This is a genomic window from Streptomyces sp. NBC_00203, assembly GCF_045206325.1.
GTDB classification, from domain to species: Bacteria; Actinomycetota; Actinomycetes; order Streptomycetales; family Streptomycetaceae; genus Streptomyces; species Streptomyces lutosisoli.
Map to the genome: position 1 here is coordinate 10,020,402 of NZ_CP108126.1, position 55,116 is coordinate 10,075,517.

57 protein-coding genes (2 of these 57 running past the window's edge) are annotated in these 55,116 nt (G+C 70.0%); 40 read left to right on the forward strand and 17 right to left on the reverse strand.

Translation table 11 applies throughout. The annotated features are described in order from the left end of the window. Positions 1-395 carry the 5' end (the start) of an alpha-lytic protease prodomain-containing protein gene (locus tag OG975_RS44410; RefSeq protein WP_406335390.1) on the reverse strand. Its footprint begins 1,003 nt before the window's first position, so only the first 395 of its 1,398 coding nucleotides appear in the window; the start codon lies at positions 393-395; its stop codon lies beyond the left edge, outside the window. 173 nt (positions 396-568) lie between these two features. Here OG975_RS44410 and OG975_RS44415 point away from each other — a divergent pair, with 173 nt between their 5' ends. Further along, positions 569-1,327 carry a type 1 glutamine amidotransferase domain-containing protein gene (locus OG975_RS44415; protein ID WP_406335391.1) on the forward strand — a complete coding sequence of 253 codons (759 nt, stop codon included), beginning with the start codon at positions 569-571 and terminating at the stop codon, positions 1,325-1,327. Here the strand turns inward: OG975_RS44415 and OG975_RS44420 are convergent. After that, positions 1,324-2,670, reverse strand: a complete 1,347-nt coding sequence (locus OG975_RS44420; protein WP_406335392.1) for an NAD(P)/FAD-dependent oxidoreductase — start codon at positions 2,668-2,670, stop codon at positions 1,324-1,326. The genes OG975_RS44415 and OG975_RS44420 overlap by 4 nt on opposite strands. A gap of 228 nt (positions 2,671-2,898) precedes the next feature. Between OG975_RS44420 and OG975_RS44425 the strand changes: the two genes are divergently transcribed. The 3 genes from OG975_RS44425 to OG975_RS44435 all read left to right on the forward strand — a co-directional run bounded on the left by OG975_RS44425 (position 2,899) and on the right by OG975_RS44435 (position 4,894). Continuing rightward, positions 2,899-3,537 (forward strand): HAD family acid phosphatase, encoded by a 639-nt coding sequence (locus OG975_RS44425; protein ID WP_406335393.1) that lies wholly within the window; start codon positions 2,899-2,901, stop codon positions 3,535-3,537. A 54-nt stretch (positions 3,538-3,591) separates the two neighbouring features. Beyond that, a complete protein-coding gene (locus OG975_RS44430) occupies positions 3,592-3,978 on the forward strand; it encodes a PPOX class F420-dependent oxidoreductase (RefSeq protein WP_406335395.1) in 387 nt (128 codons plus the stop codon). A gap of 391 nt (positions 3,979-4,369) precedes the next feature. Beyond that, a complete protein-coding gene (locus tag OG975_RS44435) occupies positions 4,370-4,894 on the forward strand; it encodes a hypothetical protein (RefSeq protein WP_406335396.1) in 525 nt (174 codons plus the stop codon). Positions 4,895-4,939: 45 nt separating this feature from the next. On the opposite strand, the gene OG975_RS44440 is transcribed toward OG975_RS44435, so the two are convergent. Beyond that, on the reverse strand, positions 4,940-5,155 hold the full coding sequence (locus tag OG975_RS44440) for an alkylphosphonate utilization protein (RefSeq protein ID WP_327434161.1): 216 nt from the start codon (positions 5,153-5,155) through the stop codon (positions 4,940-4,942). A gap of 161 nt (positions 5,156-5,316) precedes the next feature. Here OG975_RS44440 and OG975_RS44445 point away from each other — a divergent pair, with 161 nt between their 5' ends. From OG975_RS44445 to OG975_RS44475, 7 genes are all read left to right on the forward strand, one after another. Next, positions 5,317-5,658 (forward strand): metalloregulator ArsR/SmtB family transcription factor, encoded by a 342-nt coding sequence (locus OG975_RS44445; protein ID WP_327434162.1) that lies wholly within the window; start codon positions 5,317-5,319, stop codon positions 5,656-5,658. Next, positions 5,655-7,391 carry a SulP family inorganic anion transporter gene (locus OG975_RS44450; RefSeq protein WP_406335397.1) on the forward strand — a complete coding sequence of 579 codons (1,737 nt, stop codon included), beginning with the start codon at positions 5,655-5,657 and terminating at the stop codon, positions 7,389-7,391. The genes OG975_RS44445 and OG975_RS44450 overlap by 4 nt, the downstream gene beginning before the upstream one ends. Further along, positions 7,388-7,801, forward strand: a complete 414-nt coding sequence (locus OG975_RS44455) for a pyridoxamine 5'-phosphate oxidase family protein (RefSeq protein WP_406335398.1) — start codon at positions 7,388-7,390, stop codon at positions 7,799-7,801. The genes OG975_RS44450 and OG975_RS44455 overlap by 4 nt, the downstream gene beginning before the upstream one ends. Next, positions 7,798-8,223 (forward strand): ATP-binding protein, encoded by a 426-nt coding sequence (locus OG975_RS44460; RefSeq protein WP_406335399.1) that lies wholly within the window; start codon positions 7,798-7,800, stop codon positions 8,221-8,223. The genes OG975_RS44455 and OG975_RS44460 overlap by 4 nt, the downstream gene beginning before the upstream one ends. A gap of 151 nt (positions 8,224-8,374) precedes the next feature. After that, positions 8,375-8,725 carry an ArsR/SmtB family transcription factor gene (locus OG975_RS44465; RefSeq protein WP_406335401.1) on the forward strand — a complete coding sequence of 117 codons (351 nt, stop codon included), beginning with the start codon at positions 8,375-8,377 and terminating at the stop codon, positions 8,723-8,725. A gap of 370 nt (positions 8,726-9,095) precedes the next feature. Further along, positions 9,096-10,076, forward strand: a complete 981-nt coding sequence (locus OG975_RS44470; RefSeq protein WP_406335402.1) for a polysaccharide lyase family 1 protein — start codon at positions 9,096-9,098, stop codon at positions 10,074-10,076. Positions 10,077-10,107: 31 nt separating this feature from the next. Then, positions 10,108-10,914 (forward strand): pectate lyase, encoded by an 807-nt coding sequence (locus tag OG975_RS44475; RefSeq protein WP_406335403.1) that lies wholly within the window; start codon positions 10,108-10,110, stop codon positions 10,912-10,914. Positions 10,915-11,000: 86 nt separating this feature from the next. On the opposite strand, the gene OG975_RS44480 is transcribed toward OG975_RS44475, so the two are convergent. Next, positions 11,001-12,326 (reverse strand): hypothetical protein, encoded by a 1,326-nt coding sequence (locus tag OG975_RS44480; protein ID WP_406335404.1) that lies wholly within the window; start codon positions 12,324-12,326, stop codon positions 11,001-11,003. 260 nt (positions 12,327-12,586) lie between these two features. On the opposite strand from OG975_RS44480, the gene OG975_RS44485 reads away from it, so the two are divergent. The 9 genes from OG975_RS44485 to OG975_RS44525 all read left to right on the forward strand — a co-directional run bounded on the left by OG975_RS44485 (position 12,587) and on the right by OG975_RS44525 (position 21,888). Beyond that, complete coding sequence (locus OG975_RS44485; protein WP_406335405.1) at positions 12,587-13,411, forward strand: SDR family NAD(P)-dependent oxidoreductase; 825 nt, start codon at positions 12,587-12,589, stop codon at positions 13,409-13,411. Between the two features lie 37 nt (positions 13,412-13,448). After that, on the forward strand, positions 13,449-14,363 hold the full coding sequence (locus OG975_RS44490) for an amidohydrolase family protein (protein WP_406335406.1): 915 nt from the start codon (positions 13,449-13,451) through the stop codon (positions 14,361-14,363). Positions 14,364-14,461: 98 nt separating this feature from the next. After that, complete coding sequence (locus tag OG975_RS44495; protein ID WP_406335407.1) at positions 14,462-15,829, forward strand: FAD-binding oxidoreductase; 1,368 nt, start codon at positions 14,462-14,464, stop codon at positions 15,827-15,829. A gap of 26 nt (positions 15,830-15,855) precedes the next feature. Next, positions 15,856-16,866, forward strand: a complete 1,011-nt coding sequence (locus tag OG975_RS44500; RefSeq protein ID WP_406335408.1) for an ABC transporter substrate-binding protein — start codon at positions 15,856-15,858, stop codon at positions 16,864-16,866. Positions 16,867-16,871: 5 nt separating this feature from the next. Then, on the forward strand, positions 16,872-17,639 hold the full coding sequence (locus tag OG975_RS44505) for an ABC transporter permease (protein WP_406335409.1): 768 nt from the start codon (positions 16,872-16,874) through the stop codon (positions 17,637-17,639). Between the two features lie 4 nt (positions 17,640-17,643). Beyond that, complete coding sequence (locus OG975_RS44510; RefSeq protein WP_406335410.1) at positions 17,644-18,468, forward strand: ABC transporter permease; 825 nt, start codon at positions 17,644-17,646, stop codon at positions 18,466-18,468. Then, complete coding sequence (locus OG975_RS44515) at positions 18,465-19,349, forward strand: ABC transporter ATP-binding protein (protein WP_406335411.1); 885 nt, start codon at positions 18,465-18,467, stop codon at positions 19,347-19,349. Before OG975_RS44510 ends, OG975_RS44515 begins: the two co-directional genes overlap by 4 nt. 2 nt (positions 19,350-19,351) lie before the next feature. Continuing rightward, a complete protein-coding gene (locus OG975_RS44520) occupies positions 19,352-19,762 on the forward strand; it encodes a VOC family protein (RefSeq protein ID WP_406335412.1) in 411 nt (136 codons plus the stop codon). Positions 19,763-19,911: 149 nt separating this feature from the next. Next, entirely contained in the window at positions 19,912-21,888 is a 1,977-nt protein-coding gene (locus OG975_RS44525; protein ID WP_406335413.1) for a hypothetical protein, read from the forward strand. A 234-nt stretch (positions 21,889-22,122) separates the two neighbouring features. Here OG975_RS44525 and OG975_RS44530 read toward each other — a convergent pair whose 3' ends face one another. Continuing rightward, positions 22,123-22,905 (reverse strand): SDR family NAD(P)-dependent oxidoreductase, encoded by a 783-nt coding sequence (locus tag OG975_RS44530; RefSeq protein WP_406335415.1) that lies wholly within the window; start codon positions 22,903-22,905, stop codon positions 22,123-22,125. A gap of 91 nt (positions 22,906-22,996) precedes the next feature. Beyond that, the gene (locus OG975_RS44535; RefSeq protein ID WP_406335416.1) at positions 22,997-23,743 is read right to left on the reverse strand and encodes an SDR family NAD(P)-dependent oxidoreductase; all 747 of its coding nucleotides are present in this window, start codon (positions 23,741-23,743) and stop codon (positions 22,997-22,999) included. 107 nt (positions 23,744-23,850) lie between these two features. Here OG975_RS44535 and OG975_RS44540 point away from each other — a divergent pair, with 107 nt between their 5' ends. Genes OG975_RS44540 through OG975_RS44555 form a run of 4 tightly spaced genes read left to right on the forward strand, consistent with a single transcriptional unit; the run spans position 23,851 to position 27,956 of the window. Beyond that, complete coding sequence (locus tag OG975_RS44540) at positions 23,851-24,741, forward strand: fumarylacetoacetate hydrolase family protein (RefSeq protein WP_327434181.1); 891 nt, start codon at positions 23,851-23,853, stop codon at positions 24,739-24,741. Between the two features lie 6 nt (positions 24,742-24,747). Beyond that, positions 24,748-25,968, forward strand: a complete 1,221-nt coding sequence (locus tag OG975_RS44545; protein WP_406335418.1) for an amidohydrolase family protein — start codon at positions 24,748-24,750, stop codon at positions 25,966-25,968. Further along, on the forward strand, positions 25,965-27,425 hold the full coding sequence (locus tag OG975_RS44550) for a carboxylesterase/lipase family protein (RefSeq protein ID WP_406335419.1): 1,461 nt from the start codon (positions 25,965-25,967) through the stop codon (positions 27,423-27,425). The genes OG975_RS44545 and OG975_RS44550 overlap by 4 nt, the downstream gene beginning before the upstream one ends. Positions 27,426-27,437: 12 nt before the next feature. Next, positions 27,438-27,956 (forward strand): carboxymuconolactone decarboxylase family protein, encoded by a 519-nt coding sequence (locus tag OG975_RS44555; protein ID WP_406335420.1) that lies wholly within the window; start codon positions 27,438-27,440, stop codon positions 27,954-27,956. Here the strand turns inward: OG975_RS44555 and OG975_RS44560 are convergent. Then, positions 27,953-28,873, reverse strand: coding sequence for a LysR family transcriptional regulator (locus OG975_RS44560; RefSeq protein ID WP_406335422.1), 921 nt, complete (start codon positions 28,871-28,873; stop codon positions 27,953-27,955). The genes OG975_RS44555 and OG975_RS44560 overlap by 4 nt on opposite strands. A gap of 201 nt (positions 28,874-29,074) precedes the next feature. On the opposite strand from OG975_RS44560, the gene OG975_RS44565 reads away from it, so the two are divergent. Continuing rightward, complete coding sequence (locus OG975_RS44565; RefSeq protein ID WP_406335424.1) at positions 29,075-29,956, forward strand: SDR family oxidoreductase; 882 nt, start codon at positions 29,075-29,077, stop codon at positions 29,954-29,956. 61 nt (positions 29,957-30,017) lie between these two features. On the opposite strand, the gene OG975_RS44570 is transcribed toward OG975_RS44565, so the two are convergent. Further along, entirely contained in the window at positions 30,018-30,977 is a 960-nt protein-coding gene (locus tag OG975_RS44570; protein ID WP_406335425.1) for an alpha/beta fold hydrolase, read from the reverse strand. A 189-nt stretch (positions 30,978-31,166) separates the two neighbouring features. Here OG975_RS44570 and OG975_RS44575 point away from each other — a divergent pair, with 189 nt between their 5' ends. Beyond that, a complete protein-coding gene (locus tag OG975_RS44575; RefSeq protein ID WP_406335426.1) occupies positions 31,167-31,907 on the forward strand; it encodes a GntR family transcriptional regulator in 741 nt (246 codons plus the stop codon). 23 nt (positions 31,908-31,930) lie between these two features. Here the strand turns inward: OG975_RS44575 and OG975_RS44580 are convergent, their stop codons facing one another. Beyond that, entirely contained in the window at positions 31,931-32,704 is a 774-nt protein-coding gene (locus OG975_RS44580) for an SDR family NAD(P)-dependent oxidoreductase (RefSeq protein WP_406335428.1), read from the reverse strand. A 226-nt stretch (positions 32,705-32,930) separates the two neighbouring features. Here OG975_RS44580 and OG975_RS44585 point away from each other — a divergent pair, with 226 nt between their 5' ends. From OG975_RS44585 to OG975_RS44595, 3 genes are all read left to right on the forward strand, one after another. Beyond that, on the forward strand, positions 32,931-33,785 hold the full coding sequence (locus OG975_RS44585; protein WP_406335429.1) for an intradiol ring-cleavage dioxygenase: 855 nt from the start codon (positions 32,931-32,933) through the stop codon (positions 33,783-33,785). A gap of 94 nt (positions 33,786-33,879) precedes the next feature. Beyond that, positions 33,880-35,019: a formylglycine-generating enzyme family protein gene (locus OG975_RS44590; protein WP_406335430.1), complete on the forward strand. Its 1,140-nt coding sequence runs from the start codon at positions 33,880-33,882 to the stop codon at positions 35,017-35,019. A gap of 130 nt (positions 35,020-35,149) precedes the next feature. Next, the gene (locus OG975_RS44595) at positions 35,150-36,364 is read left to right on the forward strand and encodes an FG-GAP repeat domain-containing protein (protein ID WP_406335432.1); all 1,215 of its coding nucleotides are present in this window, start codon (positions 35,150-35,152) and stop codon (positions 36,362-36,364) included. A gap of 42 nt (positions 36,365-36,406) precedes the next feature. Here the strand turns inward: OG975_RS44595 and OG975_RS44600 are convergent, their stop codons facing one another. Together OG975_RS44600 and OG975_RS44605 are read right to left on the reverse strand one after the other, a co-directional pair. Continuing rightward, a complete protein-coding gene (locus OG975_RS44600; protein WP_406336731.1) occupies positions 36,407-36,772 on the reverse strand; it encodes a Zn-ribbon domain-containing OB-fold protein in 366 nt (121 codons plus the stop codon). Between the two features lie 180 nt (positions 36,773-36,952). Further along, positions 36,953-37,621, reverse strand: a complete 669-nt coding sequence (locus OG975_RS44605; protein ID WP_406336733.1) for a TetR family transcriptional regulator — start codon at positions 37,619-37,621, stop codon at positions 36,953-36,955. Positions 37,622-38,106: 485 nt separating this feature from the next. Here OG975_RS44605 and OG975_RS44610 point away from each other — a divergent pair, with 485 nt between their 5' ends. Both OG975_RS44610 and OG975_RS44615 read left to right on the forward strand, forming a co-directional pair. Then, entirely contained in the window at positions 38,107-39,036 is a 930-nt protein-coding gene (locus OG975_RS44610) for an LAETG motif-containing sortase-dependent surface protein (RefSeq protein ID WP_406335433.1), read from the forward strand. 169 nt (positions 39,037-39,205) lie between these two features. After that, positions 39,206-40,420 carry a right-handed parallel beta-helix repeat-containing protein gene (locus OG975_RS44615; RefSeq protein ID WP_406335434.1) on the forward strand — a complete coding sequence of 405 codons (1,215 nt, stop codon included), beginning with the start codon at positions 39,206-39,208 and terminating at the stop codon, positions 40,418-40,420. Between the two features lie 25 nt (positions 40,421-40,445). Here the strand turns inward: OG975_RS44615 and OG975_RS44620 are convergent, their stop codons facing one another. After that, positions 40,446-40,802: a luciferase family protein gene (locus OG975_RS44620; protein WP_406335436.1), complete on the reverse strand. Its 357-nt coding sequence runs from the start codon at positions 40,800-40,802 to the stop codon at positions 40,446-40,448. A gap of 182 nt (positions 40,803-40,984) precedes the next feature. On the opposite strand from OG975_RS44620, the gene OG975_RS44625 reads away from it, so the two are divergent. Next, positions 40,985-41,302 carry a hypothetical protein gene (locus OG975_RS44625; RefSeq protein ID WP_406336735.1) on the forward strand — a complete coding sequence of 106 codons (318 nt, stop codon included), beginning with the start codon at positions 40,985-40,987 and terminating at the stop codon, positions 41,300-41,302. Between the two features lie 94 nt (positions 41,303-41,396). On the opposite strand, the gene OG975_RS44630 is transcribed toward OG975_RS44625, so the two are convergent. Further along, positions 41,397-41,627 (reverse strand): PucR family transcriptional regulator, encoded by a 231-nt coding sequence (locus OG975_RS44630; protein WP_406335437.1) that lies wholly within the window; start codon positions 41,625-41,627, stop codon positions 41,397-41,399. On the opposite strand from OG975_RS44630, the gene OG975_RS44635 reads away from it, so the two are divergent. Next, entirely contained in the window at positions 41,598-42,386 is a 789-nt protein-coding gene (locus tag OG975_RS44635; protein WP_406335439.1) for an SDR family NAD(P)-dependent oxidoreductase, read from the forward strand. The two genes, OG975_RS44630 and OG975_RS44635, sit on opposite strands and share 30 nt — an antisense overlap. A 128-nt stretch (positions 42,387-42,514) precedes the next feature. Then, complete coding sequence (locus OG975_RS44640) at positions 42,515-44,017, forward strand: amino acid permease (protein ID WP_406336736.1); 1,503 nt, start codon at positions 42,515-42,517, stop codon at positions 44,015-44,017. 107 nt (positions 44,018-44,124) lie between these two features. On the opposite strand, the gene OG975_RS44645 is transcribed toward OG975_RS44640, so the two are convergent. Continuing rightward, positions 44,125-44,805, reverse strand: a complete 681-nt coding sequence (locus OG975_RS44645; RefSeq protein WP_330309494.1) for a DUF6445 family protein — start codon at positions 44,803-44,805, stop codon at positions 44,125-44,127. Positions 44,806-44,993: 188 nt separating this feature from the next. Here OG975_RS44645 and rpmF point away from each other — a divergent pair, with 188 nt between their 5' ends. The 3 genes from rpmF to OG975_RS44660 are packed head-to-tail and all read left to right on the forward strand — an operon-like array spanning position 44,994 to position 46,570. Further along, on the forward strand, positions 44,994-45,164 hold the full coding sequence (gene rpmF, locus OG975_RS44650) for a 50S ribosomal protein L32 (RefSeq protein WP_406335440.1): 171 nt from the start codon (positions 44,994-44,996) through the stop codon (positions 45,162-45,164). 1 nt (position 45,165) lies between these two features. Further along, positions 45,166-46,128 (forward strand): ATP-binding protein, encoded by a 963-nt coding sequence (locus tag OG975_RS44655; protein WP_406335442.1) that lies wholly within the window; start codon positions 45,166-45,168, stop codon positions 46,126-46,128. Positions 46,129-46,177: 49 nt separating this feature from the next. Beyond that, positions 46,178-46,570 carry an SCO5389 family protein gene (locus OG975_RS44660; RefSeq protein ID WP_327434199.1) on the forward strand — a complete coding sequence of 131 codons (393 nt, stop codon included), beginning with the start codon at positions 46,178-46,180 and terminating at the stop codon, positions 46,568-46,570. Positions 46,571-46,622: 52 nt separating this feature from the next. Here the strand turns inward: OG975_RS44660 and OG975_RS44665 are convergent, their stop codons facing one another. Then, positions 46,623-49,088 (reverse strand): SpoIIE family protein phosphatase, encoded by a 2,466-nt coding sequence (locus OG975_RS44665; RefSeq protein ID WP_406335443.1) that lies wholly within the window; start codon positions 49,086-49,088, stop codon positions 46,623-46,625. A gap of 204 nt (positions 49,089-49,292) precedes the next feature. On the opposite strand from OG975_RS44665, the gene OG975_RS44670 reads away from it, so the two are divergent. Together OG975_RS44670 and OG975_RS44675 are read left to right on the forward strand one after the other, a co-directional pair. Continuing rightward, positions 49,293-50,387: a substrate-binding domain-containing protein gene (locus tag OG975_RS44670; RefSeq protein ID WP_406335444.1), complete on the forward strand. Its 1,095-nt coding sequence runs from the start codon at positions 49,293-49,295 to the stop codon at positions 50,385-50,387. Between the two features lie 115 nt (positions 50,388-50,502). Beyond that, entirely contained in the window at positions 50,503-51,429 is a 927-nt protein-coding gene (locus OG975_RS44675; protein WP_406335446.1) for an alkaline phosphatase family protein, read from the forward strand. Here the strand turns inward: OG975_RS44675 and OG975_RS44680 are convergent. Beyond that, positions 51,416-53,863 (reverse strand): polysaccharide lyase 8 family protein, encoded by a 2,448-nt coding sequence (locus tag OG975_RS44680; protein ID WP_406335447.1) that lies wholly within the window; start codon positions 53,861-53,863, stop codon positions 51,416-51,418. The genes OG975_RS44675 and OG975_RS44680 overlap by 14 nt on opposite strands. A 181-nt stretch (positions 53,864-54,044) precedes the next feature. Here OG975_RS44680 and OG975_RS44685 point away from each other — a divergent pair, with 181 nt between their 5' ends. After that, a complete protein-coding gene (locus OG975_RS44685; protein WP_406335448.1) occupies positions 54,045-54,770 on the forward strand; it encodes a peptidoglycan-binding protein in 726 nt (241 codons plus the stop codon). Positions 54,771-54,815: 45 nt separating this feature from the next. Here the strand turns inward: OG975_RS44685 and OG975_RS44690 are convergent, their stop codons facing one another. Beyond that, a protein-coding gene (locus tag OG975_RS44690; protein WP_406335449.1) for an isochorismatase family protein crosses the window boundary here: on the reverse strand, positions 54,816-55,116 show its 3' portion. Its footprint extends 254 nt past the window's final position; the window shows 301 of its 555 coding nt (coding positions 255-555); its start codon lies beyond the right edge, outside the window; its stop codon occupies positions 54,816-54,818.

Consider the following 55,116-nt stretch of genomic DNA (forward strand, 5'->3'; position numbering starts at 1 on the left):
TTCTTCGTGTAGTCCACGGCCCATGCGGTGCCCGGCACCCGGGGCGCCGAACTCAGACTCGCGGTCGCGGACTTGAGGTCCCGCATGCTGTGCCGCACGACCTTCGCGCGGGCACCCGCCTCCTTCACCTCCGCCGCCGCGGCCGAGTCGGTCACCGCGACGACCGGGCGCCCGTCGGCGGCGATCCAGCTGCCGGCGGTACGCGAGGTGCCGAGGCTCGATACCAGGGAGGCGCCCGTATCGGCGGCTGCCTGCGCCGAACTCTCCGTGGCACGCGACGTGTCGGACGGTTCGCTCGCCATCGCGTGCGTCACCATCAGCCCTCCGCAGAGCAGCCCGCCGACGGCCGCGAGTCGCGCCCCCCGTCGGACGATCCGTCGTCGTGCGTGCCTCATCCATGGGCTCCCGAAGCCGAACGGCGCGGCGTCACCACCGCCGAGGACCCCGGTCGAGAGCCCTCCCCTCATACGTGCGCCCACGCCCGCGCGTTCACCGCGGCGCATGAAGCATTCGCGGGGCTCGGCCCCCGGCCCTCTCGCGTGGTGAACAGCCCTGCCATGATGAGCGGATGCGCGTGCTCATGCCGGTCCCCGACCGAGACTTCGACGTCACCGAAGTAGCCGTACCCTGGCGGATCCTCACGGGGGCCGGGCACGAGGTCGTCTTCGCGACCGAGCGTGCGGGTACCCGGCCCGAGGCGGACCCGAAGCTGCTGACGGGCGTGCTCTTCGGACAGCTCGGCGCCGAGGCGGAACCCCGGCGGTGCTATCAACAGCTCACCGAATCCCCGGAGTTCGACGCCACGGTCTCCTGGGCGGACGTCGATGTCGAGGAGTTCGACGGGCTGCTGCTGCCCGGCGGGCACGCGCCCGGCATGCGGCAGTACCTGGGATCGTCGGCATTGCAGCAGCGGATCGCCCGCTTCTGGACCCTGGAACGGCCGGTCGGCGCGATCTGCCACGGCGTCCTCGTGCTCGCCCGGGCCCGCGACACCGCGACAGGCCGCAGCGTGCTGGCCGACCGGCGGACGACCTGTCTGCCCAAGTACATGGAACGCACGGCCTACTTCACCACCGCCTGGCGTCTCGGCCGCTACTACCGCACCTACCCCGCCTACGTCGAGGACGAGGTCAGAGCGGCCCTCGCCGACCCGGCCGCGCAGTTCGAACGGGGGCCCCGCACGCTCACCAGGCGGGGCACCGCCTCCGACGACACCCATGCGTTCGTCGTGCGGGACGGCCACTACCTCTCGGCCCGCTGGCCGGGAGACGCCTACCTCTTCGGCCGCCGCTACCTCGCCCTGCTGACGAATACCTCCGAGCGTTAGGCGCGGGTGCGGGCGGCGACCTCCTGCGGAGTCAGATAGACGTCGGTCTTCTCGAAGTCCCGGAGGGTTCCCTTCTTGTCGGCGAGGAACCCGGTGCGGACGAAGTCGTCGCCGGCGACCGCGTTGAGCAGCCAGTTGGCGCTGGTACGGAACCGGGCCGCGCCGGTGCGCAGCGCGTACAAGTGGTAGCCGCGGGCCACGACCTGCGCGGGCACGCCCTTGAGACCGATGCCGAGCGGCTTGGACACCGCGTCGTGGCCGCCGAGGTCGACGACGAGACCGAGGTCCCTGTGCTTGTACGGCGTCGTCGGCTCCCCGCGCAGCAGCGCGGTCAGGGTCTTCGCCGCGTGCCGGCCCTGCCGGGCGGCATGCTGGGCGGTGGGCGGGCAGTACGAGCCGTCGCCCTTGGCCAGGTCGGGCACGGCGGCCGCGTCGCCGAGCGCGAACACCCCGTCCAGGCCCGGCACCCGGAAGTCGGGCTCGGTGGCGATCCGGCCGCGTACGGTCTCCGCGCCCAGCGAGTCGACCAGCGGGCTCGCCGCGACACCGGCCGTCCACACCAGCGTCCGCGAGGGCAGCACTCGGCCGTCGGTGAGGGTGACCTTGTCCTCGGTCACGGAGGCGACGGACGTCTCCAGGGAGATCTGCACCCCGCGTTCGCTGAGCATGCGCAGTGCGCTCCTGCCCAGCTTGTCGCCGAGCTCCGGCAGGAGTTTGGGGGCGAGGTCGACCAGATGCCAGTTGATGAGGCGGGGGTCGATCCGCGGGTGGTAGCGCTTCGCCGCGGCGGTGGTCAGGCGTTGCAGACAGGCCGCGGTCTCGGTGCCCGCGTAGCCGCCGCCGACCACCACGAACTGCAGTCGCGCGGCCCGCTCGTCCTCGTCCGACGTGGCCGCCGCCAGGTCGAGTTGGGCGATGACATGGTCGCGCAGATACACGGCCTGGGCGAGGGTCTTCATGCCCCGCGCCTCGTCCAGCAGCCCCGGGACGTCGAAGGTGCGGGTCACGCTGCCCGGGGTGAGGAGCAAGTAGTCGTACGACAGGTCGACGACGTCTCCGGTGATCTTGCGGACGACGCACACCTTGGCCCCTGGATCCACGCCGATCACTCCACCCGGCACCAGCACGGTGCGGTGCAGGATCCGGCGCAGCGAGGGCGCCACGGACTGCGGGGTGACGACACCGGCGGCGACGTGTGGCAGCAGTGGCAGATAGAGCTGGTAGTCGGTGGGGCTGACCAGGGTGATCCGGGCGTCGCCGGGAGCGAGGATCCGTTCGAGGCCCCGCGCGGCCTCGACGCCGGCGAAACCCGCGCCGACGATGACGATCTTCGGAGCGTCCATCCGAGCAGCCTCTCTCCACGAGCCGACACAGCGGCCCGCCGACCGCGAGCCCAGGCTCACACGGGACGCCCGCGTCTGCCACCGCGCGACCGCGGCGGGGCAACATTCTCTACCGAGCAGTAACTCTTCCTTCCCCTTTCGTACATCCGTACGCGCGATCATGTCGGGCGCGGCGAGGTCGAGTTGCCTCGCCGCTCCGACGTGTACAGGCGTGAGAAGGGGACGGGCATGACAGGACGCGGTGTGGGGCGCAGGATAGGCGCGGTCTCGGCGGTCGTGGCGCTGGGGATCGGAGGGACGGTCACCGCGGCCGGGTCCGCCGCCGCGGCCCCGGTCCAGGCGGCGGCGAGCACGACCGCGGCCCAGGCCGACGTCGACTACGCCACCTGGCAGGGTGACGTCCAGGCCGTCATCGACCAGGCGCTGCCGTACGTCGAACAGCGCACCGCGAACGCCGGCGGACAGAAGCTCGCCCTCGTCTTCGACATCGACAACACCACGTTGGAGACGGACTTCCACCCCTGGTACGCGCTGCCCACCCCGGCGGTCAAGGCCTCCCTGGAACTCGCTCGCTACGCGCACTCCCGGGGCGTCGACATCTTCTTCGTCACCGCGCGCCCCGGCATCATCGCCAGCGAGACGAAGTGGAACCTGAAGACCGTCGGCTACCCGGTCTCCGGCCTGTACGTGCGTGATCTGCCGGACCTTTTCGACGAGGTCAGCGCCTACAAGACCAGCAAGCGGGCGCAGATCGAGTCCCTGGGTTACACGATCATCGCCAACGTCGGCAACAACACCTCCGACCTCGTCGGAGGCCACGCCGAGCGCACCTTCAAGCTGCCCGACTACGACGGCCAGTTGTCCTGAACCGAGCGGTCCGGGCGCCCTGCGGCGCCCGGACCGGCCGCTTAGACTTCCGCCATGGAAGAGGCCTCGCTGGACACGCTCGGTTCGGGCAAGTACCTGCTGATCACGAGCTACCGCAAGAACGGCACGGGAGTCGCCACGCCGGTGTGGGTCGTGCGGGACGGTGCGGCGCTCGGCGCCTGGACCCCCGCGGACAGCTGGAAGGTGAAGCGGATCCGCAACCGCGCCGATGTCCTGGTGGGACCTTGCGACGTGCGGGGCAATCCGACCGGCGAACAGGTCCCGGCCACCGCAGAGGTCGTCGACGCGGCCGCGACCGCCCACTACCGGCAGCTCGTCGCCCGCAAGTACGGTCTCGTCGGCCGCCTCACCCTCTTCGGCAGCCGCCTGCGCCGGGGCGAGCGCGGCACGGTGGGCATCCGCATCACGCTGACGCCGTGACGCCGCATCACACTGACGCCGTGAAGTAGCCGCCGGCGCTGGTGAGTTGGGCCAGAGCGAGAACGGCCCCCGCGAGTAACGCGAGGGCCGGGCGACCCAGAACTGCGGGCGCGCGCGTCTTCCCCAGGGAAACTTCCCCCTCGTGCACGTGGTGCACCTTCACCTGAACAGTGACAGGTGCACGCTAACTCCCCTCGGCCCCGTCGGTGGTGTCTCACCCAACAACCAAGCCCAGGCCATGACTTCACCTACGGCGGTCAGGCCATGGACAAATCTTCAACCAAGCGTCTCCCGGTCGAGTCAAAGGGTCTACCCGCATAGAAGTCCCCGGTGCTGTCATGCCCACGACCGCCCGGAATTCTGCCGGGCACCACATCGGGAGACCCCCACGATGTCCCGCATATCCCGTCCCCTCGTCACCAGTCTGTCCGCGCTGGCCCTCGCCGCCGCCGGGCTCACCGTCACCGCCGGCACCGCGCACGCCGCCACCTGCAGCCAGGGCTACCTTCCGCTGCCCGACCCCAGCTGCCAGCCCGGCGACCTCAACCCGGACGTCACCCAGGACACCATCGACTCCACGATCTGCGTCTCCGGCTGGACCGCGACGGTACGGCCCTCCAGCTCGTACACCACGGCTCTGAAGAAGAAGCAGATCGTCGAGTACGGCTACACCGACACCTCCACCTCCGACTACGAGGAAGACCACTTCGTCCCCCTCGAGCTCGGCGGTTCCCCCAAGAGCGCGCTCAACCTCTGGCCCGAGCCCGAGTACGGCACGAAGACCGCCGCCAACAAGGACACGGTCGAGAACAAGCTCAAGAAGGCCGTCTGCGCCGGCACCGTCAGCCTCACCGACGCCCAGGACGCCATCATCACCGACTGGACGACCGCCCTCTCCGACCTCGGCCTCAGCTGACGCGCCGGCATCGGGCCCGGTCCACTCCGTGGGCCGGGCCCGATGTCATGCCTTCTTCAGGAAGGTGGTCTTCAGGACCAGACCCTTGACCTTCTTGGTGTTGCACTCGATCTCGTCGGGCTTGCCGGTCAGGCGGATGTTCTTCACCAGAGTCCCGCGCTTGAGGGTCTCCGAGGTGCCCTTCACCTTCAGGTCCTTGATCACCGTGACGGAGTCGCCGTCCGCCAGGAGGTTCCCGTTGCTGTCCTTGGTCTCGCTCACCGCTGCTCCTTGATCCATGTCCGGAGCACCAGGATCCTCGACGGATGCGTAATTGCAAAATTTCGCAATTGCTTAGATGCTGTGTCGGCTGCAACCGCAGCGAGCCCCTGTGCCGCGACCGTGTGCCCGGGGCAGCGCTCGCATGGGGAAGTCGAGGAGTCGTGTCGGTTCCGCTGTACCAGGCCAAGGCGGAGTTCTTCCGCATGCTCGGGCATCCCGTGCGCATACGGGTCCTGGAGCTCCTTCAGGACGGACCGAAGCCGGTGCGGGATCTGCTGGCCGCCATCGAAGTGGAGCCGTCCGCTCTCTCGCAGCAACTGGCGGTGCTGCGCCGCTCGGGCATCGTCACCTCGAAGCGCGACGGCTCCACCGTGGTCTACGAACTGGCCGGCGGGGACGTCGCGGATCTCATGCGGGCGGCCCGGCGGATCCTGACCGAGATGCTCTCCGGGCGCGACGAACTCCTGGCCGAGCTGCGAGAAGCAGAGGTCGGCACACGATGACCGGGGCGTTCGACCGGGCCCGGACCCGGATCTCCGCGCTCTTGCCCGCCCGCGCCGACCTGGCGGAGATGGCGCGTGCCCCCCGGCGCGATCTGCTCGCCGGACTCACCGTGGCCGTCGTCGCGCTGCCCCTCGCCCTCGGGTTCGGGGTCTCCTCCGGTCTCGGTGCGGAGGCGGGGCTGGCGACCGCGGTCGTCGCCGGGGCGCTCGCCGCGCTCTTCGGCGGGTCGAATCTTCAGGTGTCCGGACCGACCGGCGCGATGACCGTGGTGCTGGTGCCTATCGTGGCCGAGCACGGACCCTCGGGCGTGCTGACGGTCGGCCTGATGGCGGGCGTGATGCTGGTCGCCCTGGCGGCGCTGAAGACCGGCAGGTACATGCAATACGTGCCCGCGCCGGTCGTCGAGGGCTTCACGCTCGGCATCGCCTGCGTGATCGGTCTGCAACAGATGCCGAACGCGCTGGGTGTGGCCAAACCCGAGGGCGACCGCGTGCTGGTGGTCACCTGGCGTGCCATCGAGGAGTTCGTACGGCATCCGAACTGGGCGGCCGTGGCCCTCGCGGCGGCCGTGGCTGCGGTCATGCTGGTCGGGGCGCGATGGCGGCCGGCTCTCCCCTTCTCCCTCATCGCCGTCGTCGCGGCCACGCTCGTGGCCCAGCTCGCCGGGCTCGACTCGGCCAAGCCGATCGGAGCCCTTCCGTCCGGGCTGCCCGCCCCCTCGCTCGGTTTCCTCGACCTGAGCGCGCTCGGCACGCTGCTCGCCCCCGCCGTCGCCGTGGCATCGCTCGCCGCCCTGGAGTCGCTGCTCTCGGCCTCGGTCGCGGACGGCATGACGGTCGGGCAGCAGCACGATCCGGACAGGGAGCTGTTCGGACAGGGGCTGGCCAACATCGCGGCGCCGCTGTTCGGCGGAGTGCCCGCGACGGGGGCGATCGCACGGACCGCGGTCAACGTCCGTACCGGCGCGGGCTCCCGGCTCGCCGCACTCACGCACGCCGCGATCCTCGCGGTGATCGTCTTCGCGGCCGCGCCCCTCGTCTCGAAGATCCCGCTCGCGGCGCTGGCGGGTGTCCTGCTGGCCACGGCGATCCGCATGGTCGAGGTCGGCTCGCTCCGTGCGATGGCGAGGGCCACCCGCTCCGACGCGCTGATCCTCGTCCTCACCGCCGTCGCCACGCTCGCCCTCGACCTCGTCTACGCCGTGATCATCGGCCTGGTCGTGGCGGGCACCCTGGCCCTGCGCGCGGTCGCCCAGCAGGCCAGCCTCGACCAGGTGCCGCTGGACCGCGGTGACCACAGTGCCGAGGAACACGCGCTGCTGGCCCAACACATCGTGGCCTACCGCATCGACGGTCCGCTGTTCTTCGCCGCCGCCCACCGCTTTCTGCTGGAGCTGACCGACGTCGCCGACGTCCGGGTCGTCATCCTGCGTATGTCCCGGGTGAGCACCATGGACGCCACCGGTGCCCTGGTCCTCAAGGACGCGGTGCAGAAACTGCACCGGCGGGGCATCGCCGTCATGACCTCCGGCATACGCCCGGGCCAGCGCCAGGTCCTGGACTCCGTCGGAGCGCTCGACCTGCTGCGCCTGGAGGGCCGCGAGTACGCCACCACCCCCGAGGCGATCCGTGGCGCCCGCGAACACCTGGAACTGGCCGGCCTGCTGCCCGCCGTACCCACCCCGAAGAGCCACCCGGATCCCCGGGCCGCGAGCGAGGAAAGAGCCCGATGAGCACCACCCCCGCATCACCGCGCATGGTCGAGGTCTCCGGCGCGGAGGCCTTGTGGCTGCTGGAGGGGGCCGCGCTGGGACGACTGGTGTACGTACGGCGGGAGCTGACCGTCGTCCGTCCGGCGCGGCACGTGTGGGAGTTCGGGAACCTGGTCGTGCGCACCCCGGTCCAGGCGGCCGCGGTCCCGCCGACAGCGACGTACCACGTCGAGGAGATCGACCCCCGGACCGGCACCGGCTGGAGCGTCACCGCCACCGGGCACGCCGAAGTGATCACCGACCGCGACGAAGCCGCGCACTACCACCGGACGCTGAGCGGCTGGGCCCACGGCCCGCACGACGCCATCATCCGGATCCATCCCCGGTCCCTCGCGGGATTCCGCCTCGGCGACGGCTCGGAGCACCGATGAGTACGCGGCTCGAAGCCCTGCCCTACCGGCATGTCCTGACGTTGCCCGCCATACCGTCGGCCGTGCGCACGGCCCGCGAGACCGCGGAGGAAGCCCTGATCGAGTGGGGGATCAGCCGCCGCCATCCCGCCGTCGACCCCGCCCTGCTGATCCTCGGCGAACTGGTCACCAACAGCGTCCGGCACGCCGCCGCGCTCTCGCCGCAGCTCACCATCGTCTACGCGGCGGGCCGGGACTGTCTGGCGTTCGCCGTCCACGACCGTCACCCGTTCCGGCCGGCCCTGGACGCGAGCGTCGCGGTGTCCGGAACCGGCGGCCTCGCAACGGTCATGGAGCTCACTCTCGGCCTCGGCGGTTCAGCGGTGGTTCGCGGCGACGCCGACGGCAACGGCAAGAGCATCTGGATCACCCTGCCGCTGTGAAGGGGGGGTCCCGCGCAAAAGGGGACGCGAATTGGGTCCTTCCTGCCCGGCAGGCGAGGATGGTCCGCATGGGTGTGACGAGTGGGCGGGTGCGAGTCGCCGAGGAGCGGTCGGTACGTCCGTGCCGGCGGGCCGGAGAGGGGACGGCAGCATGAGTACGCCGCTGTACCAACTGAAGGCCGAGTTCTTCAAGACGCTCGGGCATCCGGCACGTATCCGCGTCCTCGAGCTTCTGAGCGAGCGGGAGTACGCGGTGGCGGAGATGCTGCCCGAGGTGGGGATCGAGCCCGCGCACCTGTCCCAGCAGCTGGCCGTGCTGCGGCGGGCGAACCTGGTCGTCACCCGCAAGGAAGGCTCCACCGTCTACTACTCGCTGACCAGCCCGCATGTGGCGGAGCTGCTCAAGGTCGCGCGGACCATCCTCTCCGGAGTGCTGGCGGGTCAGGCCGAACTGCTCGCCGACCTGAAGGCCGCTCAGGGAAAGACGAAGCCGACCGCATAACCGTGTCGCCGCCCTGAGTGCTGCCGCACCGCACCGCCGCACCGGGCTCCAGGGCTCCGCTTGAGTGCCGCGGCACCGGGGCTCCAGAGCTCCGCGGGAATCCGCGTGATGCGGGAGTTGGCCGGATGTGTTCTGTGTGAAGCGTTGACTAGAAAGCGCTTGCCCCTTACGTTTCCCGTTCAGCAGCGTGACCCGTGTGTGACATCTCGTATACGAGACACCAGATCTCCGAGCCGCATCACCTGGGCAAGTGAACGCACCAGGGCCCCATGAGTCCCCGTACGAGTATTGCCGCGCGCCACACGCTGTTCCGTATGAAGTACGTCGTTCGCGTACATGACCCACGGATGCCCCGAAGGGACACACCCGCATGCGTACTCGCCCCCCACGAAGGCGCGCCCGCCAACTGGCCCTGGCGGTGGCCGCGACGGCCTCCCTGGCCGTCGCCACGGTTCTCGTTCTGCCGCAGTCCGCCGGAGCCGCCGAGACCTCGCCGGTCGGCTTCGGTGCCGGGACCACCGGCGGAGGCGGCGCGACCGCCGTCACCGTCACCACGCTCGACGCCTTCAAGACGGCCGTCACCGGTGACGCGGCCAAGGTGGTCAAGGTCAACGGCCTGCTCTCGCTGAGCGGTCAGGTCGACATCGGCTCTAACACCACGGTCCTGGGCGTCGGTTCGTCGTCCGGGTTCACCGGCGGCGGACTGCGCCTGAAGAAGGTCACCAACGTCGTCGTCCGCAACCTGAACATCAGCAAGCCGCTCAAGCCCGCCGACGGCATCACCGTGCAGGCGTCGACGAAGGTGTGGATCGACCACAACTCCTTCTCGTCCGACCTCGACCACGGCAAGGACTACTACGACGGTCTGCTCGACATCAATCACGGCTCCGACTACGTGACCGTCAGCTGGAACACCTTCAAGGACCACTACAAGGGCTCGCTCGTCGGCCACAGCGACAACAATGCGAGCGAGGACACCGGGCATCTGCGGGTGACGTACCACCACAACTGGTTCAACAACGTCAACTCCCGTATCCCGAGCCTGCGTTTCGGCACCGGGCACTTCTACGACAACTACGTCGTCGGGGCCGAGACCGCCGTGCACTCCCGGATGGGCGCCCAGATGCTCGTCGAGAACAACGTGTTCCGCGACACGGAGGTCGCCGTCACCACCAACCGGGACAGCGATGTGGACGGCTACGCCAACCTGACCGGCAACGACCTCGGCGGAGCCGCCACCGAGGTCTCGCAGGTCGGCAGCTTCACCACCCCGCCCTACAGCTACACCGCCGAGCCCGCCTCGACCGTCGTCGCGTCGGTCACGTCCGGCGCGGGCGCCGGGCAGCTCTGACCACCCCCCACCTGGAAGAAGGCAACGGGACATGACTTCACCAGTACGTGCGCGCGCCCGTCGGCGCGCTCTGACCGGCACCCTGGCCGCACTCGGCCTCTCGGTTGCCATGATCATGACAGAGGGCGCGCTGACGTCGGCGAGTGCCGCCACCTGGCCCACCGCGAGCGGCAGTCAGGCGGTCTCCTCCACCATCTCGGTGTCCGGAACCAAGGACTACGGGATGCTGCGTCTCTACGGCACCGGTGACCTGGGCAGCGGCAGCCAGGACGAGGACCAGGGGCCGATCCTGGAACTGGCCGCAGGCACCGTTCTCAAGAACGTCATCATCGGTTCCCCCGCGGCGGACGGCATCCACTGCCTGGGCAGCTGCACGCTGCAGAACGTCTGGTGGGAGGACGTCGGCGAGGACGCGGCGACGTTCCTTGGCTCCTCGTCCTCCAACGTCTACACCGTCTCCGGCGGTGGGGCGAAGGAGGCGAGCGACAAGGTGTTCCAGTTCAACGGCGCCGGAACGCTGAACGTCTCGAACTTCGCGGTGCAGACCTTCGGCACCTTCGTCCGGTCGTGCGGCAACTGCAAGACGCAATACAAGCGGACGATCAACCTCAACACCATCGAGGCCACCTACAAGGGAGGCCGGATCGTCGGCATCAACACCAACTACGGCGACAGCGCGACCCTGAAGGGCATCAAGATGGTCGGGGACACCAGCAAGAAGATCATCCCCTGCCAGAAGTACATCGGCAACAACACCGGGGCGGAGCCGACCAAGAACGGCACCGACGCCGACGGCACGTACTGCAAGTACGCGGCGTCCGACATCACCTACAGCTGACGGTCCCTTCCCCGGCGGCTGAACGAACCGGTCTCCCGCACGCCGGTTCGTTCAGCCGCATTGCTGTCTTCGGACGGGGGTGCGCCTCAGTGGACCTCGCTCGCCAGCGCGGCCAGGTCCTCGTCGGTGAGCAGGCGGCCGCCGTCGGCCATCAACTCCCGGGAACGGGCCAGTACTTCCTCGACCTGGGCCTGGGTGAGCTCGAAGCCGAGCGCCGTCAGCTTGTCGGTCAGGGTGTACGGGCCGCTGTCGGGGGTGAACGGGACCTTGCGGCCGTTGCCGACCAGGATGGGCTCCAGGCAGTTGTGCAGAAGGGGGTCGACCTCTGTCTCCTGGGTGATGAGGTCCATGCCGCCCCAGCAGAAGGCGTGGGTGCCGGTCACCGGGTGATTCCACGCGGTGTGATAGCCCGTCAGGGACTCGCCCGCACGGGCCAGTTCGGTCAGCCGCTCGGTCCTGATCCCGGTCCGTACGCCGTACAGCGCCTCGAATGCCAGAGCCGTCGCGGCCAGGTCGGCGTTGCCGGGCCCGCCGCAGTAGCCGTTCACCGAGAGCTCGACGGCCGCGGCGCCCGCCCTAACGGCGGCGACCGCGCAACCGACCGCCATGCCGAAGGTGTTGTGCGGGTGCAGCCCGACCTCGACGTCCGGAGCGAGTGTCCGGGTGCGGCGGACCAGATACTCGTACGCCTCCGGGCTCATGGCTCCCGGCCCGTCGAACAGGGTGAGTTCGGTGGCGCCGGCTCCGGCCAGTACGGTCACCGACTCCTCGTGAGTCTCCTCGGTCAGGTACGAGACCATCAGCAGCGGCACGATCACATCGAGGCCGCGGCCGCGCGCGTGCTGGATCAGCCGGGTCGCGCGGGCCAGTACGGCGGCACGGTCGCGCGGAGTCCCGGAGGTGCGCCACTCCTCGCCGCGCCAGGCCCGGCCGTAGATCATCGGCTGGTAGATGAGGGACATCTCGCCGAAGCCCTGCACCCAGACCTGTACGGCGTCGTAGCCAGCCTCGGCCGCACGGTCGATGTCGTCCGTCGAGCGCATCAGCGGACAGACGATCCGGCAGTCCGGGTTCTCACCCTTGACCAGGCTCACCTCGGACTTGAGCGCGGTGTCGTTACGGCCGCCGAAGCCGGCCGTGACGACTTCGGGAACCCCGCTGCCGACGAGCCCGCGCAGAAACGTCTCCTTCGCCTCGGTGGAGGCGACGACGCCGGGCAGTGTCTCCACCGAGCGCAGGGTCGCGTCCCGCAGCCGGACAGCCGGAGGAAGTGAACCCACCACATCCGGGCGCCGGTTGAGCGGACTGACCGACCAGTGGCCGGGTTCGTGGGCGCCGGGCGCGCGCCGTGCCGCCAACTCCGTGCGGAACCGGGCGATTTCCTCGGCGGTGAACACGGGCGGCTTGTCCATGGCGTCCTCCGGGCGTGGATCGGTCGGGCGTGGATCCGTGGAGCGTGGATCCGTGGTGCGTTCCCGAGCCCATCCAAGCCGCCTGTCGACACTAAAGGCAATAGATCTGCTTCAGATGCCTCGATGTTTACTTTCTGTCGACACCTGGCTAAGACTGTCGACAGGCTCGACGGCTCGCCCCACGGGCGCGGTCACCGTCCGCCGCAGACGCGTCGACCGGTTTCGCAGCCTGTCCCATCGCTCCGACCGAGGGAGTTCCCGTGACCCAAGACATCCCGCATCAGCGGCCGGGCCGACTGGCCGGCCGGATCGCCGTCATCGGCGGCGCCGGCAGCGTCGGCCCCGGCTGGGGCAACGGCCGCGCCACCGCCGTGATCTTCGCCCGCGAGGGCGCCACCGTCTTCCTGGCCGACCGGGACAAGGAGTCCCTGGAGGTGACCGCGCGGCACGTGCGTGAGGAAGGCGGCACCGCCCACACGGCCGTTCTCGACGTGACCGAACCCTCCGCCGTCCAGGGCTTCTTCGCCGAATGCGAGGAGCATGCGGGGCGGATCGACATCCTCGTCAACAACGTCGGCGGCTCCCGCGCGGGCGGCGCCGTCGACCTGAGCCTGGAGGACTGGGACGGCCAGCTGCGCACCAACCTCACCAGCGCCTTCCTCGCCTGCAAGCACGCCATTCCGGTGATGCGGCGCGGCGGCGGAGGCGCCATCGTCAACACCGCGTCGGCGTCCGGGCTGCGCTGGACCGGCGCCGCCCAGGTCGGCTACGCCTCGGCGAAGGCGGCGGTCATCCAGCTGTCCCGGGTGACCGCCGTCGAGTACGCCCCCGACAACATCCGCGTGAACACCGTCGTCCCCGGGCAGTTGCACACCCCGATGGTGGAGGCCCGTCTCGCCGGCCAGCGCGCGGGCGGTGACGTGGCGAAGCTGCTGGCCCAGCGGCAGGCCAGGATCCCGCTCGGGTTCATGGGCGACGGCCGGGACACGGCGTACGCCGCCCTGTTCCTCGCCTCCGACGAGGCCCGTTTCGTCACCGGCACGGAGATCGTCGTCGACGGTGGAATGACGGCGCGCTGTGACTGAGCCGGCGGTGACCCAACCCTCCAGCCAGGCTTCGGAGTTGACCCAACCCTCCGTCCCGGAACCGGATTTGACCCCCTCACCCGGCTGCCCGCCCCCGCACCCGGCGCCCCGTACCCCCGAGCTGGTGCTCCCGCCCGACAGCTGCGACGCCCACTGTCACATCTTCGGTCCGGCCGAGGTCTTCCCGTACGCGCCGGAGCGCACCTTCACCCCGCTCGACGCACCGAAGGAACAACTCCACGCCCTGCACGCCCACTTGGGGCTGACCCGGGCCGTTGTCGTGCAGTCCTCCTGCCACGGTCACGACCACCGTGTGCTGCTGGACGCGCTGGCGTCCGGCGCCGGGCGGCTGCGCGGAGTGGCCCTGATCGGCAAGGCGACGAGCAGAGCCGAGATCGAGGAACTGCACCGCGCGGGAGTACGGGCCTTCCGGCTGAACTTCCTGCCCCATCTGCGCACCCCGCCCACCCGCGCCGAGATCGACTCGGTGCTCGAACGCGTCGACGGACTCGGCTGGTCGGCCCAACTCCACGTCAGGGACGAGGAGATCGTCGGCCTGGAGCAGCTGGTGCGTGCGCTGCCCGGCAGGGCCGTGATCGACCACATCGGACGCGTCGACGTCAGCGCCGGACGGGACGGCCTCGCCCTGCGCAGCCTGCGCGCCCTTCTCGACACCGGGGACGTGTGGGTGAAGGTCAGCGGGGTCGACCGGGTCTCCCGGCAGGGGCCGCCGTACGCCGACGCCGTCGCGGTGGCCGCCTCCCTGGTGGCGTACGCGCCCGAACGGGTGCTGTGGGGGACCGACTACCCGCATGTGAACATCACCGGTCCCGCACCGGACGACGGGCTGCTCGTGGACCTCCTGGGGCAACTGGCGCCCGACGCCACGCACTTGCGGCGGCTGCTCGTGGACAACCCGGCGGAGCTCTTCGATTTCGAAGAAACTCACTAGTGTCGGCAGAGATGGCAACTATTTCGCTGTCGCACCCCTTGAAGGCCGAAAGTGTCGACAGTACTGTCGCGTGTCGAACCCCGCGTGAGGAGACGTCCATGCACGACCTGCCTCAGGGCACCCTCATCCGTCGCGGCGACGAGGCCTATGAGCATGCCCGCCTCGACGCCGTCTGGAACGAACGCAAGCCCTGCCGCTTTCCCGAGGTGATCGCCCTCGCCGAGGACGAGCGGGACGTCGTCGCGGCCGTCCGCCTGGCCCGCCGCGAAGGACTGCCGATCGGTATCCGCTCGGGCGGTCACAGCTGGGTGGGCAACGGGGTGCGGGACGGCGGAATGCTGCTCGACCTGTCACGGATGCAGCAGGCTTCCGTGGACCCGGTGGCCCGCACGGCCGCCGTACAACCCGCCGTCAAAGGGCCGGCACTCGATCAACTCCTCGCGCCGCACGGCTTGTTCTTCCCCACCGGGCACGCACCGACGGTCGGCCTCGGCGGCTTCCTCCTCGGGGGCGGCTACGGCTGGGACTCACGCAGGCTCGGCCCCGCCTGTCTCAGCATCGAGGCGATCGACGTGGTCCTCGCCGACGGCAGCCTGGTGCACGCCACCGACGCCTCGCACCCCGACCTGCTGTGGGCGGCGCGGGGGAGCGGCCCCGGCTTCTTCGGCGTGGTCACCCGCTTCCACCTCCGCCTCCACGAACGGCCGGGCCGCATCCTGCGCACCGTGCACAGCTACCCGCTCGAACTCCGCGACGAGGTGCTGAGCTGGGCGTACGACACGCTCGAAAGCCTGTCGCCCGCCGTCGAGTTCTCGGCGAAGGTCGGCTTCACCCCAGGGCTGGACCGTAAGACCGTCTCCCTCACGGCGACCGCCTTCTGCGACACCGGCGACAACCCGCTCGCCCCGCTGGAGGCCGCCCCCTTCCGTGACCGGGCCGTGCGTGCGGTGATCGCGCAGGAGACGACCATGGCCGAGTTGTACGACGCCGCCGACCGGCTCACCCCGGCCGGGATGCGCTGGGCCCTCGACGGGATCTGGGCCGACGGCCCCGTCGAGAAGATCCTGGCCGCGGCCGGTCCGCTGTTCGACTCCATCCCGGACACCACCAGCCATGTGCTGTGGATGCTCTGGGGCCACTACCCGCCGCGTACCGACGCCTGCTGGTCCAGCCAGGCCAAGGTCTACCTCTCGCCCAACGCGGGCTGGACCGACCCGGCCGAGGACCTCGCCCACGAACGGTGGGTGCACGGCGAACTCGCCGCGATCCAGCACCTGTCGAAGGGCCTCCAGTTCTCCGACAACAACCTCGCCGACCGCTTCGACCACGGGCTCAGCCCGAGCAACTCCGCACGCCTGGAGGAGATCCGGGCCGCGTACGACCCGGCGGGACTGTTCCGGACGTACATGTCCCCGCTGGAATCCACCACCGCCTACGCCGCCGCGGCACCCGCCCGGACGCACTGAAGCCCGTACTGAAGGAGAGCCGTTCCATGGAGACTTCGAGAAACCCGCGGCGCCGTACCCTGCTCGCCCTCGCCGCGGTGACCGCCACCCTGTCCCTCGCCGCCACGGCCTGCGGCGGCGACGCGGCCGGCGAGGCCAAGAGCGCCGACGGCAAGGCCAAGGTCACCGTCCTGCGTTCCAACGGAGCCATCTTCGAGCCGCTCTACATCGCCGAGCAGCAGGGCTACTTCAAGGACGCCGGCTTGGACGTCACCATCAAGGCGGGCGCGCAGGACACTTCGCAGAACGCGCCGTCCGTTCTCAACGGCGAGGCCCAGTTCGCGATGACGGACAGCTCCGGCTTCCTCAAGAGCGCGGCCCAGGACATGCCGCTGCGCATCGTCACCGGTCTGCAGTCCGCGACGACGAAGACCGCCCCCACCGACGGACTGCTGGTCAAGAAGAGCAGCTCCATCGAGTCCTTCTCCGACCTGGAGGGCAAGACCGTCGGGATCTCGGCGCTCGGCGGCACCATCCAGTTCATCTGCGAGTACCTGGTGCAGCAGGACGGCGGCGACCCGAAGAAGGTGAAGTTCGTCGCCCTGCCGACGACTTCGCTGACCGACGCCGCCACCTCCGGCAAGACCGACGCCATCTTCTCCTTCGGCCCGTTCTACGCGGCGGCCAGGGAGAGCGGACTGCGCACCATCGGCAACGGCATGAACGACCTCCCCGGCATGGTCCAGGGCGTGCTCTTCTCCAGCCAGAAGTACCTGGCATCGAACGGTGACACGGCGAAGAAGTTCATCGACGCAGTCGCCAAGGCCATCACCTACGCCAACGAGAACCCCTCTGCCGTCAAGGCGATCGACAAGAAGTACACCCAGGTCCCCGCCGCGTACATCGACAAGCACGACACCAACTACTACGACAAGAACCTCGACACCACCGTCATGCGCACGGTCATCACGAAGATGCACGAGTTCGACCTCCTCGACAAGGAGCCCAAGGACTCGGCCATCTACTGGGACCAGGCGCCGACCTCCGGTGGGGAGTAGCGGGCATGGTGAAGGTCCGACTGCTTCAACTCGGGGCGCTGGCCGCCGTCCTGGGGCTCTGGGCGCTGATCGCGGCGATCGGCGTGGTCAGTTCGACCGCGCTGCCGGGCCCTGGCTCCGTCGCCTCCGCCCTGTGGCAGCTCGCCGGCAGCGGCACGTTCTGGCAGGCGGTCGGCGACACCCTGCGCGGCGCGGTCACCGGGCTCGTGGTGGCGGTCGCCGTGGGGATTCCGGTGGGCCTGGTGACCGGGGTGTACGCGGCGGCCGAGGAGTCCTCTCGGCTGCTCATGGAGATCCTCCGCTCCTTCCCGGTCATCGCCCTGCTCCCGGTCTTCCTTCTGGTCCTCGGCTCGACGCCCGGCATGAAGGCGACCGTCGTCTTCATCGCCTGCGTCTTCCCGGTGCTGCTCCAGGCCCAGTACGGCGCCCGCAGCGTGCCCCCGGCCGTGCACGAGACCGTACGGTCGTACCGCATCCCCAGGCTGCTGCGCTTCAGGCGGGTCGTCCTGCCGGGCGCGGTGCCGTCCATCATGACCGGGCTGCGGCTCGCCGCGACCACCTCCGTCCTGGTGTCCATCGGCGTCGAAGTGCTCACCACGCTCCCCGGCATCGGCCACATGATCATGGAGTCGCAGCAGGCGGGGGCGTCGGCGCGGGCGTACGCCTACATCTTCTCCGCGGGCGCGATCGGCTACTCGATCACTCTGCTGGCACAGTTCGCCGAGCACCGGCTGCTGCGCTGGCGGCCGCCCGTGCACACAGGAGGCGAGTAGCCCCATGAACCGCGGCCGTGTGCCCTGGAAACCGATCCTGCGTCAACTCTGGCTACCCGCCCTGGTGTTCGCGATCCTGCTCGTCGCGACCGCGGGCAGCACCAGCTTCTACTTCCCGCCTCTGACCGAAGTCCTGAGCACCCTGTGGTCCGAGCTCGTCCACGGCGGCCTCGTCGGCGACCTGCTCTACAGCCTGCGCAACATAGTGAGCGGACTGGCGCTCGCCACCGTCGTGGGGGTGGGCGCGGGCCTGGTCATCGGCGAGATACGCACCCTGCGCCTGGCGACCGCGCCCCTGCTCGACTTCGCCCGAGCCACACCGACCGTGGGATTCGTGCCCGTCATCATCCTCACCCTGGGCATCGGCTCGGGCCCGAAGATCTTTCTGATCTTCCTCGGCTCGCTGTGGCCCATCCTCCTCAACACCGTCAGCGGAGTGCAGGCCATCAGCCCGGCCGTGCACGAGACCGCGCGCGGCTACCGCATCCCGTGGCGGCTGCGGCTGCGCCGGGTGATACTGCCGGGCGCGCTGCCGCAGATCCTGGCAGGCATCCGCGTCTCCCTGTCCATCGCCGTCGTCCTCATGGTCGTCAGCGAGATCTACGGTTCGCCCGTCGGCCTCGGCAACTTCATCCTGCAGAGCGGATCGAGCTTCCATGTCGCCGAGACCTGGGCCGGCACCATCCTGATCGGCATCCTCGGATACGGCCTGAGCGTGCTCCTCCTGCTGTGCGAGCACCGCCTTCTCGGCTGGTACCACCAACGCGCCCCGCGCGCCCGTCCGTCGAAGCCCGTGACCATCGAGAAGAGCAACGGAGTCGTCGTATGACACGCGGATCCAGCCTGCACGTCGAGGAACTCCGCATGGCCTTCGGGCACGGTCCCCAGGAGCACCTGGTCCTCGACGGCCTGTCCCTGCGGGTCGACCCCGGAGAGGCCGTCTGCATCGTCGGCCCCTCCGGAGCGGGCAAGACGACCCTGCTGCGCTGCCTCGCCGGACTGACCCGCCCGACCTCGGGAGCGGTCCGCTACGGCGACCAGTCGCTCACCGAACCGCACGCGGACATCGCCGTCGTCTCCCAGGACTACCGCGGCTCACTGCTGCCCTGGCTGAGGGTGTGGGACAACGTCGCCTTCCCGCTCCAGGGGCGAGGCGTACGGCGCGCGGAGCGCAAGCGGCGCGCGCTCGACTGCCTCGCGGCCGTCGGGCTGCCGGACGTCGGCGACAAGTACCCGTGGCAGCTTTCCGGAGGCATGCAGCAGCGCGTGGCCATCGCCCGCGGGCTCGCGTACGACGCGCCGGTGCTCCTCATGGACGAACCCTTCGGCTCGGTCGACGCCCAATCCCGGTTCGACCTGGAGGACTTGACGCTGGAACTGCGCAGGCAGCTCGGCATCACCGTCGTCGTGGTCACGCACGACATCGACGAGGCTGTCTACCTGGGCGACCGGGTGATCGTCCTCGGCGGCAAGCCGACCGCCGTCCTGGAGACGCTGGCCATTCCCCTGGGGACCGATCGCGATCAGCTGTCGACACGCGCCGACCCGCGCTTCGCCGAACTGCGTACGCGGGTTCTGTCCCTGATCCGCGGGGAGCGCGCCCCGGACACGGACACGGACACGGACTCGCACACGGACACAGACCGGGACCCGGCCACGGCCCAGTCCCCGGACAAGACCGTCGAGGCCGACCGTACGGGGGTGGCCTGACCGTGCGCTTCGACCATGTGGGCTTATCCGTACCGGAGTTGCGGGCCGCGACCACCTGGTACCGCGAGGCCCTGGACCTCGCCGAGGAGCACACGTTCTCCGTCCCCGGCACGGATCTGAGCGGGGTGATGCTCCGTCATGACAGCGGCTGGCGCATCGAGTTGCTCCACCGTCCTGATGCCCGGCCGGGCCTCACCGCCGACAGCCCGCTGGAGGCGGCGGGCACGCTCGGCCTCGGTCACCTCTGCCTGTGCGTCGGCACACCGTACGAGGTCGACGCCACGTTCGACCGACTCGTCACAGCGGGCGCGGGCGTGCGCATGAGCCCGCGCCCGGCACCACGCCCCGGCGCCCGAATGGCGTTCGTGTGCGACCCGTTCGGGAACCTGATCGAACTCATCGACCGCGCCTGAGAGCCGGCGCACCCACCGCGCCCGCACGACCGGGGCGCGTCCGTAGACCCCGTCCCACTCCCTGGCTCACCCCTGCCCGAAGGGCAGCTCACCCCTGCCCCGAGCAGGTCGACCCTGCCCGAAAACACCTGAAGACAAGGAAGTTCACGGTGGATCACAAGAAGTCTCTTGCCGAGCGCGAGGTCACCTTCCGAGCTCGTCCCCGCGCCCTGCTCGTGGCGGTCGCCGCCGCCTTCGCCCCCACTCTCGCCGCCCCCGCCGTCGCGCACGCCGTCGGCACCAAGGCGACGCTCACCGTCGCCTCCGGGGAGACCGTCGAGGTCACCGCGACCACCAAGCTCAGCTCCCTCACCATCGAGGAGGGCGGCATTCTCGCCGCCCCCGACGGCTACAGCATCAGCCTCACCGTGAACAGCGTGGAGACCGGCAGCGAGCTGGCCCTGCTCACCGACGGCTACGGCGGAGCGGCCACCGCGATCGCCGCCGGCACCTACACGGGCACCGTCGTCATCACCGTCGCCGAGGCCAACGAGGTCGCGTACAGCACCCTCACCTTCCCGTTCCGCCAGGCGATCTACGTCGACTCCGACGGCGTCGACAAGTCCAAGTCGGTACTGGCGAACGTGAAGGGCGGGTCGGCCACCAACACCGCCGCGACCGGCATCCGTCTGACCTCGACCGGCGAGGCGTTCAACGGCGTCTATGTCACCGGCGGCGGCACGTACACGCTCAAGAACGCGAAGATCGCCTTCACCGGCAACGGCCGCTGCGACTTCATCGGCTACGGCGCGTCCGTCGTCGGCACCGGTGACGGCACCACCCTCGTCGTCAACGGCGCCACCATCACCAACCAGGGCGTGGTCCGCACCGCCGTCATCGCGGACGCCACCGCCAATGTGATCGTGAAGAACTCCACGATCCACACGGCGGACGGCACCGTCCCCGACGAGTACCCCGCCTCCGGCACCGGCGACACCAAGTACATGATCACCGTGCCGTGGATGCTGGGCCTGTCCGGCAACGTCCGCGCCACCAACCTCCTCGGCGCCAACACCCGCGCCGCATACATCAACTCCTCCGTCTCCTCGGAGAACTGGGGAGCACTGTCCGTCGACGGCGGCAGCAACTGCACGCTCACCGTCATCAACAGCACCATCGCCAACACCGGCGGGGTCGGCTACGGGTCGTACGCCATCGGCAACGTGACCGAGCACATCCTCGGCAGCACCTACGACGTCGGCGACTACGTCCTGATCACCTGGAGCGGAACCGTTCACTACGGCGACAGCGTCGCGGGCACGGTCTCCGACCTGAACGACTCGCTGGAACTGGGGCTCACCAGCACCGAACTGTCGGCCCTCAGCGAGAAGTCCTGCGCCCTGAACTCCGGGCGTTTCGGCTTCATGTGGTATGGCGCCTCGACCGTCACCATCGACGGCGGCACCCAGGTCAGTACGGAGAAGACCACGTTCCTCTCGAAGGCCTCGGCGGCGACCGTCGTCGTGGACGGCTCCGACGGGGCCACCATCGAGGCCGGCAATGGCGTCATCTTCCAGCTGATGGACACCGACCGTCCCAGCAGCGTGTCGGTGTCGGGCGAGCCGTGGAGCAGCGAGACGATCGGCACCTACACCGAGCCCACCGGCAGTGCCACGAAGTCGTCCAGCTGGGTCACCACCAGCGCCCAGACGACCGACTCGACCGCCACGTTCACGGACATCGCCCTGACCGGCAACTTCTACAACTCCGTCTGGGGCGGCGGCAATGCGAGCATCCAGGGCCAGAACCTGGTGCTCACCTTCGACGGCTCCACCGTCGAGGGCGTCATCTCCGCCTCCGCGGCCAAGCACAGTGTCTCCACCATCACCTCGGCGGAGTACCTGCAGATCGGCGAGGTCACCAACACCGCCCAGGCGGTCGTGAACAACGGTGTCATCGTCACCCTGAAGAACGGCGCCGACTGGACGGTCACCGGCACCTCCTACCTCAGCGCCCTCACCATCGCCTCCGACGCCTCCGTCACGGCCCCCTCAGGCAAGACCGTGACCCTGAAGGTCGGCGGCACCACCACCACGATCACCCCGGGCAAGAGCTACACAGGTGCGCTCACACTGACCGTGGCGTAACCCCATGAAAAAACCGGCCCCCGGGAGGGGAGGATGCGAACCGTTTTCCCGGGGACCGGAGCTTTACCTCATAGGGGCTTGTTGCTTCGCCTCAGAGGGGCTTCTCATTTCGAGGGGGGTGGGGGGCAGCGCCCCGAAAGGGGCGCGGGGCTGGGACATTATGCGGCTCCGCCGCGTGGGCGCGACCAGCCCCCACGAACCCGCAGCCGAATTCCGCACCCCCCAGCGGAGCGCCTACGCGCCGATCATGTTGTAGCCGCCATCAGCAACAAGGAACCCCCCGGTAATGTGCTGCGCATCCTCGGTCGCGAGGAACAGCGCAGCCCCCGCAAGCTCCTCAGGCCCAGGTATCCGCCCCATGGGCGTCGCCGCACGCAACTGCTCCCCGCGGCCGTTCTTCCAGTCCTGGCGCCCCAGCGTCGCCGGGGTCTCGATGAACCCGGGCGCGAACACGTTCACCCGAACCGCCGGCGCGAACGCATGGGCGTACGACTTGGTGAGGCCGATGATGCCGTACTTGGCGGCAGCGTACTGCGGGGCCCGGGCGCTGCCCCGTACGACCACGGTGGAGCCGATGTTGACGATGGCCCCGCCCCCCTCCTGCTCCAGCATCCGCGCACCGAACTCATGGGTGCACAGCAGCGTGCCCTTCACGTCCACGGCGAGGACGTGATCGATGGACTCCTCCGTGATGTCACGCCAGGACATCTGCTCGCGGGCCACGTCGCCGACGTTGTTGACGGCCACGTCCAGGCGGCCGAAGCGGGCCCACACCTCGTCGGCCAGACGCCGGATCTGGGCGCGGTCGGCGATGTCGGCCTGCACGATGAAGGCCTTGCGGCCGAGCGCGGTGACCCGCTCCGCGGTGGCCTCGGCGCCCGCGCTCGAACTGCGGTAGTGGATGGCGACGTCGGCGCCCTCCCGGGCGGCCCGCACCGCGATCTCGGCGCCGAAACCGGTGCCCGCTCCGGTGACGAGGACGGTCTTGCCGGTGAAGCGTTCGGGGACGGCAGTCATGTGATCTCCGTTCGAATGAGCAGAAGAGACAGAAGAGGCGATGGAGAGGTGCGGACGAAGCGCGGTCGTCCGTGGGTGGCGAGAGCGCGCGTCATACGAGGGTCCGGCCACCGTCCGCGTACAGCACCTGACCGGTGACGAACGCGGCCTGGTCGGAGGCGAGGAAGAGCACCGGCCCCGTCAGGTCTTCGGGGCGACCGAGTCGTCCGACGGGCACGAGCGCCTCCAGGGACGCGCGGATCCCGGGCTCGGACAGGTAGGCGCGGGTCAGGTCCGTCTCGGTGTAGCCGGGCGCGACGGCGTTGACGGTGACGCCGGACGCGGCCCATTCGCGGGCCATGACCCGCATGAGCTGGTTGACGCCGCCCTTCGTGGCCGCGTACGGTGCATGGTCCTTGTGGGCGAGCAGACCGGACACCGAGGAGAGGAAGACGATCCGCCCGTGCCCGGCCGGCACCATCACCGCGCCGATGGCGCGGCCCAGCCAGAACGCGCTGTCGAGATTGACGGCGCGCAGCCGCTTCCACACCTCGTCGGGTGTCTCCAGCACCGGCCTGCGGTCATTGACGCCGACCGCGTGCACGAACACATCAATCCCGCCCAGGAGTTGCACGGACCTGTCGACAGCCGCACGGCAGGCGTCCGCCGAAGTGAGGTCGGCGGTCAGGCCGTTGACGGAGTCCGCTCCCTGGCAGACCTTGTCCACCTTCGCCTCGTCCACGTCGAGGACGAGTACGTCGGCGCCCGCCTCCGCGAGCGCACCGGTCACCGCCGCGCCGATCCCTCCGGCACCGGCGACCAGTGCGCGCGCCCCGGTGAAGTCCCATGTCGTCCGCATGCTCGGACCGTAAGCCACCGCCGCGTTTTGTGTCCACACTTTGCACGGCTCTTGACGCCAAACCCACCTCTGGGCAGGCTGACTGTCGACAGTTAAGGAGTGGTTCGATGAAACTGGTGACGTTCGACGACGGGCTCGTGGGCCGTCTCGACGGTGAGACCGTCGTGGAACTCGATGTCCCGACGACCCGCGCGTTCTTCGAGCGCGACGGTCAAGTGGGGGAGACCGGGCGGACGTTCGCGCTCGCCGATGTGCGGCTGCGCGCTCCGATCGTGCCGAAGAAGTTCTTCCACACGGCCGGCAACTTCCGTGAACACCATGAGGACCTGGTCCGGGTCGACTGGTCCCATCCGGTGAACAAGGGCATCGTCTTCTTCCAGAACGTGGACGCGATCATCGGCCCGGACGAGCCCGTCGTGTACCCCGCGAACCTCACCCGGGAGCTGGACTACGAACTCGAACTCGCCGTCGTCATAGGGAAGCCGGGCCGGTTCTTCTCCGCCGAACAGGCCGCCGAGCACATCGCCGGATACCTGGTCTTCAACGACATCACCGCGCGCGACATCCAGCGCAAGGAGATGGAGTCGGGCGTCTTCTCCTTCTCCAAGGCGATCGAGACGTTCTGTCCCATCGGCCCGTACATCGTCACCGCCGACGAGATCGACGACCCGCACGACCTCGACATGGAGCTGCGGGTCAACGGCGACGTCCGCCAGAAGTCCCACACCTCCCGGATGTCGGTGTCGATTCCGCAACTGGTCGCCTATCACTCGCCGCAGATCTACAGCGCGGGCGACCTCATCACCACCGGCACCATCGCGGGCGTCGCGGCGAGCACCGCCGACCCGTTCGCCAACTACCTCCGCCCGGGCGACGTCGTCGAGGCCGAGATCGAGGGCCTCGGCATCCTGCGCAACCCGGTGGTCTCCTGGCAGGACGCGTACGGGACCGCGGAGCCGCCTGCCGAGTGGGGGCACCCCCTCTGGGGGAGGGTCTGAGCCGCCATGACCGCGACCCTCTTCACCGACGTCCGGGTCTTCGACGGCACCGGACGCGACCCCTTCCCCGCGGAGGTCCTCGTCGAGGGCAACCGCATCACCGCCCTGGCACCCAACATCCCCTCCGGCCAACGGCGTTCGGCCCGTGTCATCGACGGCGGCGGTGGCACGCTGCTCCCCGGGATCGTCGATGCGCACGCCCACCTCGGCTTCGGCTCCACCGTCGAGCACCGCTCCCGGCGCCGCGACGAACCGGACGAGGAGAAGGCCCTGCTGGTGGCGCACGCCGGCCGCGTCCTGCTCGACCACGGCATCACCAGCGCCTACTCGGGCGGCAACCGGCTGCCCCGCACGGAGATCGCGGCCCGCAAGGCGTTCGCCGAGGGCTGGATGCCGGGGCCGCGTCTCAAGGCCGCGTCCTGGGAGGGCAGCGCGGGCATGGTCGAGCCGGGGGTGTACGACTTCCCGGGCATCGACGGCCGTGCCTCGGACCCGGAGTCGGTCGCCCGGTTCGTCGAGGGCATGGCCGAACTGGGCGTCGACATCGTCAAGTTGTCGCTCTCCGGCGAGAGCGCGGTGGTCGCCGGCACCTCGCGGATCGTGCAGTTCACGGAAGAGGAGGTGGCCGCCGCCGCACTCGCCGCCCAGCGGCGCGGCGTCTGGCTGACCGCGCACGCGCACGCCGCCGAGTCCGTCAAGATGGCCGTACGCCACGGTATCCGCGCCCTCTACCACTGCACCTTCGCCGACGAGGAGGCCCTCGACCTCCTGGAGGCCGCCCGCGACCGCGTCTTCGTCGCCCCGACCCCCGGCATCATCCACGCCAACCTGTACGAGGCCGACAGCGAACCCGAGCCCGGCATGGAGGTCGAGGCGACCGCCAAGGCCGTACGCCAGGTCGTGCCCGAACTCATGAGGCGCGGGGTACGCGTCGTCCCGGGCGGCGACTACGGCTTCGCCTGGAACCCGGTCGGATGCAACCTGCGGGACCTGGAACTCTTCGTCGAGTGGTTCGGCTTCACTCCCGCCGAGGCGCTGCGCGCGGCCACTCAGTACGGCGGGCAGATCATGGGCATGGGGGACGAACTCGGTCTCGTACGGGAGGGTTTCCTCGCCGACCTCGTCCTCGTCGACGGCGATCCCCTCACCGACATCCGCATCCTCCAGGACCGCGACCGCCTCGTGGCGATCATGAAGGACGGCGTATTGCACAAGGCGCGGGCGTGATCCGGGCGCGCACCACGGGCGGGCGGCTCGTGGGGGAGTGGGACACCGGCATCGCCGTCTTCCGCGGCATCCCGTACGCCGAGCCACCGGTCGGCGAACTGCGCTGGCGGCCGCCCCGGCCCGCCGCCGGCTGGGACGGGGAGCGACGCGCGTACGACTTCGGCCCTGCCCCCTTGCAGCCACAGCCGCCCCGCGACTCGATCATGTACCACACCAACTTCGCCGACCGGCGGGCCCTGGTGATGAGCGAGGACTGCCTCTACCTCAATGTGTGGACCCCCGACCCGGCCGGGCGCGGGCTGCCGGTGATGGTGTGGATCCACGGCGGCGGCAACCGCTACGGGCACGGCGGGCTGGACCTGCACGACGGTCGCGCCCTGGCCCGCCGGGGTCTGGTCGTCGTCACCCTCAACCACCGCCTCGGCGCCCTCGGCTTCCTCGCCCACCCCGAACTGGCCGCGGAGGACGACCTCGGGGCATCCGGCAACTACGGCCTGCTCGACATGGTCGCCGCCCTCACCTGGGTCCGCGAGAACATCGCGGCCTTCGGTGGCGACCCCGACCGGGTGACCCTCGCGGGCAACTCGGCAGGGGCCGCGCACATCTGCCACCTCATGGCATCGGTGGCGGCCCGGCCCCTCTTCCGCGCGGCCGTCGGGCAGAGCGCCTCGGGCATCGGCCGCGCCGAGGGGCCGCTTCCGGACCAGGGCGCGGCACAGAAGCAAGGGCTGTGCTGGGCGGGGGAGTTCGGGGACCGGGACATCGCCGGGCTGCGGCGGACGAGCGGTGTGGAGCTGGTCCTCAAGGGCCACTTCGGGCCGGTCGTCGACGGCCGCCTGCTGACCGAGCCCACGGATGACGTCTTCGCCTCGGGCCGCCAGCACGCCGTACCGCTGCTGGTGGGCACCAACCTCGACGAGGGATCGGTGTACACCTCGCTGGACGCCCTGCGAAGGCTGCCGGTGGAACCCGGTTCGGACGAGGTGTACCCGGTCCGTGACGCCGGCCAGGCCCGGCGCACCGTACGGCAGTTCACCGGTGAGAGCCGCTTCACCTACCCCGTGTGGCGCTGGGCCACGGCACACCGGGCGAGCGCCCGGACCTGGATGTACCGCTTCACCCGGACACCTCCGCTGCCCCCCGGACTCGACCTGGCCGCCCCACCCGACGGCCTGCCGGGATACGGCGTGCACCACACCGCCGAACTGCCCTACGTACTCGACAACTTGGACCAGCGCCCCTGGCCCTGGAGCGAGCTGGACCGCGAGCTGGCGCGCACGATGGCCGACGCGTGGGCGCGGTTCGTTCGGACGGGGGACCCGAACGGGGGCGCGTTGCCCGTGTGGCCGGTCTTCACCGGCCCAGAAGTGATGTTCTTCGGCGACACCGTGGAGGCGGGGGTCTTCGACCGCCTGGAGGCGATGAAGCTTCTGGCGCGCACAGCTCGTCCCCTGTGAAAGGAGTGCTACGTGGCACGACTGCCGGAGACCGACGGCACCGGCGAGATCGCCGAACGCATACGTGAACGGCGTGGCGGGACCCTGCGCCCGCTCGACCGCATGCTGCTGCACAGCCCCCAACTGGCCGACGGCTGGAACAGCCTGCTCGGCGCGGTCCGGCAGCGCATCGCCCTGCCCGCCGGCATCCGCGAACTCGTGATCCTGCGGATCGCCGTCCTCAACCGGGCCGCGTACGAGTGGACGGCACACGAGCCCGAGGCCCGCCGCGCCGGCCTCGACGACACCCAACTCGTGGCGGTGCGCGCCGAGAACGCCGCCGAGCACCCGGAACTCGACGCACGCCACCGGCGGGTCATCGCCTACACCGACGCGATGACCCGCGACGTCCACGTCCCGGAGGGGCTTTTCGACGCCCTGCGGGCCGACTTCAGCCACGCGGAACTCGTCGAGCTGACCGCCACCGTGGCCGCGTACAACATGGTCTCCCGGTTCCTGGTCGCCCTGGATGTACAGCCGAGTGAGCTCTAACCGGGGCCGTCCGGTGTGGCGGGGCCGGGACCGGTGAGGTGGGCCTGGGCGTACTTGCGGAAGGCCGCCACCAGGCGGCCGCGGTCGTCGGCGCGGGTCGCCAGCACGACGTGGCTCGGCTCGACGCCGTGCAGGGGGACCGTGGTGAGATCGGGGCGGAGACTGTCGACGCGCGGACCGGCCGGGACGATGGCCACGGCCTCCCCGGCGGCGATGGCTTCGAGTTTGTCCTCGAAGGCCGCCACGAAGGGGCCGTCGGGTGCCCGGCTTCCGTCGGGTCGTGGATCGATGCGCCAGAAGGCGTCGAAGGCCGCGTCGGACACCCGGGGCAAGGGTTCGTCGGCGATGTCGTCGAGGGTGACGGACTCCTTGCCGGCCAGCCGATGGCTGAGGGGGACGATGAGCGCCCGGGGCTCGTCGTAGAGGACCGTCACGTGCAGCTGGTCGGTCGGGAACGGCAGCCGGGTCAGCGCCGCGTCCACGCGGTGATCGAGCAGGGCCGCGCGCTGTTCGTTCCAGGGCAGATGCAGGGTGTGTACGTCGGCGTCCGGGTGCCGGCGGCGCAGTTCGCGCACCGCCGGGGTGACGATGAGGTTCGCGGTGTAGCCGATGGTGATGCGGCTGGGTCGGGCGGCGGCCCGGGTGCGCGCCGAGGCCTGGGCGGCCGACCGCAGCAACGTCTTGGCGTGCGGCAGGAAGACCTCGCCGGCCTCGGTGAGCCGGCTGCCCTGCGGGGTGCGGTCCAACAGGCGGGCGCCCAGTTGCTGTTCGAGGCGGCGGATCTGCCGGCTCAGGGACGGCTGGGCGATGTGCAGGGCGGCAGCGGCGCGGCCGAAGTGCCGGTGGTCGGCGACGACGGTGAAGTACCTCACCAGTCGCAAATCGAGGTCCACCGGAGGCGGCGGAGAGTCGGACATGCTGTGAGCGTAACCTCCCGCGCTACGCCAGTTGACACCAGTGTGACGCCTTGACCTGTGGTGATGCCTGATGCGTATGGACTGATGCGCAACAGGCCTTGGACGTGGAACTCCCCGTGGTCGCACCGTGGAACCACCGTCCCGGCAGCACCTGAGTGGCGCGTCGGGCCGGCCTCATCGTTGTGTCATAAGGAGTGCACCATGCGTGTGTTCGTCACCGGGGCGACCGGATTCATCGGCAGCGCCGTCGTCCGTGAGCTGCTGGGCGCGGGGCATCGGGTCGTCGGCCTCGCCCGCTCGGAGAAGGCCGCCGCGTCGCTGGAGGCCGCCGGGGCCGAGGTGCACCGCGGCGCCCTCGACGACCTGGACAGTCTGCGTGCCGGAGCGAGCGCGGCGGACGGCGTGATCCATACCGCCTTCATCCACGACGACTTCACCGATTACGCGGGCGCTGCCCGGACGGATCGGCGCGCGATCGAGACGCTCGGTGAGACGCTCGTGGGATCCGACCGGCCCTTCGTCGTCACCTCCGGCACCGCCGGTCTCGTGACGGAGGACGACGAGCACGAGTCCACGTCGCCCGCGGCGGCCCGGCTCCCCTCCGAGGCGGCGGCGCTGTCGTTGGCCACGCGCGGTGTACGCGTCTCGGTGGTGCGACTGCCGCCGTCCGTGCATGGCGAGGACGACCACGGCTTCGTCCCGCAGATCATCGCCGTCGCCCGCGCGAAGGGCGTCTCGGCCTACCCGGGTGAGGGGTCCAACCGCTGGGCGGCCGTCCACCGGCTCGACGCCGCACGGCTGTTCCGGCTGGCCCTGGAGACGGCGCCCGCGGGGGCACGGCTGCACGCGATCGGCGACGAGGGCGTACCGGTCCGCGACATCGCCGATGTCATCGGCCGGCACCTGAAGCTGCCGGTGACCGCCATTGCCCCGGAGGAGGCTCCTGGCCACTTCGGCTGGCCCGGAGCCTTCTTCGCGCGGGACGTCCCGGCCTCCAGCGCCCTGACCCAGAAGCGCATGGGGTGGCATCCCGAACGGCCCGCGCTCATCCCGGACCTCGAAGAAGGCCACTACTTCCGTTAGGAGTCGCTCCTCCTCGCGCAGGAGTTGCTCGTCCCTACCCAGGACTTGCTCTCCCTGCGCGCTACCGGCTGTGCCGCTTCATGAAGCGCACCAGCAGCCGGTTCCACGCGGCGGGCTGCTCCCAGTGCGGGTTGTGGCCCGCCTCGCGGACGACATGCGTCTCGCTGCCGCTCACATGCGCCGCGTTCAGCCGCATCACGGACGGTGGGCTGTACAAGTCGGCGTCGCCGGTGATGAGCTGGACGGGCAGGGTCAGCGTCTCCAGAGCCGCCCAGGTGATCTCATGGGCCAGCGACTGCGCGAACGCGTCCGCCGTCCTGGCCCGGGCGTTGATGGCCAGCCAGGCCGTGACACCGTCCCGGTCGCCTCCCCGGTACGAGGGCCCCAACTCCTTGAAGTCGACGGGCATGTCGCCAAACGGGTCGGGCTGCAGGGCCGAGGTGAGTTCCTGGTACTCGGTGTCCTGGATGCCCATCACACTGCCCGAGACGGTGAGGCTGAGCAGCCGGTCCGCGTACGAGAGGGCGTAGTCGAGGGCCACCGGGCCACCGGCCGCCGACCCGGAGAGGTGGAAGCGGTCCAGGCCGAGGTGGTCGGCGAGGGTGTTGAGGTCCCCCGAAGCGGTGTCGGCCTCGGCGCGGGTCCCGGCCACCGAGCCGTACGCACCGCGCCGCGAGTACCCGATCACCCGGAAGCCCGCGCGGGCCAGGACCGGTTGCTGGTACGGCCAGCTCTCACCGCTGCCCGAGCCGGGGTGCAGCAGGACGACGGGCTGCCCGCTGCCACCGGTGTCCCAGCACCACAGGCTGCCGCTGCCCGAGACGGGTATCTGATACTCGGTCACCGGCAGCTGCTCCGGAACGGGCACAGGCTGCCAGGGGTCCTCGGTGGATCCGGAGGCCGCGTGGGCCGTACCCTGTCCGACGCCTGTTGCCGCGAACGCGGCCAGCGCGGCGCCGCCGACGACCGCGCGTCGGCTCGGCCCCGGACCGGGGGTGGCCGTCGTACGTTCTCTCCGCATGGTTTCTCCTGAACTCTCGTACTCCGCCGGAACTCTTGTGTGTCGACTTCTGTGTTGACGCCTGTGTCGACAGGTAACGCTGGACCGGGATGTGTATCGGCCATACGGTGAGATAGTGTCGACACCGTTGGATTGCCTGTGCGTTTGGACCAGACCTGCCAGCGCGGGCCGGACAGGGAGAATCGCCGCATGACCGATCAGGACACGCATCTCGTGCTCGGGCGCCTTCTGCGGCTGCGGGACCGTCGTGAACCGCTGGTCGCGCAGATCGCCGAGTGGGTGGGGGCGGGCATCATCGAGGGCCGCCTCGAACCGGGCCAGGACCTCAACAGCGTCGACCTGTCACGCCGGTTCGACACCAGCCGCACGCCCGTGCGCGAGGCGCTGATGCTCCTCGAACAGGAGGGCCTGGTCGAGATGAAGGCGCGTCGCCGGCCCCGGGTCGCCGCGCCCTCCCTCCAGGACATCCGCGACATCTACCAGGTGCGGCGCCAGCTCCTGTCGATGCTCGCCGGGCTGCTGGTCGAGCGCGCCACGGACGAGGAGCTGGCCGGGCTGCGCACCCGGGTCGAGCGGATGCGGAAGCTCGCCGACGACGGGGACGTGGACGCGTACTTCTGGAGTCATGTGCAGCTCCAGGAGCGGATGACCGAGATCGTCGGCAATGCCACGCTGAAGCAGATCCTCGACTCGCTGGCCCTGCGCACCCTGATGCTGCGGCACCTGAGCCTGACCCGGGCGGGCCGCCTCGCCTACAGCGTCGACGACCAGGAGCGGCTCCTCCAGGCCTGCGAGGAGCGCGACGGCGAGCTGGCCTCGGCGCTGATCGCGGGGGCGACGGTCCGTGCGCTGCGGGCGGTGGAGGATCAGGTGGAGCAGGACACCGCGGGCGCCCGCAAGCCCACGCGCAGACGCCGCACCACGTCCTGACGTGCGGGCGTACCCAGGGGCGTTCACTTGGCGAGCACTCCGCCGTCCACGGGGAAGTTGCCGCCCGTGACCCATCCGGACTCGTCGGACGCCAGATAGACCGCGCACCAGGCGATGTCCTCGGGCCTGCCCACCCGGCCCAGCGGGATCCGGGCGAGGAGCGCGTCCCGGGCCGCCCCGTCGTGCGCTCCGGCCGACTCGGTGGCGGGGGTACGGACCATGCCGGGCGAAACGGTGTTCGCCCGGATGCCCAACGGGCCGCCCTCCACGGCGAGTTGGCGCGTCATCCCGAGGACCGCCGACTTCCCCGCGCAGTGCGCGACCATGCCGAAGGTACCGCTGCCCCGAAAGGCGTTCACCGAGGCGAAGTTGATGATCGAGCCGCCGCCGGACGCCTCCATGTGCGGCCAGACCGCTCGTACGGGCAGGAAGACCACGTCGATCTCGCCGCGCAGCGTCGGCGTCCACTGGTCGTCGAAGTCCATCGCCGCGGCGGGAGCCATGTGCGGGGCGATGGCGCCCGCGGTCACCAGGACGTCGACACGGCCGTGCCGGACGTAAGCCTCGTCCGCGAACCGGTCGGCGTCGGCGGGCTCGGTCATGTCCAGGGGCGCGAGCACATCGAGATCCAGGCCCCTGTCGTGCGCGAGTTTCCGGGTGCGTTCCGCCGCGCCCTCGTCGATGTCGCAGCCGACGACCGTCGCGCCCTGCTCGGCGAAGAGCAGGGCACATCCCTGACCGATCCCGGCGCCCGCGCCGGTGACGAGAGCGACTTTGCCGGAGAGCCTGCCGGTCACGTGGACCTCCCATGTCAGGGGCTGCCGATCGAGGCCGGAACGGGCCCCGCACTCCTTCCTAGTGTCGACACAATGGCGCGGTCAAGGGTTGTGACGTCACTAATTGGCTCAACTGTCGACAGTCTGTCGATGATGACCGGAAATCGAGTGGTGCCCGGAGGCACTTATGGAAATGACAGCCGAGTGACACCTGAGCCATAGGAGGCGCCCCTACGTTCCGGCGTCCATGACTGAGAACTCGCCTGCCGAGCAGCAGGACGAAGCGACCCACCAGGCTCCCAGCACAGTGAACCGTCGTCATGTCATCGCCGCGGGCGGAGCGGTCGCGGCCGCCGCCGGCCTCGGCCTCGCGGCCACGGCCTCCGCCACCCCCGAGACCTCGGCCGCGGCCGCGGCGGCGCGGCCGACCAGGCCCACCCGTTCCGCGTCGGCCTCCGCCACGGCGACCGCCACCGCGTCCAGCGGCGTCTGCTCGCTGACCGCCGAGGTCACCGAGGGCCCGTACGCCCTGGAAGGCGCCCTGATCCGCACCGACATCACCGAGAGCAAGTCCGGCGTACCGGTGAAGTACACCTTCACCGTCGTCGACGAGGACAACAGCTGTGCCCCGCTGGAGGGTGCGCTGGTGGAGATCTGGCACGCCGACACCCTCGGTGAGTACTCCGGGTTCGTCGGCGGCAACGGTCACTCGGAGACGGACGACGGGACCTTCCTGCGCGGCGGGCAGATCACCGACTCCAACGGCCAGGTCTCGATCACCTCGATCTGGCCCGGCCACTACGTCTCCCGCGCCGTCCACGTCCATATGCGGGTCCACACCGACGTCACGCTCACCGACGACTCGTACACCGGCGGCTCGATCATCCACACCGGCCAGCTGTTCTTCGACTCCACCATCAACACCAAGGTCCAGGCGCTGTCGCCGTACTCCTCCAACACCACCAAGGAGACCGCGCTCGCCGACGACACCGTCTACGACGACGGCGGCGCCTCCTCCGGCCTGCTGACCCTCACCGCGCTGGGCAGCTCCGTGTCCTCCGGCTACGCCGCGACGCTGACCGTCGGCGTCAGCAGCAGCTGAGTCCGCCTCCCCCGACGGCCGGTCACGCGGCTCTCCCCCTGTCGCCGCGTGACCGGCCCCACCCTGCTCGTTCCCTCTCCTCAAAGGTCACGCCATGACCGGTACACACTCGCGCCAACCCCTGCTCAGCAGACGCAAGTTGTTCGCACTCGGCGGCGCGGGCGCCGCCGGACTTCTCGGCACCGCCCTCGCCCTCCAGGCCACGGCGAAGCCGGCCCACGGGCGCCGCCCCCGCCCCGCGACTTCCCCTTCGGCCTCTTCCTCCGCCACGGCGAGCCCGTCGGCCTCCGCCTCCGCGAGTGCCTCGACCGACGCCTCGGCCGCCACGACCGTAGCCGGACAGACGCTCGTCGAGGTCCCCGCCAACCTCTCCTTCGTCTTCGCCACCGACCTGTCCAACAACGCGGGCGCGGGCGAGGCCTCCGCCATCGCGTCCGCGTACTCGCTGGGCGCGTACGAGGTCACCAACGCCCAGTACAAAACGTTCCTGGACGACAGCTCGCGCACGGCCCCCAGCTACTGGGACGGCGACGACTTCCCCTCCGGCAAGGACGAACACCCTGTCCTGTACGTCTCGTTGGAGGACGCCGAGGCCTACTGCGACTGGCTCACCGACCAGGCGGACGGCTGGACCTTCCGGCTGCCCACCGAGGCCGAGTGGGAGAACGCCGCGCGCGGCCCCGACGCGTACGCGTACCCGTGGGGCGACACTGCCGGCACGACGTACGCATCCGGTGTCCTCACCAGCAAGTACAACTACAACGCCGTCTGCGCGGCGTACTACCTGGCCAACTACGGCTCCACGGAAGCGACCTACAACAACAAGAACTCCACCCGCTACGGCGAGAGCGAACCGATCTCCGACATCATCGCCGTCACCTCGACCGGCGGGGTGAGTGGATGGATCGACCACACCACCTGGACCGGGTTCGTCTACACGGACGTCTTCGACGAGCTGACCGCGAGCGGCGGCAACACCTCGGCCGTCGGCGCCTATCCGGACGGAGCCAGCTCCTACGGCGCGTACGACATGGCCGGGAACTGCTTCGAGTGGACGTCGAGCATCATCACGGCCACCAATGGCGGCGAGGCCGGCCAACAGGTCAACGCCGTGCGCGGCGGCTCCTGGTACGCGAATGGCAGGAGCTGCGCCACGAGCTACCGCGGAGAGGGCCGTGACGGTAGCGGCGGTTATCTCACCGTCGGCATCCGGGTCGCGGCCGACCGGTCGTAGCGCTGACGACGCGGCAGTGGACCGGTCGCGGAGGCCGACGGCGTCGTAGCCGACCGAAGTCCAGGGAAGCGCAGGCCGGTTGAGGCCGCGCATGCCCCATTCCAGACGTACGCAAGGCACAAGGAGCCGCATGAAACGCAAGAAGCACCAACGCACCCACCGTGTTGCCCTGGCGGGCGCCGCCGGGTTGGCCCTCGCCTGCACGGGCGCAGCGGGGCTGGCCGTGGCGGCGGGCGGTCCCGGGCACGGTCACGGACAGGGGTCGACCCGTCCCACCGCGTCGGCCACGACCGGCGACGCGTGCGACGGCACCCTCTCCTACACCCAGCTCGACACCTCCGCGGCGGCCTCGACGAACACCCGGCATGTGGCCGTCGCGGATCTCGACGGGGACGGTACGCAGGACGTCGTCGCCGCCAACCTCGACGACAACTCGGTGACGGTCCTGCTGGGGCAGGGCGACGGCACGTTCGCCACCGGCACCACCTACGCCGTCGGCACCCACCCGTACCAGACGGCCGTCGCCGACTTCGACGGCGACGGAAGCCTCGACCTGGCGACGGCCGACTTCGGGGGAGCGCAGGTCAGTGTCCTGCTGAACGACGCGGTCGGCGGGTTCGGGGCGGCGAGCGCCCTGGATGTCGGCGAGGCCCCGCGCGCCCTGGCCACGGGTGACCTCGACGGTGACGGGAACGCGGACCTGGTCGTGGCCGAGCAGGGACCGAGCGCCGTACGCGTCCTCCTCGGCAACGGCGACGGCACCTTCGACGACCAGGGCGACACCTCGACCGGCAGTCAGCCGCACGGAATCGTGGTCGCCGACTTCGACGGCGACGGAGCCGCGGACGTCGCCACCGCCAGCGTGGGCAGCGACGGGGTGAGCGTCCTGCTCGGCGACGGCGCGGGGGCTCTGGGCACCGCCACCGACTACGCCACCGCCTCGCGCCTCTACTCCCTCACTCAGGGCGACTTCGACGGCGACGGCACGACCGACCTGGCCACCGTCAGCAACGGCTCCAACACCCTGGACGTCCTGCTGGGGGAGGGGGACGGGACCTTCGGGACCGCCGCCGCGTACACGACGCCGGGTCTGCCCGTCGCGGTCGCCGCCGGGGACCTCGACGGCGACGGCGCCTCGGACATCCTGGTCTCGTCCCTCAAGGGCAACTCCGTCACCCTCTTCCAGGGCTCGGGCGACGGCGCACTCACCCAGCTCGCCGAGCTGTCCGCCACCGGTGCCTATGACGCGGCGGCGGCCGACCTCGACGGTGACGGGGTGCGGGACATCGCGGTGGCGAACAGCACCGGGGGGCAGGTGGACGTCTTCAAGGGCGCCTGTTCGTAGCGGGAGTCCTGCCCTCCGGCGGCCGCGGCCGCCCCGGGACCGTCAGACCCAGCCCCGGTAGGGCCCGTCGACGAGCTGGAACACGGGCTGTCGGCGCACCGGGTCCTGGGCGGTGGCGAGTTGGACCCGGTCGCCGCTGTGGACGTCGGAGGGCGAGCCCATGACCCGGCCCCGGACGGTGAACCCCTCGGCCATCTCGATGAGGGAGACGTTGCGCGCCGCCGGGGTGTTGCGGTGGATCACGGTGGAGTGGCGCACGATGCCCGTCCCCGCGCTCGCCTCGGTCCGCAGGTCGCTGCCCGCGCAGACCGGGCAGAGGAGCCGCTGGTACATCGCGCTGCCGCACCAGTGGCAACGCTGGAAGAGGAGGGCGTCCGTCTTGTGCTCCGCGGGGGCCGCGTCGAGCATGTCCGGCGTGGCCCCGAGCCCCGGATGAAGGGCGATTCCTGGGTGGTACACGATGTCATCTCCCTGCGCTCGGCCGGAATCTGAAGGTGCCCGGATCGCCGTGCACGACCACAGAGTATGGCACTCAGTGCCACTCGTAAAGGCACTCGGTACCCTCAATCTGGTCGGAGCGGGGAGTGGTCAGTCCCGTCCGAGCGTGGTCTCGATCTCCTGGACGACGCGCCACATCGGCGCTCCACGCCGGGAGACGACGACCACCACGTCCTCCCCCTCCTCGTCCGCCGCGTCACCGGTCGGGCTCCCGAAGGTGTTCCGGACATACCCGAGCGCGTGGTCGACCGCCGCCGTCGCGTCGCCCTGCCCGTCCGAGCGCAGCCAGGAGCGCAGGGCGTTGTTGTGCGCGGCGACCACGGCCGCGGCGATGACGTCGGCCTGCAGCGTGCCGTCACGCCGGCCGGCAAAGCGCCCGCGCAGATACTCGGCGAGGGCGCGCTCGTACCGCCAGACGACCGACAGCTCGTACGCGCGCAGGCCGGGGACCTTCTTGGTGAGGCGGTAGCGCTGCACGGAGAACGTCGGGTTCTCGGCGTACATGCGCAGCACGAGCCGGGCGGCGTCGCAGACCCGCTGCACCGGGTCGTCCGCGTCGGCGCCGCCGCTCAGGAACGCCGTCATGTCGGCCAGGCAGCGCTCGTGGTCCGGGAAGACCACGTCCTCCTTGGACGGGAAGTAGCGGAAGAACGACCGGCGGCCCACCCCGGCGAGCGTCACGATGTCGTCGACCGTGGTCTGCTCGTAGCCACGCTCCAGGAAGAGCTGGAAGGCCGCCGCGACCAGGGCGTCCCGCATCGGCGGCTTCACGGTCGTCGCGTCGGCGGGCTCGCGGCGCCGGGGTCCCTCGTTCATGGACGGGAAACTAGCATCGAAGCGAGGGCGATGGCACTCAGTGCGCACCCAGGAGGGAACTGAGTTCCTTGTGGTGTTCGTCGACGTCACCGGCATGGTGTGTGGCCACCCCGGGGTCGGTGTGCGGCCGCCACGGGGGCCGGTGCGCGGCCGTCATGGGTGCCGGTGCGCGCCTGCTCGGAGGCGCGGCCGAGCGTTTCGGAGCCTCTGATTCCTCATGTGCTCCAAATGTGATCGACCGTGAAGTCATCGTGTATTCAACGAGGTTGACAGCGTCTGCGCGGTGATCGACTATGTGGTCGAGCTGTGACCCATGTGACCAATGGGTTCAGTGTTTCTTCGACCACTTCCCCCGGTGCGGCCCCCGGCAGCTGCGTGCTGCCCTGCTGCCGTCGACCGGGGTTTCGCATCATCAAGATGGGATCTGCATGTCCATAGCGAGACGTGTCACCCTTCGCTGCCTGCTGGGGACGGGCGCGGCGGCGCTCGCCCTCTCCGCGGCCACGACCACCGCCTTCGCCACCGACAAGCCCGGTGGCGACGGATGGGACAAGGCCGCCGGCGGTTACGCCCCCGGACAGGGCGCGGGGACGGCGACCGCGACCGATCGCTGCCAGTTCTCCCTGGACGGGACGAACTTCTACGACTCGGTCCGCGTCGACGACGAGAACCTCAAGCCGACCGACGACGGCAAGGTCCACATCAAGGTCCGCACGGCGAGCGACGCGAGCACCTGCACCGCCTCGCTGGCCGCGTACCGCACCCACGGCGCCACCTTCAAGACCTCGGGTGTCCAGGTCTTCCACGACTTCGACTCCGTCACGGTCAAGCCGGGTGCCACCGACTCGCTGGACATCTCGGTGCCGGACGCCGGCTGCTTCGCGCAGATCGACCTCTACCGTGGCGCCGTCAAGTTCGACGGCAAGTACGACGCCAACGACGGCTTCGAGCACGGTGACCTGCCCGCGGGTCCGGACCACGCGGTCATCAAGGACAAGCTGATCATGGCGTGGAACGGCGGCAAGAACGACTGCACGTCGCAGCCGACCACTCCGGAGACGACGCCGCCCGCCTCGACGACGCCCGCTGAGACGCCCGGTACCCCGACCGAGTCGACGCCCGCGACCCCGGCCACGCCCTCGGCGTCCGAGTCGTCCGCGACCCCGTCGGAGTCCGAGTCGAGCGCGTCGTCGGTTCCCTCGCCCAACGGCGGCGAGTCGACCACGCCCGGCGACCTCGCGGAGACCGGCGGCGGCAACACCCTGCCGATCGCGGCCGGCGCCGTGGCGGTCCTCGCGGCCGGTGCCGCGATCACCGTCGCCACCCGCCGTCGGCGCTCGACGGGCACCCGTTCCTGACGATCGCCGTCATCGGCCCTCGATGACCTGTTGACGAGCCCCGGCACTCGCCTCGTACCTGAGTGCCGGGGTCTCTTCTTTCGGCGCGGGCAGCCGGGGCGGCAACCTTCGCCCCGCGTGCGACCACTGACCGGGTGACCAGCAGTCGGGCACCGCATCGGGAGGTCGTATGAGAGCCGCAGGCAGGTTCAAGAGGGCAGCGCTGGGGGCAGCCGCACTGGCCGTGGGGGCGGTGGTGGTGCCGACGCAGGCGTCCGCCGCCGCGGCGCCGACCATCGTGGTGGCAGTGAACGGCGACGACGCGGCCGCCGGCACGCCGGATCACCCGTTACGGACCATCCAGAAGGCAGTGGACAAGGCGAAGCCCGGCGATGTCATCGCCGTACGAGGGGGGACGTACGCGCTCACGGACAACATCACCATCGCCACGTCGGGCACCGCGTCCCAGCCGATCACCCTGGGCGCGTACCCGGGCGAGCGCGTGGTCGTCGACGGAGAGGCGCTGCCGGCCAGCCACACACCCGTCGGCGGCAGCATCCCGCGTGCCGAGCGCGGTGCCCTCCACCAGGAGGCCTCGTACTGGCGGATCTCCGGCCTGGAGATCGTGAACGGCCCGTACGGCGTCTACTGCGACAGCTGCGACAACAACGTCTTCGCACGGCTCGCCACCCATGACAACTACGAGTCCGGCTTCCAGCTCCAGGGCACGTCCAGCAACAACCAGATCCTCGACCTGGACAGTTACGCCAATCGTGACCCGCGAAAGAACGGCGAGAGCGCGGACGGTCTGGCCATCAAGGAAGGCAGCGGGACCGGCAACGTGGTGCGCGGCGCCCGGCTCTGGAACAACGTCGACGACGGCTTCGACGCCTGGAAGTTCACCTCGCCGATTCTCATCGAGAACACCATCGCGTACGGCAACGGCTTCAACCGCTGGAACTTCCCCGACTTCGCGGGCGACGGCAACGGTTTCAAGCTCGGTGGCGGCAGCCCGGCCCCGGCGGTGGCTCACACTGTGCGCAACGCGATCTCGTTCCACAACGCGGCGCACGGCTTCACCGACAACGGCGATCCGGGTGCCCTCGCCCTGTCCCGCGACACGGCGTTCGGCAACCAGGGCACGGGCTTCGACGCCGACGTCCCGGCCTCGAAGGCGGTACTCACCGCCAACCTGTCCCTCGCGGACGGCCGCGCGGTCGCCCTCGCGTCCACCACCACTTCCAGCGGCAACTCATGGGACCTGGGCGGCACGTGGAACGCCTCCTCCGTCCTGAGCACGGATCCGAGCGCGATCACCGGCGCACGCGGCTCCGACGGCTCCCTCCCGTCCGCACCGGACTTCCTCGTCCCGCGCGACGGCACCGAGATCGGCGCCCGCTTCTGAGTGTCGATGTCGATGATCGAGGGGCTCAATGGTCGTTGCAGCTCGCCGACGGCGTATCGACGGGAACCGGACTTGTCTGGTGGGCCTGGAGCGCGAGGCTCACAAGGGTCAGCAGAAGGTCGATGTCCGTGTCGACTTCGAGGTGGATCGTCACCCACCGCGAGCCCGGCACCATCCGGACCGCGGTCGCGCCCTTGAGGTGGTCCTCGAAGCGGCGGATGGCCCGGACCGTGAGGTGCAGGTCGACGTCGTGGTCCGTATGGAAGTGGACGATCTCGCTCTGGGCCGAGCAGAGTGCTCGGCCCGTGCCGCAACTCGGCCGGGCCTCCGCGAGGTCCGGCCAGTCCGCCAGTCGCGTCATGGCTCTCAAGGCCAATGTCATGCTGCCATCATGACCAGCTCACCACGCGGCCACCAGGGATTGAGGAAGACGTAACCAGGCCGTAGCGCCCGAATGTCCGGATACGGGCTCGGAGTCAGCGAGCGCTACGGCGTCGGACGCCCTGGCCCACCGGGTCAGGCCGGGGTGACCTCGACCGGCAGCCTCTTGATGCCGTTGACAAAATTCAAGCGGACGCGCGCCGGGCCGCTTCGGCGGTCCGGCAGCATGTCGAGAACTCGGTGCTGCGCGGGTCGGACCTGACGTGGACCGGGTTCGTCGTGCTGTGGGTCGTGTGGATCTCCGGTGAGATGGAGACCCGCCGCGTCGCCGAGGAGGCCTTCGTCGCCGCCCCGCTGAGTGACGAGGAGTGCCGCACGATCGCGGACGCTCTGCGCCGGATCGTGGTCCAGGTCGAATCCCTGGGCGAGGAACGCCGCTTGGAACTGCTCGACGGCGCCGAGCCCGCCCCGCGGCGGAGCGGGCATCGGCCGAAGGGGTAGCGCCTGCTCTTTTCGGAACCGGTGCCGTCTCACGGCTTGCGCCGATGCCTCGTCCACGCCCAAGGGCGACGCCCGGCCCTGTGACGGGCGCGGTTCAGGGCCGGTCGAGTGCCTTGAGCTGCAGGGCGAGTACGAGTCTGATGTCGGGGTCGGCGAGGTCGATGCCGACGGTCTGCTCGATCTTGGTCAGGCGATAGCGCAGTGTGTTGGCGTGGACGTGCAACTGCTCGGCGGCGGTGCGGATGTTGCCCTGGTGCTCCAGCCAGGCGTGCAGCGTCGGGACGTAGTCCGTGCCGTGGGCCGCGTCCTCGGTCCTGCGGCGCATCCCGCCGCCCGTCGGCGCTCGTCGGCGCCGGACACCACCGCCCACATCGGCAAGGCGATCTCTCTCCGACTGGCGGAGGAGGGTGGAAAAGTTCTGTGCGCAGACCTTTCGGAGGAGACCGCGAAAGAGACGGCGGCGGAGATCACCGCCGCCGGTGGAGTGGCCGGGTGGCGCGGCGTCGATGTCTCCTCCAGCGTCGAGGTCGACGCGATGGTCGACGCCGTGGCCTCCCGCTGGGGAGGGGTAGATGTCCTGGTCAACAACGCCGGAGTCAATCTGCCGGGGCTGCTGCACGAAGTCCCCGACGACATCATCGACAAGACGCTCGATGTGAATGTGAAGGGTCAGTTGTACGGCTGTCGCGCGGTCATCCCGCACATGCTCGCCGCGGGCGGCGGCTCGATCGTGAACATCTCCAGCGTCAATGGTCTGGTCAGCGAGCCCTTTCTCACTGTTTACTCTGCGTCCAAAGGTGCCAGTGTGATGCTCACCAAGGGGGTGGCGCTGGACTACGTCAAGCAGGGCATCCGCTGCAACGTGATCTGCCCGGGATGGGTGGACACCCCCATCAACCACGCCCACGCCGAACTCCTCGGCGGCCTCGACCACGTCTACGACACCATCGACTCCTTCCAGCCCATCGGGCGTCCCGGGCAGCCTCGCGAAATCGCGAACGTGGCCCTCTTCCTCGCTTCCGACGAGGCGAGCTTCATGACCGGCAGTGTCGTCGCGGTCGACGGCGGCATGACCTCGCAGTAACCGCCGCACACCGTCCGCGCCGTACACCCTCCCAACCGGCCCAGCAGACAAGGGGATCACCCGTGGCTTCGGACAACACCCTGGACAAAACCGGATCGCCCGATCCGGTCGACACCGCAGCACCCAAGATGACCGATGACGAGGCCCGGCTCCACGAGCTCGGCTACGCGCAGGAACTCGAGCGCAGCATGTCGCCGTTCTCGAACTTCGCCGTCTCGTTCACGATCATCTGCATCCTCTCCGGCTGTATGACGCTCTACGGCTTCGGCATGAACACCGGCGGTCCGGCCGTCATGGTGTGGGGCTGGCCGATCGTGGGTCTCCTCACCCTCACCGTCGGCCTGGGTATGGCCGAGGTGTGTTCCAGCTATCCGACCGCGGGCGGCCTCTACTACTGGGCGGCCAAGCTCGCCAAGAGCAACGGCCCGGCCTGGGCCTGGTTCACCGGCTGGTTCAACTTCCTCGGCCAGGTCGCGGTCACCGCGGGCATCGACTTCGGCCTGGCGCAGTTCCTCAACGCCTTCCTGGACCTCCAGTTCGGCTTCACCGCCACCCCCGGCCACACGGTGCTCCTCTTCGGCATCACCCTGCTGGTCCACGCGCTGCTCAACGTGCGCGGCGTCAAGCTCGTCGCCCTGCTCAACAACATCAGCGTGTGGTGGCAGGTCATCGGTGTGGCGGTCGTCGTCCTCGCGCTGGTGTTCCTCCCCGACCACCACCAGTCGGCGGGCTTCGTCTTCGGGCACTTCGTCAACAACACCGGCTGGGGATCCGGCCTGTACGTCTCGCTTCTCGGCCTGCTGCTCGCCCAGTACACCCTGACCGGCTTCGACGCCTCCGCCCACATGACCGAGGAGACCCACGACGCGGCTCGCTCCGGCCCGCGCGGCATCGTCAACTCGATACTCGTCTCGCTGGTCGCCGGCTGGATCCTGCTGATCGGCGTCACTTTCGCGATCCAGAGCTACGACGGTGCGCTCGGCAGCAGCACCGGAGTGCCCCCGGTCCAGATCTTCCTCGACGCTCTGGGCGACACCGGCGGCAAGCTGCTGCTCCTCATCGTCATCGGCGCCCAGTTCTTCTGCGGAATGTCCTCCGTGACCGCCAACTCCCGCATGATCTACGCCTTCTCGCGGGACGGCGCACTGCCGGGCTCGAAGATCTGGCACCGGATCAGCGACCGCACCCGCACCCCGTCCAACGCGGTGTGGCTCGCCTCCGGTGGCGCCTTCCTCCTCGGCCTTCCCTATCTGATCAACCCCACCGCGTACGCCGCCGTCACCTCGATCGCCGTCATCGGCCTCTTCATCGCGTACGTCATCCCGATCTACCTGCGGCTGCGCCAGGGCGACGACTTCGCCGCCGGGCCCTGGAACCTGGGCCGGTGGAGCAAGCCCATCGCGGTGATAGCCGTCGGCTGGGTCGCCTGCGTCACCATCCTGTTCATGCTGCCGCAGGCAAGCCCGGTCACGGCCAAGACCTTCAACTACGCGCCGGTCGCGGTCGCCGTGGTAGTGGGCTTCGCCGGCGCCTGGTGGCTGCTTTCAGCCCGCAAGTGGTTCAACGGCCCCAAGGTCCAGGGCAGCGCGGCCGAGCTGGCCTCCATCGAACGTGAGCTCATGGGCGGCTGACGCGAGCTCATGAAGGGCGGCCGAAGCCCGCACGCGACGCCGAGCGGCCCCGGACTCGACAGTCCGGGGCCGCTCGGCGTCGCGGGACATCCCTACGGGATACGGGATCAGGCCATCCAGAAGAAGACCGCGGTCATCCGCTTGTCCTCCATGGTGCTGCCGCAGTACTCGGTGGCGCTGTGCATCAGGTTGGCGTTGTAGAGCAGCAGCCGGTTGTACCGGTGCGGTACGCGGATGTCCTCGACGAAGGAGTCCGGCGGGACGAAGCGCGTACCCAGCGCCTCGACCAGGTTGTTGTGCGGCGCGGTCACCACGTTCCCGCCGAGCCGGCCGCCGGGCAGGTTCTGCCGGTAGAAGCTGGTTCCGCAGTCCTTGGGAACGTTCGGGTTGAGATAGAGCACCGCGGCGTAACGGCAGAGCGCGCGTGAGTCGGTGTGGGGACGCGGCTCTCCCTCGTCCTTGCCGACCACCTGGATGCAGTTGTGGTTGAGGGTGGCGCCGGACGGCGTCGCCTGTTGCCACAGCTTCTGGGCGCCGGTGGCCTTCTTCACCAGCCGCTCTACGCGCGTCAACTCCTCCGGTTCGAGCCCGGGCATCGTCCGCAGACCGGGCCAGCTCTCCGACGTGTACGGAAAGCCCTTGACCCAGTCGTCCTTGGCGACGCACCGGGCCCGGACGGCGTCCATGTCGGGCAGCACATTGTCGAAGACCCAGTAGTCGCGATCGCGGGTGGGTTTCCGATAGGGGAGGACCGGGAGCGCCGGTGTTCTCGGAGGTTGTGGGGGCATGCGGCAGACCATATAGACGCGTGCGTCAGTGATCGCCAGAGACTTGGTCAATCTTCCGTCAACTCGGCGTGTTCGTAGGGCTGTCGGTCATCGAGGGCTTGTCGGACGCGCTCCGTGAGTCAGCTTGGTAATGGGATCCATTTTCATATAGCGTGGATCGTGCCAGCTCACCCACCCAGGAGAACCTCATGGCCGTCCCCAAGCGGAAGATGTCCCGCAGCAACACCCGGCACCGCCGCGCACAGTGGAAGGCCGCCACGACCCAGCTCGTGCCGGTCACCGTCGACGGCTCCTCGTACCTCGTCCCGCAGCGACTGACCAAGGCCTACGAGCGCGGGCTGCTGCGCCCGGAGGGCTGACGTGCGCGCCGCCTTCGTCGGCAAGGGCGGCAGCGGAAAGACCACGCTGTCGGCTCTCTTCTCCCGCCATCTGGCGCACTCCGGAGCTCCCCTCGTCGCCATCGACGGCGACATCAACCAGCATCTGGCCCAAGCCTTGGGTCTGGGCGACGACGAAACCCTCACCGCGCCGCCCCTCAGCGCACGCCTCAGCGAGATCAAGGACCATCTGCGCGGCGACAACCCACGCATCACCTCGCGCGAGGCCATGATCAAGACCACCCCGCCCGGACGGGGGTCACGCCTGTTGCGGCTGCTCGGCGACGACGCGGTGCACACCCACCACATCCAGGAGGTGGGCGGCGTACCGCTGATGGTCACGGGCGAGTTCGACGAGAGTGATCTCGGGGTGGCCTGCTACCACTCCAAGCTCGGAGCCGTGGAGCTCTACCTCAACCATCTCGTCGACGGTCCCGGCGAGTACGTCGTCGTCGACATGACCGCCGGCGCGGACGCCTTCGCCTCCGGGCTGTTCACGCGCTTCGACATGACCTTCCTGGTCGCCGAACCCACCCGCAAGGGTGTCTCGGTCTACCGCCAATACCGCGACCATGCCGAGGAGTTCGGCATCCCGATCGCGGTCGTCGGCAACAAGGTCACCGGTGAGGACGACCTTCTCTTCCTCAAAGAGCACGTCGGGGACGACCTCCTGACGTACTTTCAGCACTCCTCCTGGGTACGGGCCCAGGAGCAGGGACGGCCGCGGGGCGACCTGGAACCGCACAACCGCCACGCCCTGCGCCAACTGCGGACCGCGCTCGACTCCCGCACCAAGGACTGGACGGCCTTCCAGGAACACGCCGTCGCCTTCCATCTCCGCAACGCCGCGGCCTGGGCCGACCGGGCCATCGGCAGCGACCTCTCCGCACAGATCGACCCCGGCTTCCGGCACGGTCCGGACGCCCTCGGGCCGACCGCCGTCTGAGCACCGACCACGCGCCACCGAACCATCTAGCGACAGGACTGCCTTCTTCATGTCACTCGACGTCTCCCCGAAGCTGCTCGCCGAAGCCGAACACGGTCAGGTCCGCGAAGAGGACTTCGTGGAAACCGTTCGTACGTCACTGCCGTACGCGTACGACCTCATCGCCGGCCTGGTCGGTGAACTCCGGGACGGAGCGAAGGAGTTCGCCGACAACCACACCCCGCCGCCCTCCGAGAAGGAGCGGGGGCAGCTGTTGCGGGCGCTGGCCAGTGACGCGATCCGCGGCAGCCTGGAACGGCATTTCGGGGTGACCTTGGCCTTCATGAACTGCCACCGGGTCGCGGTCTTCCGTCCCGAGGCCCAAGGCGGAGACACCCACGCCCGGTTCACCTCCCTGCGTTCGCAGATCCTCAACCAGTCACCCGAGTTCCGCGACTGCTGACTCCCGTGAGCCACCGGTTCGTCGCCGGAGACGTCAGTCTTCGACGGATACGTCAGATCGGTGGCTCCGTGAGGGACTGCTCGGCCCAGATGATCTTCCCCGCCGGGGTGTAGCGGGTGCCCCACCGCTGGGTGAACTGGGAGATCAGGAACAGACCCCGGCCGCCCTCGTCGGTCGTCTTCGGATGGCGCAGATGCGGGGCGGTGGTGCCGCCGTCGGACACCTCGCAGATCAGGGCGTGTTCGGTGATCAGGCGCAACCGGATCGGGCCGGAGGCGTGCCGGATGGCGTTGGTGACGAGTTCGCTCACGACCAGTTCGGTGGTGAACGCCAGCTCGTCCAGGCCCCAGGCGGAGAGCTGCGCGGTCGTCGCCTTCCGGGCATCGGCGACCACGGCCGGGTCGAGCGGCAGGTCCCAGGTCGCGACCTGTTCGGTCCCCAGACGCCGGGTGCGGGCCATCAACAGCGCCACGTCGTCGTACGGACGTGTCGGCACGAGATCGTCCACGATGGTGCGGCACAGTCCCTCGAGCGGCTGCGGGTGCCCGGCCAGCGCGCGGCGCAGCCGCTCCCGGCCCGCCTCCGGATCCCGTCCGGTACGAGGAGTGGCGATCAGACCGTCGGTGTGCAGGGCGAGCACGCTGCCCTCCGCCAGGGTCAACTCGAGCGATTCGAAGGGCAGTCCGCCGACGCCGAGTGCGGGGCCGTGGGGGAGGTCGGCGAACGTCACGGTGCCGTCGGGGGTGACGATCGCGGGTGCGGGATGGCCCGCGCCCGCCATGGAGCACTCTCCGCTCACCGGGTCGTACACCACGTACAGACAACTCGCGCCCACCGCCTGCATGCCGCTCGTCAGGGTGTCCGCACCCTTGCCCTCCTCCCGGGCGGCGCGGCTGACCAGATCGTCGAGGTGGGCGAGCACCTCCTCGGGGGGCAGGTCCAGGTCGGCGAGGGTCTGCACGGCGGCCCGCAGCCGTCCCATCGCGGCGGCGCCGTCGATGCCGTGCCCGGCGACCTCGCCGACCACCAGGGCCACCCGGGTGCCGGACAGGGGGATGACGTCGAACCAGTCACCCGCGAGTCCTGTCAGTTCGTCGGCGGGCCGGTAGCAGGCGGAGACCTCCACCGCGTCCTGCTCGGGGAAGCGGTGGGGGAGCAGATTGCGCTGCAGGACAAGGGCGGCGTCGCGCTCGCGGGTGTACCGGCGGGCGTTGTCCACGCACAGGGCCGCCCGGCCGACGAGCTCCTCGGCGAGGCTCAGATCGTCCTCGTCGAACGGGTCCTGGCGGCCGCGCCGGAAGAACGAGGTGATGCCCAGGGTGATCCCACGGGCGCGCAGCGGCACGATCATGACACTGTGCAGCCCCAGGTCGAGGAAGGAGGCGGCCCGCCCGTCGAGGGCGCCCGTGGCCCACTCCCTGGCCAGCGGGTCCAGCCGCTCCTCGCGCCAGGACTCGCCGTCGGCCAGACACCGGATCGGGGGAGACCCGGCGGGGTAGCGCGCCACGTCGCCGACCTTCACGACGCTCTCGGGAACCCCGCCGCCCCGCACCGACTGATGCCCGGCGCGCCGCAGCGGCACCGCGTCCGTGTCGTCCTGTGGACCGGGCGCGGGTTCGACTCCCCGGAGGACGGAATCCAGCAGGTCCACGGCGACCAGGTCGGCCAGCCCCGGCACCGCCACGTCGGCCAGTTCCTGCGCGGTCTGCAGAACGTCCAGGCTGCGGCCGATGTGATCACCGGCCCGGTCGAGGAGAGCGAGCCGCCGCCGGGCGCGGTAACGCTCCGTGACGTCGACGACGGTGTAGTAGACGCCGATCGGGTTGCCGTGGTCGTCCTCCAGCCGGATGAACGACAGCGAATGGGCCGTCTCGCGGTGCGGCGCGGACCGTACCCGGCCCACATGCTCGTAGGCGACCACCGGATCACCGGTCTCCAGAGCCCGGCGCATCTGCGCCTCGAGCCGCTCGGCGTCCAGGCCGGGCTGCACATCGGCGAGCCTGCGGCCCAGCCGCTGCTGCGGCGGACCCCCGCCGAACTGCTCCAGCGCCGCGTTCGACCACACATACCGCAGGTCCGTGTCCACGATCGCGATGCCCACCGGAGAGCGCGTGGCCATCCGCTCCAGCACTGACCGGCTCATGTCCCAGCCGGGACCGCCCTCCAGATCCGCGAGCAGCACCACCCAGTGCGCGGGGCCGTCGCTGTGCTGGACCGGAACGACCCGCACCATCAGCAGGACCGTGTGCCCGTCCCGGTGCCGCACGGACATCAGCCCGGTCCAGCTGCTGCCTTCGCCGCACCCCTCGGTCAGCTCCGGGATCCGCGCCGCGTCCTCGGGGAGCAGCAGATCGGCAGCGCGCCGTCCCAGCACCTCGGCGGCTGGGTACCCCAGCAGCCGCTCGGCGTCCGCGGTCCAGCTGGTGATCGCCATCCGGGCGTCGAGCAGCAGTGGCGCGGCGTCCGCCATGTCGAAGCGCCGACGGGCCAGCACATCTCGTTCCTCGCTCGCACCCACTGCGACCCTCTCCGCTCCCCGAAGGTGGTCTTACCCCGTGGTGCCCATTCTTCACGTTGTATGACCAGTGCGCGGGCTGTTCCGGCCTGTCTGATCGTATCGATCGAAATGATCGATACGATTGGGGGCGTACAGTGAGCAGACGGGATCACGCTCCGCGATCGCCCGTAGTTCGTCCGTCCGGCCTTGCCTCAGGGGGAGCCCATGCGACTGCACGTCGACCAGCGCCATGAGCGGGTGCTCGAACTCGTCCGGGAACGCGGCAGCCTCCGGGTCGCCGACCTCGCGGCCGAACTCGGCGTCTCCGCCGTGACCTTGAGGCGTGACGTGGAGGCGCTCGCCACACAGGGCCGGGTGAGGCGGCTGCACGGCGCGGTGGTGTGGCCGGGCGGCGCGGCCGCCGAGGTCACCCAGCCCCGGCAGGAGTCCGCCGAGGGTGTGGTGATCGGAATGATCGTCCCGACCACCACCAATATCTTCGCCGACATCGTCCGCGGGGCCCGCGAGGCCATCGGGGCCCAGGGCGGCCGCCTGGTTCTCGGGATGACCGGATATGTCGACTCCGAGGACGCCGTACAGGCGGAACACCTGATCGCGGGCGGTGCGGAGGGGCTGCTCGTGGCGCCCAGCTGGTTCGGCGGCGTGCCCCTGGGCGGCCAGGAGAAGTGGCTCCTCGAATGCGCGGTGCCGACCGTCCTGGTCGAGCGTTCCGCGCCGGCCGGGAACCCCGCGGCGGGCCTCGACCGGGTGCGCACGGACCGGGCGCACGGCGCCGCCGTGGCCGTCGGTCACTTCGCGTCCCTCGGACACCACAGGATCACCGCGGTGCTTCAGGAGGGCCCGCATGCCACGCAGATCTCGGCGGGCTATCTGGCGGCCGTGCAGTCCTTGGGGCTGGACGTCGACTCCGGTGCGCCGTCGGTCCGCGAGCACGGGGACTACGAGGCCAGCATCGACTACCTCGTCGAGGCCGTGGAGAAGCGCGGCGTGACGGCGGCGCTCGTACACAGCGACGAGGACGCGATCGTGCTGGTGCCCAAGCTCCAGGCGCGCGGCATCAGGGTGCCCGAGGACCTCGCGCTGATCGCGTACGACGACGAGGTGGCGGGCCTCTCGGATGTCCCCCTCACGGCGATCGCCCCGCCCAAGCGCTCGGTGGGGGAACTGGCCGCGAAGCTGCTGCTCCAGCGGCTTGCGGAGCGCACGAGTGGGCGGCACCCGGCGCCCCGTCAACACCTCGAACTTCTTCCCGAGCTGAGAATCCGTTCCTCCTGCGGGGGCGAAGCGCTCGACTCATGAGCAGTGCGCGATCGTTTTGATTGTCTCGGTCGAACGCTCTTGACTCTGATCGTGTGCGCACAAAAGATGTCCTGCGTCCACCTCTTCCCGCACGAGGTCTCGTAGGAGCCGTGCCATGTCGCGCACTTCTCAGGGAATGCCCTTGCCTTCCTCTGCCGTCCCCCGCGTTCTGGTCGTCGGCATCGACGGCGTCCGCCTCGATACGCTGCGCCGCCTTCCGACCCCGCACCTGGACACCCTCGCGGCCGACGGCTTCCTCGCGCCGATCGAGGTCGACGACCGCACGCCCACGATGTCGGGCCCCTGCTGGGCGACGATCGTCACCGGAGTGGGCGTCGAGAAGCACGGCGTGTGGAGCAACGACTTCACCGGCCACCGCCTCGACGTCTTCCCCGACTTCGCCACCCGGCTCGCCGCGCAGAGCGGCCGGCGCACCTTCGTCGCGGCGGGCTGGCAGCCGCTCATGCAGGTTCGCGACGGTGGCCCGCTCTTCCGCGCTCCGTCCAGGAGCACCTACATCTCCCCGGTCGCGGACACCCCCGAAGCATGGGAGACCTGCGACGAGCGGATCACCGAGGAGGCGGTGCGCGTCCTCGGTGGCGACGACATGGACGCGTCGTTCGTCTACCTCGGTTCTCCCGACGAGACCGCGCACTTCCTCGGCTGCGGGGACGCGTACGAGGCGGCGGTGCTGCGCGCCGACGAACGCGTGGGGCGCCTGCTGAACGCCGTGCGCTCGCGGCCCGCGTACGACAGTGAGCGGTGGACGGTCCTTGTCGTCACCGACCACGGCCATGTCGACGCGGGCGGCCACGGCGGCCGCTCCGAGGAGGAACGCACCGCCTGGCTGATCGCCACCGGCCCCGGCCTTTGCTCGGCACCCGAGCGGATACGCCATGTCGACGTCGCCGCCCAGGTGTTCGCGTCCCTGGGCGTCGACGCCGACCGGCACTGGACGCTCGACGGCCGGCCGTTGCAGCGGTACCGCCGAGCCTCACACGAGTTCGGCTCGGCCGATTCCCTTCGGTTCAGCCGAGCTTGACGGTGATCTTCTGGGTGACGCCCGCGGTGGTGCTGAGGTCGCCGAAGGTGAGCGTCAGGGAGGAGCCGGTGGTCGCCGAGGTGACCGTGGACGGCTTCGAAGTCACCGAGGAGACCGCCTTGTTCCAGGTGAGGGTGAGGCTGGTCTGCATGCGCATCGGGTCGCTGACGCAGATCACCGCGGTGCCGTCGCTCTTCTCGTTGATCATCACGCAGCACGGATTGCTCGCCGTGAGAGCGCCGACCGTGCCGCCGAACCAGAAGTTGACACCGGTGAAGCCGAGCGAAGGAACGCTCACACCCTGCTGGCTGTCCGTGTTGGCGAGGATCGTCAGCCAGCTCGTCGCGGCGGCGCGGGTCTGGGTCTGCGCGGCGGTGGCACCCGGCATGACCAGATAGGCGTACGTGGCGGCCGTCGGGTCGGTGCCGTGGTCGACGTACATCGTCAGGTACTTGCGGTTCAGGACGGTCGTCGCGCCGCCCTTGTTGATGGCGCTCCATGTGCCGTCGCGGGCGTCGCGCAGCGCCTTGACGGTGGCCCCGCCGGGGAAGACATAGCCGCCGTGGCCGCCGATGTGCGCCCAGGTCGCGCCGGTGAGCGTCTCCGACCAGGGGTATGTGGTGGACTTGACGGTGCCGTCCACCGTGAAGGCGCTGCTTCCGGTGGGCCCGAGGTTGCGGTTCTCGACCGTCGACTCCACGGCCGTGCCGTCCGTGCACTTGATCCCCGCGCCCAGACACGCGATCGAGTCGTCCAGACAGAACCACGACTTCTTCGCCAGCAGTGTGCTCTGCAGGCCCTTGAGGTACTGGCCGATCGCGGCCCGCTGCCCGTCGCTGGTGCCACCGACCCAGTTGACGTCCGGCAGGGAGGCGCCCCAGTCACCGCCCGCCGCGTCCGCGAGGACCTTGCGGGAGGCCGTGATGCCGGGCAGACGATACGGGTCGACGGTGGGCCAGAACGCGTCACTGTACTGGCCGTTGCAGAAGGTGTCGCCCCACCAGTAGAGCATTCCGGAACCGGTGTGCCAGCCGTGCAGATTCTCGCCGTTGCCCGTCTCGTAGTACGTGATCCGCCGGTCCGCCATGCTGATCGACGCGGCCCAGCCGGGGCGGCGGTGGGTGGCCCGGGACATGTTGGTGAACAGCCGGTGCCCGGTCGGCTCGGCGATCGCGGAGACCGTGGTGTCGTCCTGAACTCCCTTGAGTCGGGCCAGACTTGTGAGGCCCAGTGAGGGGTCACTCATGGGCGGGCTGTAGTAGTCGCGCTGCATCCAGCCCTTCACCAGACCGCGCCAGCGGTCGTTCTCCGTGCTGCTCGCCCCCTGCCCGAGCAGCACGATCGACGCGAGGATCGGATGACCGCGCCGATGGTCGTCCTGCTGGATCTGCTTGGCGTCGGACGCGGACAGGCCGCGACTGATCGCCCGCCCGGACACGCCGTCCATGACGAGACCGTTGTAGAGGAACGGCGCCCAGGCGTTCTCCACCGCGTCGAACACGATCTGCCGGCCCGAGTCGGTGACGTCCCACGTGGATCCGGCGAGCAGTGCGAAGAGCATCCCGAGCCCGCCCAGCAGCACCGAACCGTACGAGCCGGTGTAGGGGACGGTGGTGTGCTGGACGAACGAGCCGTCGGTGTACAGCCCGTCCCCGCTGCTGACGTACGGGAAGACGGGGGAGAGCGCGTCCCGGGCCAGCGCGATCTTCGCGGAGCTCGCGCCGACGACCCCGCGCAGGGCCAGTACCCGGCACAGGTCCACCCGGTTGGCGCCCGTGCTCGTGCCGCTGTAGCTGGAGACCGCGGAGTCCGGCACGAAGTGGTCGACCGCGTTGACGTAGTTGGCGAGCTGCGCGGCCGACAGCTGGTCGTACATGAGCACGCACACGTCGAGCAGCGCCTGCGGTGCGCCGATCTGCCAGCTGTACCAGTTGCCGTAGCGGGTCTGGTTCTCGTTGTAGACCTCGGAGTAGAGGTGATCGAGGCCGGTCAGGATGTCGTCCCGCAGGCCGCTGTCGCCGGTGAGTCCAGTGCCTGCCTGGGAGTAGGCCTGGGCGAGCGTGCTCAGCCGGTTGTAGCTGGAGTTGAGGTTGCCGGAGTAGCCGTACGACTCCTGGTCGGTGTCGGGCTCCGGATCGGCGTACACCAGATCCGGCCAGAGCGAGCCGGTCGTCGGTGCCATCGTCGACTGCAACTGGCTTGCGGTGGTGCCCAGTTCGGTGAGCCGGGTGGTGAAGGGCTCGGCGGTGGGACTGAATCCCTCGCCCAGGATCAGCGTGCGCCACTTCGCCCGCAGGGTCGCGAACTCGTCCGCGGCGGCAGAGATCTCGGTGGAGGTGAGGGGAGTGGCATCGGCGGCGGTGTGCACCCCGAGCGCGAGCGCGGTACCGGTGCCTGTGGCAAGGAAGCCACGGCGTGACCAACGAGTCGTCATGACGGCGGTTTCTAGCACGCCGACGTTCAAACGCTCAACTACTCTTACCGAATTGAGCATATCGATCGTTTGGTGGGATCGGGCGCTCCGCTGAACCTCTTGGCCCGTGAACCTCCTGGCCCGAACCCTCGTATCTCTCCCTGGGGATGGCCGGAGACCGCGCGCACGGAAGGAGAAGACTGTGCCGATACCGACCGAGCCCGGGCAACCGGTGGTGCGGCGCCCGGCGCTCGAACCGACCTACGTCCAGCGCCGCCGCCGCTCGGAGGCGCTCGCGGAACTGGTCAGACAGGTGCGCGAGGACGAGGGGGAAGCCGATCCGGACGAGGGGTACGAGTCGATCGCGGTCCCCTCGACCGCGACGAGGCTTCTGCCGCCCCCGGAGGAGTACGAGACCCAGGAGCTGCCGCCGGTCCTGGCGGGGGAGAACTACGCCGGGGGCCCAGCGGGGCAGTTCCCCGAGCCCGGGAGGCGGTACGGCGGCGGTCACGGATCCGGGCGCGGCTTCGGCCTGCGGCGCGCCGCGATCACCGTCGCCGTCACCGCGGCGGCCCTGGTCGGCTTCGCCCTCGCGCTCCTGCTGCCGGGCGGCGCCCAGGACGACGCACCCGGGGCCGGGGGTCGGCCATCGACCACGCCCGCGGCCCGAGCCCCGTCCGGGGCGGCCGACCCGGACGGCACAGGCACCCTCCGGGAAGGCGACAGCGGCCCCGAGGTGACGGAACTCCAGCAACGGCTGCTCCGCATGCCGAACGTCTACGACAACGGCAACACCAGCGGCGCCTACGACGCCACCCTCACCGCCGCCGTCGCCCGCTTCCAGCTCTGGTACGGCGTCAGGGGCGACGAGACGGGCGTCTACGGCAACGACACCCGGGCCGACCTCGAATCCCGTACGGGGCAGTAGCGCGACCTCGGTGCGACATGGCCTTGATGGAGGACGTTCTCGTCGTCAGGCGCTCCGGCCCGCGGCGAAGTCCACCTCCGAGGCGGGCAGCACACGGATGCTCCGCCCGGGGTAACCGATATGCCGGAAGAGCTCGTTGTGATGCGCGATCGACCGCTCGGGGGAGGCAAGCTCGCCCGTGTCGGGCCGGGCGGACGTGGTGTGTCCGTCGGCGACGAGTACCAGGTCGTACCGGTGGCTCAGGGCCTGTCGTGCCGTGGTGTCGACGCACATCTCGGTGGCGAACCCGGTGACGACGACCTCGGTGACTCCCAGGGTCTTGAGGGTCTTGTCGAGGTCGGTGTCG

Bases quoted from the DNA above. Each gene is read 5' to 3' on its own strand.
- OG975_RS44570 (WP_406335425.1), bottom strand. From the start codon at position 30,977: ATGCGGAGAGAACGTACGACGGCCACCCCCGGTCCGGGGCCGAGCCGA.
- OG975_RS44615 (WP_406335434.1), top strand. From the start codon at position 39,206: ATGAGAGCCGCAGGCAGGTTCAAGAGGGCAGCGCTGGGGGCAGCCGCA.
- OG975_RS44680 (WP_406335447.1), bottom strand. From the start codon at position 53,863: ATGACGACTCGTTGGTCACGCCGTGGCTTCCTTGCCACAGGCACCGGT.
- OG975_RS44475 (WP_406335403.1), top strand. From the start codon at position 10,108: ATGACTTCACCAGTACGTGCGCGCGCCCGTCGGCGCGCTCTGACCGGC.
- OG975_RS44595 (WP_406335432.1), top strand. From the start codon at position 35,150: ATGAAACGCAAGAAGCACCAACGCACCCACCGTGTTGCCCTGGCGGGC.
- OG975_RS44645 (WP_330309494.1), bottom strand. From the start codon at position 44,805: ATGCCCCCACAACCTCCGAGAACACCGGCGCTCCCGGTCCTCCCCTAT.
- OG975_RS44510 (WP_406335410.1), top strand. From the start codon at position 17,644: ATGAACCGCGGCCGTGTGCCCTGGAAACCGATCCTGCGTCAACTCTGG.
- OG975_RS44575 (WP_406335426.1), top strand. From the start codon at position 31,167: ATGACCGATCAGGACACGCATCTCGTGCTCGGGCGCCTTCTGCGGCTG.
- OG975_RS44675 (WP_406335446.1), top strand. From the start codon at position 50,503: ATGTCGCGCACTTCTCAGGGAATGCCCTTGCCTTCCTCTGCCGTCCCC.
- OG975_RS44600 (WP_406336731.1), bottom strand. From the start codon at position 36,772: ATGCTCGACGCGGCCCCCGCGGAGCACAAGACGGACGCCCTCCTCTTC.
- OG975_RS44420 (WP_406335392.1), bottom strand. From the start codon at position 2,670: ATGGACGCTCCGAAGATCGTCATCGTCGGCGCGGGTTTCGCCGGCGTC.
- OG975_RS44590 (WP_406335430.1), top strand. From the start codon at position 33,880: ATGACCGGTACACACTCGCGCCAACCCCTGCTCAGCAGACGCAAGTTG.
- OG975_RS44610 (WP_406335433.1), top strand. From the start codon at position 38,107: ATGTCCATAGCGAGACGTGTCACCCTTCGCTGCCTGCTGGGGACGGGC.
- OG975_RS44530 (WP_406335415.1), bottom strand. From the start codon at position 22,905: ATGACTGCCGTCCCCGAACGCTTCACCGGCAAGACCGTCCTCGTCACC.
- OG975_RS44425 (WP_406335393.1), top strand. From the start codon at position 2,899: ATGACAGGACGCGGTGTGGGGCGCAGGATAGGCGCGGTCTCGGCGGTC.
- rpmF (WP_406335440.1), top strand. From the start codon at position 44,994: ATGGCCGTCCCCAAGCGGAAGATGTCCCGCAGCAACACCCGGCACCGC.
- OG975_RS44515 (WP_406335411.1), top strand. From the start codon at position 18,465: ATGACACGCGGATCCAGCCTGCACGTCGAGGAACTCCGCATGGCCTTC.
- OG975_RS44660 (WP_327434199.1), top strand. From the start codon at position 46,178: ATGTCACTCGACGTCTCCCCGAAGCTGCTCGCCGAAGCCGAACACGGT.
- OG975_RS44585 (WP_406335429.1), top strand. From the start codon at position 32,931: ATGACTGAGAACTCGCCTGCCGAGCAGCAGGACGAAGCGACCCACCAG.
- OG975_RS44535 (WP_406335416.1), bottom strand. From the start codon at position 23,743: ATGCGGACGACATGGGACTTCACCGGGGCGCGCGCACTGGTCGCCGGT.
- OG975_RS44630 (WP_406335437.1), bottom strand. From the start codon at position 41,627: ATGCGCCGCAGGACCGAGGACGCGGCCCACGGCACGGACTACGTCCCG.
- OG975_RS44545 (WP_406335418.1), top strand. From the start codon at position 24,748: ATGACCGCGACCCTCTTCACCGACGTCCGGGTCTTCGACGGCACCGGA.
- OG975_RS44455 (WP_406335398.1), top strand. From the start codon at position 7,388: ATGAGCACCACCCCCGCATCACCGCGCATGGTCGAGGTCTCCGGCGCG.
- OG975_RS44460 (WP_406335399.1), top strand. From the start codon at position 7,798: ATGAGTACGCGGCTCGAAGCCCTGCCCTACCGGCATGTCCTGACGTTG.
- OG975_RS44480 (WP_406335404.1), bottom strand. From the start codon at position 12,326: ATGGACAAGCCGCCCGTGTTCACCGCCGAGGAAATCGCCCGGTTCCGC.
- OG975_RS44430 (WP_406335395.1), top strand. From the start codon at position 3,592: ATGGAAGAGGCCTCGCTGGACACGCTCGGTTCGGGCAAGTACCTGCTG.
- OG975_RS44500 (WP_406335408.1), top strand. From the start codon at position 15,856: ATGGAGACTTCGAGAAACCCGCGGCGCCGTACCCTGCTCGCCCTCGCC.
- OG975_RS44670 (WP_406335444.1), top strand. From the start codon at position 49,293: ATGCGACTGCACGTCGACCAGCGCCATGAGCGGGTGCTCGAACTCGTC.
- OG975_RS44560 (WP_406335422.1), bottom strand. From the start codon at position 28,873: ATGTCCGACTCTCCGCCGCCTCCGGTGGACCTCGATTTGCGACTGGTG.
- OG975_RS44465 (WP_406335401.1), top strand. From the start codon at position 8,375: ATGAGTACGCCGCTGTACCAACTGAAGGCCGAGTTCTTCAAGACGCTC.
- OG975_RS44495 (WP_406335407.1), top strand. From the start codon at position 14,462: ATGCACGACCTGCCTCAGGGCACCCTCATCCGTCGCGGCGACGAGGCC.
- OG975_RS44565 (WP_406335424.1), top strand. From the start codon at position 29,075: ATGCGTGTGTTCGTCACCGGGGCGACCGGATTCATCGGCAGCGCCGTC.
- OG975_RS44540 (WP_327434181.1), top strand. From the start codon at position 23,851: ATGAAACTGGTGACGTTCGACGACGGGCTCGTGGGCCGTCTCGACGGT.
- OG975_RS44640 (WP_406336736.1), top strand. From the start codon at position 42,515: ATGACCGATGACGAGGCCCGGCTCCACGAGCTCGGCTACGCGCAGGAA.
- OG975_RS44435 (WP_406335396.1), top strand. From the start codon at position 4,370: ATGTCCCGCATATCCCGTCCCCTCGTCACCAGTCTGTCCGCGCTGGCC.
- OG975_RS44605 (WP_406336733.1), bottom strand. From the start codon at position 37,621: ATGCGGGACGCCCTGGTCGCGGCGGCCTTCCAGCTCTTCCTGGAGCGT.
- OG975_RS44620 (WP_406335436.1), bottom strand. From the start codon at position 40,802: ATGACATTGGCCTTGAGAGCCATGACGCGACTGGCGGACTGGCCGGAC.
- OG975_RS44470 (WP_406335402.1), top strand. From the start codon at position 9,096: ATGCGTACTCGCCCCCCACGAAGGCGCGCCCGCCAACTGGCCCTGGCG.
- OG975_RS44505 (WP_406335409.1), top strand. From the start codon at position 16,872: ATGGTGAAGGTCCGACTGCTTCAACTCGGGGCGCTGGCCGCCGTCCTG.
- OG975_RS44450 (WP_406335397.1), top strand. From the start codon at position 5,655: ATGACCGGGGCGTTCGACCGGGCCCGGACCCGGATCTCCGCGCTCTTG.
- OG975_RS44415 (WP_406335391.1), top strand. From the start codon at position 569: ATGCGCGTGCTCATGCCGGTCCCCGACCGAGACTTCGACGTCACCGAA.